General features: G+C 61.4%; 57 protein-coding genes, 1 other RNA gene and 2 pseudogenes (1 of these 60 cut by a window edge). 35 read left to right on the top strand and 25 right to left on the bottom strand.

The genetic code is table 11. The annotated features are described in order from the left end of the window. The 5 genes in view from CAK78_RS13920 to npr are tightly spaced (at most 42 nt apart) and all read left to right on the top strand, a layout consistent with a single transcriptional unit that may run on beyond the window. On the top strand, positions 1-633 hold the 3' end of the coding sequence (locus tag CAK78_RS13920; RefSeq protein WP_094697654.1) for an RNA polymerase factor sigma-54. The gene continues 807 nt to the left of window position 1, outside the view; 633 of the gene's 1440 nt are visible here — the last part of the coding sequence; its start codon lies beyond the left edge, outside the window; it ends in the stop codon at positions 631-633. 21 nt (positions 634-654) lie between these two features. Then, the gene (gene hpf / locus CAK78_RS13915) at positions 655-942 is read left to right on the top strand and encodes a ribosome hibernation promoting factor (protein WP_005305957.1); all 288 of its coding nucleotides are present in this window, start codon (positions 655-657) and stop codon (positions 940-942) included. Positions 943-944: 2 nt separating this feature from the next. Further along, entirely contained in the window at positions 945-1391 is a 447-nt protein-coding gene (ptsN, locus tag CAK78_RS13910; protein WP_005305951.1) for a PTS IIA-like nitrogen regulatory protein PtsN, read from the top strand. Positions 1392-1433: 42 nt separating this feature from the next. Further along, positions 1434-2300, top strand: a complete 867-nt coding sequence (gene rapZ / locus CAK78_RS13905; RefSeq protein WP_005305946.1) for an RNase adapter RapZ — start codon at positions 1434-1436, stop codon at positions 2298-2300. 20 nt (positions 2301-2320) lie between these two features. Beyond that, positions 2321-2593, top strand: coding sequence for a PTS phosphocarrier protein NPr (gene npr / locus CAK78_RS13900; RefSeq protein WP_005305943.1), 273 nt, complete (start codon positions 2321-2323; stop codon positions 2591-2593). A gap of 15 nt (positions 2594-2608) precedes the next feature. On the opposite strand, the pseudogene CAK78_RS13895 reads toward npr, so the two are convergent. The 12 genes and pseudogenes from CAK78_RS13895 to CAK78_RS13835 all read right to left on the bottom strand — a co-directional run bounded on the left by CAK78_RS13895 (position 2609) and on the right by CAK78_RS13835 (position 13476). After that, positions 2609-4513: pseudogene (locus CAK78_RS13895) on the bottom strand (BglG family transcription antiterminator). Between the two features lie 104 nt (positions 4514-4617). Next, a complete protein-coding gene (dagF, locus tag CAK78_RS13890) occupies positions 4618-5358 on the bottom strand; it encodes a 2-dehydro-3-deoxy-phosphogluconate aldolase (RefSeq protein ID WP_094697653.1) in 741 nt (246 codons plus the stop codon). After that, positions 5358-6473: a DgaE family pyridoxal phosphate-dependent ammonia lyase gene (locus tag CAK78_RS13885; RefSeq protein WP_094697652.1), complete on the bottom strand. Its 1116-nt coding sequence runs from the start codon at positions 6471-6473 to the stop codon at positions 5358-5360. The genes dagF and CAK78_RS13885 overlap by 1 nt, the downstream gene beginning before the upstream one ends. After that, positions 6457-7596 (bottom strand): annotated as a pseudogene (locus CAK78_RS13880) (amidohydrolase/deacetylase family metallohydrolase). Before CAK78_RS13880 ends, CAK78_RS13885 begins: the two are co-directional and overlap by 17 nt. Before the next feature lie 42 nt (positions 7597-7638). Next, positions 7639-8289, bottom strand: coding sequence for a DUF4310 family protein (locus tag CAK78_RS13875; RefSeq protein ID WP_017766404.1), 651 nt, complete (start codon positions 8287-8289; stop codon positions 7639-7641). A gap of 11 nt (positions 8290-8300) precedes the next feature. Continuing rightward, positions 8301-9077, bottom strand: coding sequence for a DUF4311 domain-containing protein (locus tag CAK78_RS13870; protein ID WP_017784945.1), 777 nt, complete (start codon positions 9075-9077; stop codon positions 8301-8303). A gap of 40 nt (positions 9078-9117) precedes the next feature. Beyond that, entirely contained in the window at positions 9118-9414 is a 297-nt protein-coding gene (locus CAK78_RS13865) for a DUF4312 family protein (protein ID WP_094697651.1), read from the bottom strand. Further along, positions 9414-9779: a glycine-rich SFCGS family protein gene (locus CAK78_RS13860; RefSeq protein WP_094697650.1), complete on the bottom strand. Its 366-nt coding sequence runs from the start codon at positions 9777-9779 to the stop codon at positions 9414-9416. Before CAK78_RS13860 ends, CAK78_RS13865 begins: the two co-directional genes overlap by 1 nt. Then, positions 9780-10142, bottom strand: a complete 363-nt coding sequence (locus CAK78_RS13855) for a PRD domain-containing protein (RefSeq protein ID WP_005305914.1) — start codon at positions 10140-10142, stop codon at positions 9780-9782. A 299-nt stretch (positions 10143-10441) separates the two neighbouring features. Next, complete coding sequence (gene degS / locus CAK78_RS13845; RefSeq protein WP_094697648.1) at positions 10442-11563, bottom strand: outer membrane-stress sensor serine endopeptidase DegS; 1122 nt, start codon at positions 11561-11563, stop codon at positions 10442-10444. An 89-nt stretch (positions 11564-11652) separates the two neighbouring features. Further along, complete coding sequence (locus CAK78_RS13840) at positions 11653-13014, bottom strand: Do family serine endopeptidase (RefSeq protein ID WP_042049868.1); 1362 nt, start codon at positions 13012-13014, stop codon at positions 11653-11655. An 81-nt stretch (positions 13015-13095) separates the two neighbouring features. After that, positions 13096-13476 (bottom strand): YhcB family protein, encoded by a 381-nt coding sequence (locus CAK78_RS13835; protein WP_005305902.1) that lies wholly within the window; start codon positions 13474-13476, stop codon positions 13096-13098. Between the two features lie 140 nt (positions 13477-13616). Between CAK78_RS13835 and zapE the strand changes: the two genes are divergently transcribed. The 8 genes from zapE to CAK78_RS13795 all read left to right on the top strand — a co-directional run bounded on the left by zapE (position 13617) and on the right by CAK78_RS13795 (position 19790). Beyond that, positions 13617-14711 (top strand): cell division protein ZapE, encoded by a 1095-nt coding sequence (zapE, locus tag CAK78_RS13830; protein ID WP_094697647.1) that lies wholly within the window; start codon positions 13617-13619, stop codon positions 14709-14711. 266 nt (positions 14712-14977) lie between these two features. Further along, positions 14978-15406 (top strand): 50S ribosomal protein L13, encoded by a 429-nt coding sequence (gene rplM, locus CAK78_RS13825; RefSeq protein WP_005305895.1) that lies wholly within the window; start codon positions 14978-14980, stop codon positions 15404-15406. A gap of 15 nt (positions 15407-15421) precedes the next feature. Continuing rightward, positions 15422-15814 (top strand): 30S ribosomal protein S9, encoded by a 393-nt coding sequence (rpsI, locus tag CAK78_RS13820; protein WP_005305893.1) that lies wholly within the window; start codon positions 15422-15424, stop codon positions 15812-15814. 295 nt (positions 15815-16109) lie between these two features. After that, positions 16110-16700: a ubiquinol-cytochrome c reductase iron-sulfur subunit gene (petA, locus tag CAK78_RS13815; RefSeq protein WP_005305890.1), complete on the top strand. Its 591-nt coding sequence runs from the start codon at positions 16110-16112 to the stop codon at positions 16698-16700. 2 nt (positions 16701-16702) lie between these two features. Next, the gene (locus CAK78_RS13810; protein ID WP_094697646.1) at positions 16703-17920 is read left to right on the top strand and encodes a cytochrome b; all 1218 of its coding nucleotides are present in this window, start codon (positions 16703-16705) and stop codon (positions 17918-17920) included. Continuing rightward, positions 17917-18651 carry a cytochrome c1 gene (locus tag CAK78_RS13805; RefSeq protein WP_094697645.1) on the top strand — a complete coding sequence of 245 codons (735 nt, stop codon included), beginning with the start codon at positions 17917-17919 and terminating at the stop codon, positions 18649-18651. Before CAK78_RS13810 ends, CAK78_RS13805 begins: the two co-directional genes overlap by 4 nt. A gap of 87 nt (positions 18652-18738) precedes the next feature. Further along, positions 18739-19368, top strand: a complete 630-nt coding sequence (gene sspA, locus CAK78_RS13800) for a stringent starvation protein SspA (RefSeq protein ID WP_010635939.1) — start codon at positions 18739-18741, stop codon at positions 19366-19368. Further along, a complete protein-coding gene (locus tag CAK78_RS13795; RefSeq protein ID WP_176452793.1) occupies positions 19365-19790 on the top strand; it encodes a ClpXP protease specificity-enhancing factor in 426 nt (141 codons plus the stop codon). The genes sspA and CAK78_RS13795 overlap by 4 nt, the downstream gene beginning before the upstream one ends. Before the next feature lie 45 nt (positions 19791-19835). Here CAK78_RS13795 and dolP read toward each other — a convergent pair whose 3' ends face one another. Genes dolP through CAK78_RS13775 form a run of 4 tightly spaced genes read right to left on the bottom strand, consistent with a single transcriptional unit; the run spans position 19836 to position 23239 of the window. Beyond that, positions 19836-20414, bottom strand: a complete 579-nt coding sequence (gene dolP / locus CAK78_RS13790) for a division/outer membrane stress-associated lipid-binding lipoprotein (protein ID WP_094697643.1) — start codon at positions 20412-20414, stop codon at positions 19836-19838. Positions 20415-20418: 4 nt separating this feature from the next. Beyond that, on the bottom strand, positions 20419-21009 hold the full coding sequence (locus CAK78_RS13785) for a D-sedoheptulose-7-phosphate isomerase (protein ID WP_005305871.1): 591 nt from the start codon (positions 21007-21009) through the stop codon (positions 20419-20421). 9 nt (positions 21010-21018) lie between these two features. Continuing rightward, positions 21019-21390 (bottom strand): YraN family protein, encoded by a 372-nt coding sequence (locus CAK78_RS13780; RefSeq protein WP_026140996.1) that lies wholly within the window; start codon positions 21388-21390, stop codon positions 21019-21021. Continuing rightward, a complete protein-coding gene (locus tag CAK78_RS13775) occupies positions 21332-23239 on the bottom strand; it encodes a penicillin-binding protein activator (protein ID WP_094697642.1) in 1908 nt (635 codons plus the stop codon). Before CAK78_RS13775 ends, CAK78_RS13780 begins: the two co-directional genes overlap by 59 nt. Positions 23240-23318: 79 nt before the next feature. Between CAK78_RS13775 and rsmI the strand changes: the two genes are divergently transcribed. The 21 genes from rsmI (at position 23319) to mutT (ending at position 47227) form a co-directional block, all read left to right on the top strand. Beyond that, entirely contained in the window at positions 23319-24152 is an 834-nt protein-coding gene (gene rsmI / locus CAK78_RS13770) for a 16S rRNA (cytidine(1402)-2'-O)-methyltransferase (protein ID WP_094697641.1), read from the top strand. A gap of 62 nt (positions 24153-24214) precedes the next feature. Continuing rightward, an RNA gene (gene rnpB / locus CAK78_RS13765) (RNase P RNA component class A) lies at positions 24215-24601 on the top strand. 448 nt (positions 24602-25049) lie between these two features. After that, a complete protein-coding gene (gene mraZ / locus CAK78_RS13760) occupies positions 25050-25508 on the top strand; it encodes a division/cell wall cluster transcriptional repressor MraZ (RefSeq protein ID WP_005305730.1) in 459 nt (152 codons plus the stop codon). Then, complete coding sequence (gene rsmH, locus CAK78_RS13755; RefSeq protein ID WP_094697640.1) at positions 25509-26447, top strand: 16S rRNA (cytosine(1402)-N(4))-methyltransferase RsmH; 939 nt, start codon at positions 25509-25511, stop codon at positions 26445-26447. 3 nt (positions 26448-26450) lie between these two features. After that, positions 26451-26765, top strand: a complete 315-nt coding sequence (gene ftsL / locus CAK78_RS13750; protein WP_005305726.1) for a cell division protein FtsL — start codon at positions 26451-26453, stop codon at positions 26763-26765. Beyond that, entirely contained in the window at positions 26762-28516 is a 1755-nt protein-coding gene (locus CAK78_RS13745; protein WP_005305719.1) for a peptidoglycan glycosyltransferase FtsI, read from the top strand. Before ftsL ends, CAK78_RS13745 begins: the two co-directional genes overlap by 4 nt. Then, complete coding sequence (gene murE / locus CAK78_RS13740) at positions 28497-29981, top strand: UDP-N-acetylmuramoyl-L-alanyl-D-glutamate--2,6-diaminopimelate ligase (RefSeq protein WP_019839160.1); 1485 nt, start codon at positions 28497-28499, stop codon at positions 29979-29981. The genes CAK78_RS13745 and murE overlap by 20 nt, the downstream gene beginning before the upstream one ends. Next, on the top strand, positions 29978-31333 hold the full coding sequence (locus CAK78_RS13735) for a UDP-N-acetylmuramoyl-tripeptide--D-alanyl-D-alanine ligase (protein WP_094697639.1): 1356 nt from the start codon (positions 29978-29980) through the stop codon (positions 31331-31333). The genes murE and CAK78_RS13735 overlap by 4 nt, the downstream gene beginning before the upstream one ends. Beyond that, positions 31327-32409, top strand: a complete 1083-nt coding sequence (mraY, locus tag CAK78_RS13730; RefSeq protein WP_005305710.1) for a phospho-N-acetylmuramoyl-pentapeptide-transferase — start codon at positions 31327-31329, stop codon at positions 32407-32409. The genes CAK78_RS13735 and mraY overlap by 7 nt, the downstream gene beginning before the upstream one ends. Positions 32410-32412: 3 nt before the next feature. Continuing rightward, complete coding sequence (murD, locus tag CAK78_RS13725) at positions 32413-33696, top strand: UDP-N-acetylmuramoyl-L-alanine--D-glutamate ligase (protein ID WP_094697638.1); 1284 nt, start codon at positions 32413-32415, stop codon at positions 33694-33696. Then, a complete protein-coding gene (gene ftsW / locus CAK78_RS13720) occupies positions 33693-34874 on the top strand; it encodes a cell division protein FtsW (RefSeq protein WP_005305703.1) in 1182 nt (393 codons plus the stop codon). Before murD ends, ftsW begins: the two co-directional genes overlap by 4 nt. Then, positions 34874-35953: an undecaprenyldiphospho-muramoylpentapeptide beta-N-acetylglucosaminyltransferase gene (gene murG / locus CAK78_RS13715; RefSeq protein ID WP_094697637.1), complete on the top strand. Its 1080-nt coding sequence runs from the start codon at positions 34874-34876 to the stop codon at positions 35951-35953. Before ftsW ends, murG begins: the two co-directional genes overlap by 1 nt. 2 nt (positions 35954-35955) lie before the next feature. Then, positions 35956-37410 (top strand): UDP-N-acetylmuramate--L-alanine ligase, encoded by a 1455-nt coding sequence (murC, locus tag CAK78_RS13710; RefSeq protein ID WP_094697636.1) that lies wholly within the window; start codon positions 35956-35958, stop codon positions 37408-37410. A 97-nt stretch (positions 37411-37507) separates the two neighbouring features. Next, on the top strand, positions 37508-38260 hold the full coding sequence (locus tag CAK78_RS13705; protein ID WP_005305694.1) for a cell division protein FtsQ/DivIB: 753 nt from the start codon (positions 37508-37510) through the stop codon (positions 38258-38260). Continuing rightward, positions 38241-39500 carry a cell division protein FtsA gene (ftsA, locus tag CAK78_RS13700; protein ID WP_005305690.1) on the top strand — a complete coding sequence of 420 codons (1260 nt, stop codon included), beginning with the start codon at positions 38241-38243 and terminating at the stop codon, positions 39498-39500. Before CAK78_RS13705 ends, ftsA begins: the two co-directional genes overlap by 20 nt. Positions 39501-39540: 40 nt before the next feature. Further along, complete coding sequence (gene ftsZ / locus CAK78_RS13695) at positions 39541-40692, top strand: cell division protein FtsZ (protein ID WP_005305686.1); 1152 nt, start codon at positions 39541-39543, stop codon at positions 40690-40692. Between the two features lie 101 nt (positions 40693-40793). Further along, positions 40794-41717: a UDP-3-O-acyl-N-acetylglucosamine deacetylase gene (gene lpxC, locus CAK78_RS13690; protein ID WP_011707578.1), complete on the top strand. Its 924-nt coding sequence runs from the start codon at positions 40794-40796 to the stop codon at positions 41715-41717. Between the two features lie 140 nt (positions 41718-41857). After that, positions 41858-42763, top strand: coding sequence for a M23 family metallopeptidase (locus tag CAK78_RS13685; RefSeq protein ID WP_094697635.1), 906 nt, complete (start codon positions 41858-41860; stop codon positions 42761-42763). 59 nt (positions 42764-42822) lie between these two features. Continuing rightward, positions 42823-45540: a preprotein translocase subunit SecA gene (secA, locus tag CAK78_RS13680; protein ID WP_010635954.1), complete on the top strand. Its 2718-nt coding sequence runs from the start codon at positions 42823-42825 to the stop codon at positions 45538-45540. A 68-nt stretch (positions 45541-45608) separates the two neighbouring features. Next, the gene (locus CAK78_RS13675) at positions 45609-46805 is read left to right on the top strand and encodes a tetratricopeptide repeat protein (protein ID WP_094697634.1); all 1197 of its coding nucleotides are present in this window, start codon (positions 45609-45611) and stop codon (positions 46803-46805) included. Positions 46806-46813: 8 nt separating this feature from the next. Continuing rightward, a complete protein-coding gene (mutT, locus tag CAK78_RS13670) occupies positions 46814-47227 on the top strand; it encodes an 8-oxo-dGTP diphosphatase MutT (protein ID WP_005305665.1) in 414 nt (137 codons plus the stop codon). 60 nt (positions 47228-47287) lie between these two features. On the opposite strand, the gene yacG is transcribed toward mutT, so the two are convergent. From yacG to CAK78_RS13620, 9 genes are all read right to left on the bottom strand, one after another. Further along, the gene (gene yacG / locus CAK78_RS13665) at positions 47288-47482 is read right to left on the bottom strand and encodes a DNA gyrase inhibitor YacG (protein ID WP_017782442.1); all 195 of its coding nucleotides are present in this window, start codon (positions 47480-47482) and stop codon (positions 47288-47290) included. A gap of 9 nt (positions 47483-47491) precedes the next feature. Then, positions 47492-48214, bottom strand: coding sequence for a cell division protein ZapD (zapD, locus tag CAK78_RS13660; protein WP_026141277.1), 723 nt, complete (start codon positions 48212-48214; stop codon positions 47492-47494). A 37-nt stretch (positions 48215-48251) separates the two neighbouring features. Beyond that, positions 48252-48866: a dephospho-CoA kinase gene (gene coaE, locus CAK78_RS13655; protein ID WP_094697633.1), complete on the bottom strand. Its 615-nt coding sequence runs from the start codon at positions 48864-48866 to the stop codon at positions 48252-48254. Positions 48867-48885: 19 nt separating this feature from the next. After that, entirely contained in the window at positions 48886-49758 is an 873-nt protein-coding gene (locus CAK78_RS13650; RefSeq protein WP_094697632.1) for a prepilin peptidase, read from the bottom strand. Between the two features lie 22 nt (positions 49759-49780). Then, complete coding sequence (locus tag CAK78_RS13645; protein ID WP_094697631.1) at positions 49781-51022, bottom strand: type II secretion system F family protein; 1242 nt, start codon at positions 51020-51022, stop codon at positions 49781-49783. A 115-nt stretch (positions 51023-51137) separates the two neighbouring features. Further along, complete coding sequence (gene tapB / locus CAK78_RS13640) at positions 51138-52844, bottom strand: PilB family type IVa pilus assembly ATPase TapB (RefSeq protein ID WP_094697630.1); 1707 nt, start codon at positions 52842-52844, stop codon at positions 51138-51140. A gap of 3 nt (positions 52845-52847) precedes the next feature. After that, positions 52848-53279 (bottom strand): type IVa pilus major pilin TapA, encoded by a 432-nt coding sequence (gene tapA / locus CAK78_RS13635; protein WP_094697629.1) that lies wholly within the window; start codon positions 53277-53279, stop codon positions 52848-52850. Between the two features lie 321 nt (positions 53280-53600). Beyond that, complete coding sequence (gene nadC, locus CAK78_RS13625; protein ID WP_094697628.1) at positions 53601-54458, bottom strand: carboxylating nicotinate-nucleotide diphosphorylase; 858 nt, start codon at positions 54456-54458, stop codon at positions 53601-53603. 4 nt (positions 54459-54462) lie between these two features. Further along, positions 54463-54933 (bottom strand): retropepsin-like aspartic protease family protein, encoded by a 471-nt coding sequence (locus CAK78_RS13620; protein ID WP_010635963.1) that lies wholly within the window; start codon positions 54931-54933, stop codon positions 54463-54465. A 123-nt stretch (positions 54934-55056) separates the two neighbouring features. On the opposite strand from CAK78_RS13620, the gene ampD reads away from it, so the two are divergent. Next, a partial coding sequence (ampD, locus tag CAK78_RS13615; protein WP_094697627.1) for a 1,6-anhydro-N-acetylmuramyl-L-alanine amidase AmpD occupies positions 55057-55597 on the top strand: 541 nt, incomplete at its 3' end.

The following is a 55597-nucleotide window of genomic DNA, read 5'->3' as shown; positions in this document are numbered from 1 at the left end:
GAATCCCAGTACGTGATCCCGGATGTTTCCGTGGTCAAGAAGGGCAACAAGTGGGTGGTCGAGCTCAACCCGGACTCGGCCCCGCGCATCCGGGTCAATGAGACCTATGCCGCCATGGCCAGACAGGCCCGCACCAGTCAGGATACCCAGTTCATCCGCTCCCACCTGCAGGAAGCCAAGTGGTTCATCAAGAGTCTGGAGAGTCGCAACGACACCCTGCTCAAGGTGGCCAGCTGCATCGTCGAGCAGCAGCAGGGCTTCTTCGAATACGGTGAAGAGGCCATGAAACCCATGGTGCTCAACGACATCGCCGAAGCGGTGGAGATGCACGAGTCGACCATCTCGCGGGTGACGACCCAGAAGTACATGCACACGCCGCGCGGCATCTTCGAACTGAAGTTTTTTTTCTCCAGCCATGTAAACACCGAGGGAGGAGGAGAGTGCTCATCGACCGCAATTCGCGCGCTCATCAAGAAGCTGGTCACGGCGGAGAATCCCGCCAAGCCGCTAAGTGATAGCAAGATCGCGGATTTGCTGGCCGAACAGGGTATTATGGTGGCGAGACGCACGATCGCAAAGTACCGTGAATCCTTGTTGATCCCGCCATCCAATCAGCGCAAACGCCTGGTTTAGGCAAAACAAAAGGAAGACGTTATGCAAATCAACCTGACCGGACACCATGTCGAGATCACCGAAGCTCTGCGTGATTATGTGAACAACAAATTTGCCAAACTCGAGCGTCACTTTGACCACATCAACAATGTTCATGTGGTGTTGAGCGTAGAAAAACTGAACCAGATCGCCGAAGCCAAGCTGCATGTCAGCGGGGGTGAGGTGTTCGCCAACTCGCAGCATGCCGACATGTATGCGGCGATTGATACCCTGCTGGACAAGCTGGATCGGCAGATCATCAAGCACAAAGATAAGTTAAACCAAAAATAACCATGCAACTTGAACACATACTGAGTCGGGACTGCACCAAAAGTGCGGTCCCTTGTACCAGCAAGAAACGCGCCCTGGAGATCATCAGCGAGTTAGCCGCTGAGCGCCTGGGGACCTCTCGTCAGGTGCTCTTCGAGTGCCTGCTGGCGCGAGAAAAGATGGGCAGTACCGGGATCGGTGCCGGTATCGCCATTCCCCATGGCCGGATCGGCGACGAGTTTCCGCCGACCGCGATCCTGATGACCTTCGCAGAGCCTATCCCCTTCGATTCCATCGACAATCAACCGGTTGACCTGCTGTTTGCCCTGCTGGTGCCGGAAAGCGAGTGCAAGCAGCACCTCAAGACCCTTTCCCTGATGGCATCCAAACTGGGCGACAAGGCGGTATGCCGCCAGTTGCGCCAGGCAACCAGCGATGAAGAACTCTATCAGATCATGACATCGGCCTGAGATGCAGGCCCTTGCAATGACGCCAAGCGGTGAGGGAACAAGATGCAATTAATAGTGGTGAGTGGGCGCTCCGGCTCGGGCAAGACAGTTGCCCTGCGTGTGCTGGAGGATCTCGGTTATTACTGCGTGGATAACCTGCCGGTCAACCTGCTGCCCCAGTTGATCGTGTCGGTCGAGAGCCAGTATGACAAGCTGGCGGTCAGCATCGACGTGCGCAACCTGCCGGCGAGTTCCGACAAGCTGGAAACCCTGCTGGCTCAGGTACGCAACGAGGGGCGTGTGGAGTTCACGAGCTTCTTCTTCGATGCTGAAAACTCCACCCTGCTCAAGCGCTACGGCGAGAGCCGCCGGCTGCACCCCCTGTCGCGCAACAAGCTGTCGCTCGACGAGGCGATCCGGGAAGAGACCCACCTGCTGGCGCCGCTCTCCTCGACAGCCGACCTGCGTATCGATACCACCAACCTCAGCATTCACGACCTGAGCGAGCTCATCAAGACCCGGGTGCTCGGCAAGAAGGAGAACGAGCTGGTGCTGGTGTTCGAGTCGTTCGGCTTCAAGTACGGTATCCCCAAGGATGCCGACTTCGTGTTCGACGCCCGCTTCCTGCCAAATCCGCACTGGATCCCTGAGCTCAAACCGTTCACCGGCAAGGATGAGCCGGTGGCCCGCTACCTTTCCAGCCAGCCCGACGTGATGCAGTTCATCCTGCAGATCGAGAACATGCTGGCGACCTGGTTGCCCCACCTGGAGCGCAACAATCGCAGCTATGTGACGGTCGGCATCGGTTGTACCGGTGGCCAGCACAGATCAGTGTTCATTGCCGAACAGTTGGCCGGCGCCTTTCGCCTGCTGGGCAAGAACGTCCAGATCCGCCACCGCACCCTCGACAAGAGTGCGCCGCAATTTTGATGGACCAATAGGAAGATCAGATGACCGTCTCAGCCTCGGTGGAAGTGAAAAACAAACTGGGCATGCATGCCAGACCGGCCATGATGCTGTTCGAGCTGGTGCAGGGGTTCGATGCCCACGTGTTGCTGCGCAACGAAGAGGGGGTCGAGGCCGATGCGGACAGCGTGATCGGCCTGCTGATGCTGGACTCCGCCCAGGGCAAGCAGGTGGAAGTTCAGGTGGAGGGGCCAGAGGAAGTGGAGGCCCTGGCCGCCGTGGTGGCGCTGTTCACCTCGGGTTTCAACGAGGAGTAGCGGGCCCCTTCGTGCTCAAGGCGCGCTGCGTGCCAGCGCCTTGAAGGCGGTAAAGTCCCGACAAGCCAGCAGACTCCTGCTGGCTTTTTCGTTCATCAAGGCCAGGAACAGGTCGTAGAGCCCCATCGCCTCTTCGTAGTCGGCCTTGGCGATGGCCAGTACGAAGACGAGGGTGGCGCTCTCGCCGTTGCCCCAGTCGATCCCCTGGGGGGCCAGCACGGTATAGACCAGGGTGCGGCGCGCCAGCAGACCGAGGGAGTGGGGTAGGGCGATACCGTCCCCCAGCAGGGTGGAGACGATCCGCTCCCGCTCCTGCAAGGATCCCCGAAAGCCGCTCTCCACCAGATCCTCCGCTTCCAGCTGGCTGCAGATGCGATCAAACAGCGCCCCCTGGCTGAGCGGTTCGCTGACCACCATGAAGTGGTCGGCATCGAAGTACTTGTCGAGCAGGTAGGGGCGGGTGCGATCGATCAGCACCAGCTTGCCGAGCTGCTCCAGCTGGTACTGGGTCGGGAAGGGGGCGACCTGCACCACGGGCACGTTCTTGTCGCTCACCTTGATGGTGGTGATGACGAAGTCCTGTTCGATCCGCGCCAGCCCTTCGTAATCCCGCACCGACTCCAGCGTGGTCAACTGCAGCTGGGGATACTCCCGCTTGATGCGGGCCTCCAGCACCCGAAAGGTGGCGTTGCCCGCATCGCACAGCAGCAGCGCCTGAGGGCGCCTTGTGTAGCCGATGTCGTAGTGGCGCTCCAGTCCGACCCCGATATGGATCACCAGATAGCCTATCTCGTGGTGGGTCAGCCGGTAAGGAGTCTGCTTGATCCACTCCGAGATGGCCGCCAGCGTGATGTCGTAGGCGAGGGGGTAATACTGCTTGATGTGGTCCGCCAGCGGATTGTGGCTGCCGATCTGGTATTTGACCCGCAGCAGCATGGCGCTGATATGGGTCTGCAGGTCGGCCCGCAGTTGCAGATCGCCGCGCAGGTCATAGGGATAGTGCTGGTGGATGTAGGCCAGCAGATGCTCCACCAGCTGTTCGCTCTCGGCCGCCATGGCCGGGCTGAGCTGGGGGGCATCGGCGGTGAGACGGGCCTGGATCTGGATGGCGAGGCAGGCTATCTCCTCTTCCCCCGGCGGGGTCAGGGTCGGCAGCTCGCCATAGATGTCGCGGGCGACGGCCAGCAGCGGCGCCGTGAGATCCTCGCCGGTGAATTGGCGCAGCTCGTGGCCCGCGGCCTGGCGCAGCAGGGCGACGGCGCAGTAGATGGCGAGCTGCTGCAGGCTCTCGTCGGCCAGGCGCAACTGGTGGCGGCCGAGTTGCTCGTGGATGTGATTGCCCACTACCTCCAGCGTCTTGCTGGGACAGAGGTTGGGCAGCAGGCTCTGCAGTGGGTTACTGTGCAGCAGTTCCTGATAGAGCAGCTGGGTGAGACAGGCGCGAATGGCCGTCTCCCCCCCCTAGATCCGCATCCCCTGCCTGGGCTTGCTGTCGATGGCGAGGTCGAAGTGGGCGAGCTGCTCCCGCACCTCCGCCATGTCCCCCTGCAGCGCCGCCCGGCTCAGATACCAGGTGTCCGCCAGCTCGTCGAGCTTGATGCCCTGCTCCGCCGTCAACAACAGGATCTGCAGGTGCAGCACCCGCTCGCGGCTGGTGCGAGGCAATCCGCTCTCCTGCTCCTGGGCCGCCAGCAGCGCCTCGAACAGCTCCTGATTGTAGATCTTGAGCTGATAGCCGCTGCCGCGCTGGTGGATCAGGTGGGCACCCCGGGTGGCGATGATCTCGTTGAGGGTCGCCACGTCGGTGCGTACTGTGCGGGTGGAGACATTGAGGCGGCGGGCCAGCTCCTCCTGCGGCAGCGGTTCGGCGTGGAGCAGGGTGAGCAGTTGCTGGAGTCTGGGGTGGGGCAGCTTGGTCATGAGGGGGGATCGGACTCCTGTCGCGGAATAGAAAATCGATGTTAACAAGCGAGTCAATGACAAGCCAGGCACCGGCCAGTGATCGGACCGGTGCCTGAGGGCGATCAAGCCATCAGCCGCTTCACCTTGGCCAGCAGGGTCCGCACGTCCTCGGGACGGGTCTGACCGCTCGCGCTGTCGATGATGGAGCTGTAGACGTGGGGGATCACCTTCTCAACCCCGGCATCCAGCGCAATTCGCACTATCTCCTCGAAGTTGTCGAGATCGATGCCGCCGGTGGGCTCCAGCCAGAAGCCGTGGCGAGCGCAGGCCTCGGCCACTGCCTGATACTCGGCGCGGCAGGCCAGCCCGCCCATGGGGAAGAACTTGACCGAGCTGCCGCCCATGTCCTTGAGCAGGGCGATGGCGGTGTCGATGGGGACGATGCCGTCGGGCTGCTGGCTGCTCAGGGGGCCGGTGGAGATCTTCACCATCCCCGGGGTGCCGGTGGGAGAGACAAGGCCATTGACGAGGGTGTCAGACTGGCCGAGCAGCGCCCGGCTGGCGCCGACCCCGGTGAACACCTGGTTGACGTGCTGGGGCTGCAGCTGGCGAGCCAGCTCGACCACCATGGCGGACTGGCGCGGATCGCCGGCCCCCAGCCCGATGGAGAGGGCATTGTCGATAAGCTTGGCGTAGGCCTGCATGTCAGCGACGGCGGAGGGCACATCCGGGTAGTTTTTGGAGAGCACACCGACCAGCACGTGGCCCTCGGCGGCCTCATAAATGTCGACGGCATTCTGTCGGGAGCCGGCCAGCACGTTGAGGCAGACCCGATCGCGGTAGTAATTGGGAGTCAAAGACATCAGTTGTTCTCCTGAACGAGGTGGGCAATAGCGGAGTGGATCTGGTCGAGCTGGGGCAGGGTGACGCTGCGCACGTCTATCTCGATGTGCCCCTCGTTGGCCTTGTAGCCGCGGCAGTAGATGGCAGGCGTGCCCTGCTGCAGACGGGCGACGACCTGCACTGTGGTCATGCCGATCTGCTGGTGGTCAAAGGCGATATCGGTGCGGGCGATGTCGCGCCCCGCGCTGTCCCACACCACCCGGGCCTCGACGCCGGGCAGCTGGTTGAGCCGCTCGATGAAGGGGGTCATCTTGGCGACCATGGCGGCGCCGCTCTCCTTCTCTTTGGCCAGATAGCGCTCGATGGCGTGGGTGAGGCCGAGGATCCCCTCTTTGCCCACCTTCATGGCACGGCCGATGCCGTTGGCCTGCTGTTTGACCCACTCCACGTACTGATGCTTGCCAAGTACCAGCCCGCTGGTGGGCCCCTCGATGGCCTTGGCGCCGCTGTAGATGACCAGATCCGCCCCTAGGTTGTAATAGAGACGCAGATCCTCCTCGGCCGCCGCATCGACGATGAGCGGGAGCCCGTGGGCCTTGGCCACCTCGGCTGCCTCGGCCACCGACAGAATGCTCTTCTGCACGCAGTGGTGGGACTTGATGTAGAGGATGGCGGCGGTATTGGCATTGATGGTGGCGGCTAGCTGGGCGGCAGAGCACTCGTTGGCGTAGCCGGCCTCCACCACCTTGCCGCCACCCAGGTTGACCATGGTGCCGACCGGGGCGCCGAAGTTGACGTTGTGCCCCTTGGGCAGCACGATTTCGCTCGGCACATTGTGGGCATGGGCGTGCAACTGCTCGAGGCGGTAGGGGTCGCCGCGCACGATCACTGCGGCCACCGACTGGGCGATGCCGGCGCTGGCGCAAGAGACTACCACCGCATCTTCCACATCCAGCAAGCCGGCCAGGTAGGCGCCGGTCTTGTTGACCAGATCCTTCACCTCGAAGTAGTGGCCGAGGCCGAAGTTGACCGCGTCGACCACCTCCTGCTCGGGGGTGGAGACGCCGAGAATGGTCATGCGCCCGGAGGCGTTGATCACCGGTTTGAGCTGATATTTCTCATACACAGAAGGCATGGTGTGATTTCCCATAGTGAGTCAGAACCAATTCACCACCGACCAGGGCGGCGAGCGGCAGCAACTGCCGATCGCCATTGCGGGCGCCGGCTTCGGTATCGGTAAAGAGGGTAGGGCCGCTCATCACCTCGAACAGGGTCAGATCGGCATCGGCGCCCACCTCGAGCCGCCCCTTGCCGGACAGGTGCAGGGCATCGGCGGCATGGTGGGTGACGCAGGCCAGCACCTGCTCCAGGGTCATGCCGATGGTGAGAAACTTCGACATCACGTGGGCCAGGCTGTAGACCGGCCCCTTGATGCGGTTCTTGCAGTAGATGTCGGAGCTGATGGTGCGGGGCAGGATCCCCTGGGCAATGGCCAGTTCCGCCACCTCGAAGCTGAAGCTGGCACCGCCGTGGCCGATGTCGAGCAAGAGGCCCCGCTGCATCGCCTCACGCACCGCCTGGCGCAGCTCACCGGCCGGGGTCAGGATGCGGTTGGGCTTGCCGTTGAAGCAGTGGGTCAGCAGATCGCCATCCCCCAGCAGGGCGACGATCTCGTCCAGATCCGGCGGCGTGTTGCCCACGTGTACCATCAGCGGCAGCTGGCCGTGGGCCTGTTGCAGTGCCTTGGCCATGCGCAGCGGCTGCAGGCCGTTCTCACCCACCACGCTGCCGCTCATCCGCGCCTTAATGCCGACGATGAAGCCGGGGTGGCGGGCAATGGCCGCCGAGGCGAGCTCCATGTCGAGGTCCCGGCTGTCGGCCAGCTCGTTCTGGCGCAGCAGGCCGATGCGGGAGATGTTGAGCAGGGCGCGCACCCGGGTCTTGCAGCCGGCGGCGAGACGCTGGAAGTCATCCACATCGTCGGCCCCGGTGCTGCCGGCGTCGATGACGGTGGTGACGCCGGACTCCACGCCCACCTTGTCCGGATCATCGTGATAGATGGGGGAAGCGGGGTAGCAGTGGGTGTGGCCGTCGATCCAGCCGGCGCTCACATGCACCCGGCCGCCGAGATCCAGGGTCTGCTGCGCCGCTGCCGTCTCCGGCAGGGAGCCGAGGGCGGCGATTTTGCCCTCCCTGATGGCGATATCGACGAGCCGGCCATCTCCCTAGCGCCCCGCTCTGATGATGATGTCGTACATGCTGATGGCCTCTAGCGTGCCGCCCCGCAGGGCGGCGGATGGTTATGCAAGCGCAACCGGGAAGAAGGTACCCAGCAGCATGGCCCCCAGGATGGCGCCACCGGTGATGGGCTTGCCCCATACGTAGAACAGCAGCGCACCCAGCAGGGAGCCGATGCCGATGGGGATGGAGGCACCCATGGCGGAGAGGATGATGAGGGGGCCGAGGAAGCGGCCCGAGCTGTTGCCAGCCCCCATCATGACGTCTGCCCCGTAGGTGGAGTTGCTCTGGTTGATGGTGAACTTGCGCGCCAGGATGATCACATAGCCGATGGCCAGACCAATCACCATGCCGGTCACCAGCGAGGCGGGGAAGTTCTCCACCGGATAGATGATGCCGGCCCCCAGCAGCAGGGCGGGCACGCCGAGGCCCACCCCGGTCTGGATGGCGCCGCCGATGTCCAGGATCCCCACCAGAGAGCCCTCGATGATGCGGGCAAACAGGAAGCTGGCGCCGAAGGCCGCCACCGCGCCGTAGGCGCCGGTGTCCATGCCGGCCTTGAGCATGGCGACGAAGGCCACCTCGTTGAAGGCGCCGACCCCGTACAGGTAGAACATGTGGGTACCGGCAAAGACCCCGGCCGAGAGCAGGCCGACAAAGATGGGGAAGGACCAGTCGGCATACCAGAAGTTGTTTTTCAGTTTCTCATCCATGGCGTGACCCCTTATTTGCCGCTCAGCAGGTTATGGACGTTTTCCAGCCACAGGGGAACACCCAGATGGAAGGACTCGATGAGTTTCATGTCGAAGCCGCGGAAGAAGCCGCTCAGCACGAACAGCAGGACGATGGCGGCCATCATCACCTTGGTGACGTGGTTCCAGCCGCTCTCTTCCACCCCCTTGCCGATCAGGATGCCGAGCACCAGACCCGGTACCGCGTTGCCCATGATGAGCTGGGCCAGACCGCCGAAGATGGTGGCCCAGAAGCCGGACTTTTTGCCCGCCTCGATGGCGGCCAGCCAGAAGATCACCGGCATGACGGTGTTGACCAGCAGGTTGGCAGCCGGCACGAGTACCTTGACCGCGGTGACCTGCAGAGCGGCCGGCACGGCGGCGGCGGTGCTGTTGAGGAAGGCGACCACGATGGCACCTATGATGCCGCAGGCGATGGCCATCTTTTTCGGGTCATGCAGGGTGGTGGCGAGATCCCGATTCTTGATCATCAGGGCTGCCGCGCCCCAGTTCGGCAGGATGCGGTGATCCACGTCCTGGGTGAAGGCGCCGGCTGCGACCGTGGAGGCCCAGGCGTTGAAGAAGAAGCCCAGACCAAACGAGAAGTGGGAGGCGGGGTCCCCTTCGCAGGAGTTGAGCTCGCCCAGGGTTCGGAAGGCGCCCATCCCCTGCACGGTCGGGGCATGGAACATCCGTGCCGCGCCGGCCCCCACCCCGACGCCAACCAGGCCGCCAATGATGAGTGACTTGATAAATATGATTAGAAACATCCCATGTATCCTTCTTGTGGCGGTGTTGCCGCGGGCGGCGTCACACCCGGGTGAACGTCACCTTGTCGGTATCCAGGCTGGTGACCCTGACCGTGATGGCGAGCCGAACCCGGTATTCGTGGCGTTGGCGCGGCAGGAAGAAGAACAGGAACTTCTCCACCCGGACCGACTCCTCGGCCTCGATCACCTCGACCTCGACCGGTTCGATGCGCAGCAGCACCCGCGGGTTGTCCTTGAGCAGCGTGGATTGCACCTGGCTGAGGGCGGCGGCGAACGCCTGCTGACTAGTCGCGCCCTTGCCGTTGACGGTGACCTGGGTGGTGAAGTCCTCTTTCATCATGCGCGTCCGTGTTTCTTGGCGAACGCCTCGACCAGCTTCTGGCCCAACTCTTCCTTGTCCATGAAGCCGAAGCCGAGCACTACGCACCCCTCGTTGATGGCGGTGACGCCCTCTTCGATGGAGCGCATACCGTAGCGGCACTTGTAGCCGTACTTGGTCTGGGCCGTGATGGCGCCGGCACCGCCGCTGCCGCAGAAGGAGATGCCGAGATCTGCCTGCTCCTTGTTCATCACGTCGCCGAGCTTCATGTCGGCGGCCATGCCGGGGATGACTGTTACGCTGGCACCGGCGGCTTCCGCGCCTACACCCACTTTCTGGCCCTTGCCGAGGCGATCACCGATCACGAGTTTGATGGCTGTCATTTAGCATTCTCCTTTGACTGAACTGAGTTCGTTTTCTTTGGCTACTTCAAAATGGACGGACAAGAGGTGTGCCTCTTCATAGGCGAGCCGTTCCAGCCAGCTGACGACCTGCTCGGCCAGACGCAGGGATAGGGGGGAGATCTCCTCGAACAGGCTGAGGTCGACTTCCGGCAGCGGCTCGCCACTGTGGGAGCGCCACACCATGGCTTTGACGTGAGAGGCCAGCATCTGCTGCTGTACCTCGTTGGGGCGAATGCCCTGTTCGGCCAGCAGGATATGGATGCGCGCCAGGATCTGGTCGGTTTGGCGCAACAGGGCCGGGCTGTCCGGGGTCAGGGGCTGGTCATGGGTCTCTGTGTGCAATGTCTGCTCTCCAAGGCTGGCAGAAGGGATAGCGTTACCCTAAGCCGGTCATGTCCGGGAGAGGAGGTACTGTTTTTCCTATTCGAAGTGGAAATTCGCGCGCCAGCTGGCCAATTGAAGCCGCTTTTGCGGCATCAAGCGGAAAAGAGTGCTCATTGGCGCTTGTTTTGTGTGATCAGGGGCGCACTTGGCGTTGGATGAGGGGCTGGTGGCTCTTGGCTGAAACTGTGAGTCGCCTCACGGCCGGGCGGGGGAAAGGGAGGAGAAGGGGCGATTCCTCGCCCCGTCGATGGGTGATGTCAGCTGGCGGTGGCCGCGCTGGCGCTGGCCCGGTTTTGGTAGCGCAGATCCTCTTCGATGATGACCTCTACCTCGAGCGGCTTGCCGTCGCGGATCACCGAGATGGTGAGTTTGGTGCCGGGCCGGCTCTCGACGATCTTGTCCATGGCGGTCCGCACGCCGCTGATGGCCTCGCCGTTGATCTTGAGCAGCACGTCGCCCCGCTTCAGCCCGCCCTTGGTGGCGGGCCCGTTGGGATCCAGGCTCTCCACCACCAGGCCGCGAAGGTCACCCAGGTTCATCATGCGGGCGACGATGGGGTTGATCTCGACGCTGGAGATACCGAGGTAGCCGCGGATCACCCGGCCGTTGGCGATCAGCTCATCCATGATGCGCTTGGCCAGCTTGTAGGGAATGGCGAAGCTGATGCCGTAGCTCTCCTGATTGCCATTGAGGTGGTAGGCGGCGGTGTTGATGCCCACCAGATCGCCGCGGGCATTGACCAGGGCGCCCCCCGAGTTGCCCTCATTGATGGCGGCGTCGGTCTGCAGCAGATCCTGCCGGCCGTTGCTGTCCGGCCCCATGCTGGAGAGGCCGATGCGGCCGGTGGCGCTGATGATACCCTGGGTGATGGTCTGGCCGACGTTGTAGGGGTTGCCGATGGCGAGCACCACGTCGCCCACGTCGGGCAGCCGCTCCGGATCCTGCGGGATCACCGGCAGGTTGTCCGATTCGATGTAGAGCACCGCTAGGTCGGTGAGCTGGTCGGTGCCGACCAGTTCGGCGCTGAACACCCGTCCGTCCTGCAGCGCGACTATGATCTGGTCCGCATCGGCGATGACGTGGTAGTTGGTCAGCACGTGGCCGCGCTGGTTCATGATGACGCCGGAGCCCAGTCCCTGCGGCCTGAGTTCGGTCTGGTTGCCCTGATTGCGGGCGAAGCTGCGGGTATAGATGTTGACGACGGCAGGGCCGGCGCGGTGCGCCGCGTAGGAGAAGCTCAGTTCACGGGCATTGGTGATGAGGCCGGGCAGTTGGGCCCCGCCTCGAAAATTGGGAAACAGCAGCAACAGTAGCGCCGCCACGGTGAGACCGAAGCCGACAGACTTGCCCAAGTAACTGACTATAGGGGGGATTTTCATGTCATTCTCATCCGTACATAGAGCGGGCAGAGAATAACACTATCGGTGGATAAAAATCACCCGCGGCAGGCGCCGCGGGTGAGAGGAGATTAACGAATTACCAGGTAGAGCGAAGAGTCGCCGCGCTGGATGTTGAGGGCCAGCACATCCGGCTTGTTCTTCAGTGCCTTGCTCAGCTCTTCCAGCGAGTTGATGCGCAGGCGGTTGACGCCGATGATGACGTCGCCTTTCTGCAGACCGGAGGCGGCGGCAGGGGAGCGCGGATCGATCTCGGAGACGGCCACGCCGGTGACCGGCTCGCTGGTGGTGCTCAGCTTGGCCCCTTCCAGTGCCGGGTGCAGCGCGCTGGCCAGGATTTCGCTGTCATCCGCCTTCTTCAAGGTGACCTTGACGGTCTGCTCCTTGCCATCGCGGATCAGGCCCAGCGCCACCTGCTTGTCGGCCCCCATGGTGGCAATCTTGGCCCGTAGCTCGCCGAAGGAGCGGATTGCCTTGCCGTCGATGCTGACGATGATGTCGCCCGGCTTGATGCCGGCCTTGGCGGCGGCAGAGTCAGGCATCACCTGGTTGACGAAGGCGCCGTCCTTCTTGTTATAGCCGAAGGTCTTGGCCACTTCGGAGGTGAGCTCGGTCCCTATGATGCCCAGCTGGCCACGGCGGACTTCACCGTATTTCACGATCTGTTCGGACAGGTCGCGCACCATGTTGGACGGAATGGCAAAGCCGATGCCGATGTTGCCGCCGTTGGGGCCCAGGATGGCGGTGTTGATGCCGATCAGCTCGCCACGCAGGTTGAGCAGGGCGCCACCCGAGTTACCCGAGTTGATGGCCGCATCGGTCTGGATGAAGTTTTCCAGGTTCTCGATGTTGAGGCCGCTGCGACCGAGCGCACTGACGATGCCGGAGGTGACGGTCTGGCCGAGGCCGAATGGGTTGCCGATGGCCAACGCATAGTCACCGACCCGCAGCTCGTCAGAGTCGGCGAATTTGATTTGCACCAAATCCTCGGCCTTGATTTGCAGCAGAGCGATGTCGGACTGCTTGTCTTCGCCGATCTTCTTGGCGGCGTATTCACGGCCATCCTTCAGGTTGACCTTGATCTCGTCCGCCTCGTGGACCACGTGGGCGTTGGTGATCACGTAACCCTTCTTGGCATCGATGATGACGCCGGAACCGAGCGCCTGGAAGGGCTGCTCGCTTACCTGTTCGTCAGGCATGTTGGGGCCGAAGAAGAAGCGGAACTGTTCCGGCAGACGCTGGCGGGTGATCTTCTTGCCGGAGACGGAAATGTTGACCACGGCAGGGGTGACTTGTTCGAGTACCGGCGCCAGGCTCGGCATCTCCTGATTGTTCGCCAAAAGGGAGGGCAGTGCAGCCTGCACGGGGGCCGCAGACATGGCGATACCGACACTGAGGGCTAACACACTGAGCACAGAAAGAGGTTTACGCATATGAAAAACAGCTCCCAGAAAAAGTTGCAATGCAATCGTGAAGGTCTGACCACGATACAGCGCAATTAGTTCCGCGGGGAACTAACTGGACTGCTTGAGCAGACCGGAGGCCCCTGCATAGTCACGGGGCGGCACACCCGGTTCTTCATTGGCCGGGACATCGCTGCTCTCGTCGAGCAGGGTTTCACGGAACAGCGGTTCCTGGGCCTTGGCCAGGAATTTGCTCTGCTCCGCCATATGGCGATAAAGGGTCTGGTACTGCTCGGCCAACTGCTCCATCAGGGCGGCACTGTCGGCGAAGTGGGTATTGATCTGACCCTGGTAGCTTTCCAGTTCCTTGTGAGCCTTCTTCAGTTCTTGTTCCAGACGGCCGGCATCCCGGCTGCGCACTGTGAAGCGACCGATGATGATACCGATAATCAAGGCGGCGACAGCCAGCAGGATCCCGTTTAACAGACTCATAGATGCTCCTTGTTACAGCTAAACCAATGTATGTTAATGCGGCCTGAACGGCCGCTACGCCTTGATGGCACTATACCGTGCACCCCGAGGGCGTGATACCATTTTGTCCTTCATTCAGGGACTTGAAGGCAATTGACAGGATGACCCCGCAGCAAAAATATCAGCAGGATTTGCAGCGCCCCGGCTTCGTGGCCGACCCCGCTCAGGCGATGGCCGTGGCCCGTCTGGAGCGACTCTATCAGGATTTGTGCCAAACCCCGACTCCGACCAGATCCCGCGGTCTGCTGGGCTGGCTGCAAAAGCCGAAGCCCCGTACGCCCATCCTGGGGCTATATATGTGGGGTGGCGTGGGCAGAGGCAAGACCTGGCTGATGGATACTTTTTTCGACAGCCTGCCCGGGGAGCGCAAACTGCGTATCCACTTCCACCGCTTCATGCACCGGGTGCACGATGAGCTCAAGGGACTGACCGGTCAGGCCGATCCGCTCAAGCTGATCGCCCGCAAGCTGGCCGACGAGACCGACGTCATCTGCTTCGACGAATTTTTCGTCTCCGACATTACAGATGCCATGCTGCTGGGGACCCTGTTCCAGGAGCTGTTCGGCCATGGGGTCGTGCTGGTGGCGACCTCGAACATACCGCCGCAGGATTTGTATCGAAACGGCTTGCAACGTGCCCGTTTTCTACCGGCCATTGCCCTCATAGAGCGTCATTGCGAGATACTTAACGTAGATGGCGGTATCGATTATCGCTTGCGCACGCTGGAGCAGGCGGAGATTTATCACTTCCCGCTGGATCGGCAGGCAAAATCCAATCTCGAGCTCTATTTTCAACAATTAACCGGGCTTCAGCAGGCCCTGCCGGGCCAGGTCGAGATCAACCACCGTCAGCTGGCGTCGCTGGGGATGGGGGAAGGTGTGCTCTATATGGAGTTCGAGCAACTTTGCTGCACACCCCGTTCCCAGAGCGACTATATCGAGCTGGCTCGGCTGTTTCACACCATCCTGCTGGCCAATGTGCAGCCCATGGGGGCAGGCACGGATGATGCGGCGCGCCGCTTCATCGCCATGGTGGACGAGTTCTATGAGCGGCACGTCAAGCTCATCATGTCGGCGGCGGTGCCCATGCAGGAACTCTACGGTCACGGGCTGCTGGATTTCGAATTCCAACGTTGTCTTTCACGACTTCAGGAAATGCAATCGCACGAATACCTTGCCAGAGTGCACCTTCCTTAGTCACAATACCGCGCCTGCCAGTCGGATGGGCATCTGCGGCAGGTAGGGCCGGGCGACATTTGCTAGCTTCATGGCAGTGAAATTAGCAGGTGATATTTAAGGCAACTTCACTTATAATCGCCCGGCCCACGTTACAGCTGTCGATAAGACAGCAACACTTTAAGCTTTACTTGTATTCGAAGGGGTACAGGTAGGCCATCGTTTGTTGTTTGTGGGAGAGCCCCCATAAGCAATTGGGTCTGTAACAGGTAATTGGGTTTAACTTAATGAAAACTTTCGTTGCCAAGCCAGAAACCGTAAAACGTGACTGGTACATTGTGGACGCAGAAGGTAAAACTCTGGGTCGTATCGCAACCGAGATCGCTGCTCGTCTGCGTGGTAAGCACAAAGCCGAGTACACTCCGCACGTTGACACCGGTGATTACATCATCGTTGTAAACGCCGAGAAGGTACACGTAACCGGTAAGAAATCTACCGACAAAATGTACCACGCTCACTCCGGTTTCCCGGGTGGTATCAAGTCCATCAGCTTCGACAAGCTGATTCAGCGTAAACCGGAAATGGTAATCGAAGCTGCCGTCAAAGGCATGCTGCCGAAGGGTCCGCTGGGCCGTGCCATGTTCCGTAAACTGAAAGTTTACGCAGGCGCCGAGCACGCTCATGCTGCTCAGCAACCTCAAGTACTGGATATCTAATCGGGAACTGGCAACATGGCAGAAAATCAATACTACGGTACTGGCCGTCGCAAAAGCTCCACTGCTCGCGTATTCATCAAAGCGGGTAGCGGTAAAATCGTAATCAACCAGCGCTCCCTGGAGCAGTACTTCGGCCGTCCGACCGCCCGCATGGTAGTTCGTCAGCCGCTGGAACTGGTTGAGATGACCGAGAAACTGGATCTGTTCATCACCGTTAACGGTGGCGGCATCTCCGGTCAAGCTGGTGCGATCCGTCACGGTATCACTCGTGCTCTGATGCAGTACGATGAAACCCTGCGTTCCGAACTGCGTAAAGCTGGCTTTGTTACTCGTGATGCCCGTAAGGTTGAGCGTAAGAAAGTCGGTCTGCACAAAGCTCGTAAGCGTCCGCAGTACTCCAAGCGTTAATTCGCTTTTTGTACGCACTCTCGCGAGTGTCAAAAAAGCCTGGCCATGTGCCAGGCTTTTTTTATTGGTAATATTACGAACGGTATTGCTAACACCACGTCACAAAAGACAAAAAATTGTGTATTTATTGTTTTTGACCTTCGCTTCTCTTTCTTGTCAAGTTGTTATCTTTTCTTTAAAATTCCCTCGGTTTTTCTGTGACAATTGTAACTCCGCTTCCGCCGCTGTTGTCACGGAAGAAAGGGGAACAGGGACACAATAAGAATGTGCGGAGTCCACATGGGAGAGTTTTTGGATGAGCAATGCGCCAGTTGATACCGGTCGCCGCAGATTTCTTACCTGGTCAACGGTCGCCGTTGGTGGGGTAGGAGCTGCTTTTACCGCAGTGCCGTTTATTAAGTCATGGAACCCGAGTGCCAAAGCCAAAGCTGCGGGTGCTCCGGTTGAAGTGGATATCAGTAAGTTGGAACCAGGCCAGCTCATCCGTGTTGAGTGGCGAGGCAAGCCGGTCTGGGTGGTGAAACGCACCAAACAGACACTGGATGCCCTGGCCGCGCATGACGACAAGCTGCGCGACCCGGCTTCTGACGAGCCCCAACAACCCGACTATGCCCACAATGGCTACAGATCCATCAAGCCGGAGATCTTCGTGGCTGTCGGTATCTGTACCCACCTGGGCTGCTCTCCCTCCTACCTGCCGGACAACTTCGGCGAACAGGTGCAGGGGGTGACTTCCGGTTTCTTCTGCCCATGCCATGGCTCCAAGTTCGACATGGCTGGTCGAGTGTTCCAGGGGGTGCCTGCGCCCTTGAACCTGGTCATTCCGCCGTACCAATATCTTAGCGACACCACCATCCTGGTCGGTGCCGATGGCAAGGAGGCCTGACCATGTTTGCCAAACTGATGGGCTGGATTGACTATCGTTTTCCGCTCACCGCCATGTACAACGACCACATGGCCAAGTATCCGGCGCCCAAGAACCTGAACTTCTGGTACTTCTTTGGCTCGCTCGCCATGCTGGTGCTGGTCAACCAGATCATCACGGGCATCTGGCTGACCATGAACTACAACCCCTCCGCCGAAGGTGCCTTCGCCTCCGTGGAGTACATCATGCGGGATGTGGATTACGGCTGGCTGCTGCGTTACATGCACTCCACCGGCGCGTCCGCCTTCTTCATCGTGGTCTACCTGCACATGTTCCGCGGCATGATCTACGGCTCCTACCAGAAGCCGCGCGAGCTGCTGTGGATCTTCGGCATGCTGATCTTCCTCTGCCTGATGGCGGAAGCCTTCATGGGCTACCTGCTGCCGTGGGGCCAGATGTCCTTCTGGGGCGCGCAGGTCATCATCTCGCTGTTCGGTGCCATTCCGGTCATCGGCGACGATCTGACCCTGTGGATCCGGGGTGACTACGTCATCTCTGGCGCTACCCTCAACCGCTTCTTCGCGCTGCACGTCATCGCTCTGCCGCTGGTGCTGGTGATGCTGGTTGCCATGCACATCCTGGCGCTGCACGAAGTGGGTTCGAACAACCCGGATGGCATCGACATCAAGAAGCACAAGGATGAGAACGGCTGGCCGCTGGATGCGGTGGCATTCCACCCCTACTTCACCGTCAAGGACATGATCGGCGTAGCCGGTTTCCTGTTCTTCTTCTGCGCCATCATCTTCTTCAAGCCGGACATGTGGGGTTACTTCCTCGAGAAGCCGAACTTTGAAGTGGCCAACGGCCTGAAGACCCCGGCTCACATCGCACCCGTCTGGTACTTCACCCCCTTCTACGCCATTCTGCGGGCGGTACCGGACAAGCTGCTGGGCGTCATCATGATGGGCCTCTCCATCGTGGTGCTGTTCCTGCTGCCCTGGCTGGATCGCTGCAAGGTGCGTTCGGTGCGTTATCGCAGCACCCTGCACAAGCTGAACATCGCCCAGTTCGTGATCTGCTTCATCATTCTCGGGGTGCTCGGCGTACTGCCATCGACTCCGACCCTGACGCTGATCGCCCAGATCTGTACCCTGGGTTATTTCGGGTTCTTCGTCCTGCTGTTCTTCTACAGCAAGAATGAAAGCACCAAGCCGCTGCCGGAAAGGGTGACATTCAAATGAAAAAAATAATATTTGCAGTGCTGACCCTGCTGCCGTCACTGGTGTTTGCCAACACCGGGGCCGTGCATCTGGACAAGGCTCACTATGATCTGAACGACAAGGCGTCCCTGCAGCGTGGTGCCGCCACCTTCATGAACTACTGCTTTGGCTGTCACAGCACCCAGTACCAGCGTTACAACCGGGTGGCGGCAGACATCGGCATCCCGGAAGACCTGATGGCGGCCAATCTGATCGTCAATGGCGCCAAGATCGGTGATCTGATGGAAAACTCGGTGCCGGACAAGGATGCGGCCAAGTGGTTCGGTGCGCCGCCCCCCGATCTGACGCTGGTCGCCCGGGTGCGTGGTGCGGACTGGATCTACACCTATCTGCGTTCCTTCTACGTGGACGAGACCCGTCCATTCGGGGTGAACAACGCCGTGTTCCCGTCCGTGGGCATGCCTCACGTGCTGGAGCCGCTGCAGGGGACGCCCCGCGCCGAGTTTGCGACCCACCAGGTCGATGGTGTCGACGTTCAGCAGGTTGTCAGCATCAAATCTGACGGCAACGGTGAAATGAATAACGAAGAGTATGATCAGACGGTGCTGGATCTGGTAAACTTCTTGGTCTACTCGGCTGAACCGGTACTACAGGAGCGCGAACGCATGGGCTTCTGGGTGCTTGGTTTCATCGTGATCTTCTTCATCTTCACTGTGCTGTTGAAGAAGGAATTCTGGCGCGACGTTCACTAAGCGACCAGATCCGGGTAATATAATGCACGGCAATGAAGTCCAAGATGCTTCATTGCCGTTTCTGCTTTTTAATGACGGGAGGGTTCAATGGCTGTAGCTGCCAATAAGCGTTCGGTAATGACGCTGTTTTCCGGTGCCAACGACATGTTCAGCCATCAGGTGCGCATTGTCCTGGCGGAGAAGGGTGTTAGCGTAGATATTTGCCAGGTAGACCCTGCCAACCTGCCGGATGAGCTGGCCGAGCTGAACCCGTACAACACTGTACCTACCCTGGTCGATCGGGAGCTGGCGCTCTACACCTCGCGCATCATCATGGAATATCTGGACGAGCGTTTCCCGCACCCGCCCCTGATGCCGGTATACCCGGTGGCGCGCGGCAACAGCCGTCTGATGATGCATCGCATCGAGCTGGACTGGTACTCCCTGGCCGACAAGATCATGGCGGGTACCGACGTGGATGCGGCGCGTGCCGAGCTGCGGGACAACCTGCTGGCCATCGCCCCCATCTTCGGTGAGATGCCCTATTTCATGAGCGAAGAGTTCGGTCTGGTCGACTGCTACATGGCCCCGCTGCTGTGGCGTCTGCCAAGCCTGGGTATCGACTTCACCGGTCGTGGTGCCAAAGAGCTGAAGGCCTACATGGTTCGTCTGTTCGAACGTGAATCCTTCCAGGCTTCCCTGACCGAAGCCGAGCGCGAGATCCGCGCCGGCGTATGAGCATGGAACCGACGATGACGCCCAGTCGCCCGTATCTGTTGCGGGCGTTCTTTGACTGGTTGCTGGACAATGACCTGACCCCTCACCTGGTGGTCAACGTCAACATCCCCCATGTGATGGTGCCGATGCAGTTCGTCCAGGATGGACAGATAGTGCTGAACATCGCACCTCGCGCGGTTGGGCAGTTCCACATGGACAATGATGCCATCAGCTTCAGCGCCCGTTTTGGTGGGGTTTCCCAGCAGGTCTACATCCCGATGGCGGCCGTGCTGGCCATTCATGCCCGGGAAAACGGCGTGGGCACCATGTTCCCGCCCGAGCCTGGCTATGATCTCTGGTTGGAGCAGGCCGAAACGCCGGTGGAGCCCGAGCCGGAACCGCCGCGCCCGAGCGGTCGTCCGACCCTGAAGGTCATCAAATAAAAAACGCAGCCAATTGGCTGCGTTTTTTTATGGCGATCAACAGGGTCAGTTCTGGGCAAACTCGAAGGCCTTGATCACGCGCTTCACACCGCTGACGTGGCGGGCGATCTCGACGGCCTGATCCCCCTCCTGGCGGGTCACCAGGCCAATCAGGAACACCTCGCCATTCTCGGTGACCACCTTGACCTTGGCGCTGTCGAAGTTCTTGGCGCCCAGCATGTCAGCCCGCACCTTGGAGGTGATCCAGGTGTCGTTGCTGCGTACCCCTATGCTGACCGGCTGGCCGAGGCGCAGCTCGTTGTAGACGTGGCGCACCCCCTCGATGCGGGCCACTATCTTGCCAGCCTCGAGCTTGTAAGCGTCAGAAGGTGTCTGACCGACCAGCAGTACCCGGCCGTTGTTGCTGTAGACACTGATCTTGCTGGCCGCGCTCAGCGGCTTGTTGTCGGCCAGCAGGTTGGCCGCCTTCAGTTCGATGGCCTGATCGTCCCATTGGGCGCCCAGGGTGCGGCGATCGCCGGAAGCCTTGGCGGTACCGGCGGCACCACCGACCACCACGGCCGCACAACCTTGCAGCAGCAGGGTGCCGGCCAGCAGGCCGAGCAGGATCGTTTGCTTCTTCATGGTTTCAATCTTCCTGTTGCGGGAAAAGAGTCTGGTCGATGAGATCACACAGGCAGTGCAGGGTCAACAGGTTCACTTCCAGAATGCGGGGGCGACGGGCAGATGGCACCCGGATTTCCACATCGTTGGGACCGAGCAGACCGGCGATCTCGCCGCCATCACCGCCACCCAGCACCACTATGGTCATGTCGCGGGAGAGGGCGGCCTCGGCGGCCTTGATCAGGCTGCGACTGTTACCCGTGGTGGTGATGACCACCAGGATGTCGCCGGGCTGACCGAGTGCACGGATCTGCTTGGCGTACACCTCTTCAAAGCCGTGGTCGGTGGCGATGGCACTGATGGTTGCCATGTCCGGGGTCAGCGCCATGCCGGGCAGGGAGGGGCGCTCGGTTTCGTAGCAGTTGACCAGTTCAGAGATGAACAGCTGGGCCAGTGCTGCGGAGGGACCATTGCCGCATGCCATCACCTTGTGGCCATTGAGCAGACAGATGGTCAGCATCTGGGCTGCAGTATGGATGGCATCCGGCAGCGCCTCGGCGGCGGCTATCTTGGTCTGGATGCTCTCGGTGTAGTTTTCTTTGATGCGGTCAGTCATGGGGTCCTCTTAAAATGCGTTCTGGATCCAGTCCGGCTGGTCGCCTTCGAACGCGATCACATCGAATCGGCAGGCCTGGTTGGCCTCGTTGATGGCATGTTGCTTGAAATAGTGGCGTGCCGCCAGCACGATCTTGTGCTGTTTGCGTCGGGTGACGGAGCTGGCGGCGCCGCCGTGGCTGGCCTGGGCGCGATAGCGAACCTCGACGAACACCAGGGTCTCCCCCTGGCGCATGACGAGATCGATCTCGCCGCCCCGGCAGCGATAGTTGCGGGTCACGGGTTGCAGGCCGCGGGCCTGCAACCAGCGCTCCGCTACCTGCTCAAAGTGCTGTCCCTTGCTCGTTGGTGACGGGAACAGGTTCTGTAACTGCCGGCGCATCCGTGCCAGAAGTACCTTCATGGGGGACTCCCTCGAGCTGGGGCATGGCACTGTCACTGACCAGCTTGCCATTCTGGTAGGTGGCCCAGTCCAGTACCCGCACTATGTTGCCGCCGGCATCCACGCTCAGTTGACCGCTCATGCCGGGCTGCTGCATGGCGTTGACCTTGCGCATCTGCTGCAGGTTCTCCGCCAGGCTGACGGCGTCATAGCCCAGCGCAAACAGACGCAGCAGGTCGCCCTGGGTCTGCGGCCAAAGCAGGGCGATCTGCTCGCGCTGCTTCTCGTAACCGCCAAGCAGCAGCGGCATGTCGGAGATGTGCATGCCGTTGAGCTCGGAGGCCACCTCGGTGGTGGCGCTGTCGTAGCTGCGCGAGCTGCTGTAGATCGGCAGGCTGCCCATCGGATTGACCGAGATGTCGACGTAGGGCTTGATCATCCGGGTCTCCAGGCTGTTGGCGACCACATAGACCACGTCGATGCTGCGCGGGGCGGCAGCGGAGAGCTGAACCACTTCGCCAGCCCGGGCGGTGGAGCGGCCGCTCAACGCATTCTTGACCATACCCTGAACTTCGTTGCGGGCACCGAAAGTGGCCACGACCGGTTTGTCCTGGCTTACGGTTGCCCAGGCCTGTTCAAACGCCTTGATGCTGCTGTAACCGATCCGCCCCTGTGCCGCGATGAGCAGGGGCTTACGATAACCCTGGCCATAGAGGTACTGGGCAGCCTGCGTTGCATCGGCGGCGGCAGAGAGGGAGAAGTAATAGGTGGTGTCGTTGACGATCGGTTTGTCCAGTTCGTTGAGCGCCAGTACCAGCACGGTCGGATTGGCCTTGAGCAGCTCTTCGACTCGGTCTTTGAGCAGCGGGCCGATGATCATGTTGGCCCCTTCCTGAATGGCCTGCTTGTAGAGATCCGCCGTCGACTTGGTCTGGGTATCGTAGAAGTTCAGGGTAAACTGGCTCTGATTTTCCTTGTAAGACATCAGCATGCCGTTGCGGATTGCCGCACCCTGCGGTTCTAGGTTGCCGGACAGCGGCAGGAAGACGGCGATCTGCTGCAGGGCATTGATGTTGCTGGTGGCCAGATCACCGAGTCCGGCCGGCATGTCTTTCTGGGCCGGGTGGTTCGGGAAGGCCTGTTTCCAGCCGGCCAGCTGGCGAGCCAGCTGATTGGGCTGGGCACCGAATTCATTCACCAGCGCTGCCAGCCGCAGCCAGCCGGTGGTGACATCGGGGGCCGGTGCCTCTTCCAGCGCCTGCAGGGTAGAAGGGGTCATGCTCTTGAGCAGGGACCAGATCTGCTGATGATTGGTGGCCAGCTCATTCTGGGCCAGGTAGGGTTCCAGCAGGATCAGCGACTTGGCGGCACCAAACTTGTTGTTGATGTCGAGCTGCAGCACCACGCGCTGGCGGTACCAGTCCTTCTGGGTATCAGCATCCAGCGCCACATCGGGCTTGCCTTCCAGCAGGATCAGCGCCTGATTGGCATTGCCCTGGGCGAGCAGCAGGTGAGCCTGCAGCAGTTGCAGCTGGGCCTTCTGCTCGGCGCTCTGGGCTTGCTTCTGCAATTGCTGGAACAGGGCCGCGGCCGGCTTGGCCTGACCGAGCGCCAGATAGCTGCGCGCCGCCATCACTTGCCAGGTGAAGGCTTCGGCCGGTTTGGCCGGGTCCACCTGGGCCAGATACCACTGGGCATTCTTGGTGAGATCCGAGAAGGCCGACGGCATGCCGGACTGGCCAGCGGGTTGATTGGGCTCCGACGCACAGGCGGCGAGCAGGACTGCCGCGAGTAGGATGCCGAAGAGTCGTGATACACTTAGCTGCTTTATAACCCGGTTCAAGTTCATTCCCCGACCAGTGTTGAAATTCTCCATAGTGTAAACGGGCCAATATGGCGACACAATTGTCGGGACACTCGGAGCTCCCATGAGTGACATCCCAACCCTGTATATAGTCCCCACTCCGATCGGCAATCTGGCCGACATCACCCAGCGAGCACTGGATGTGCTGCGCAGCGTCGATCTGGTGGCCGCCGAGGATACCCGTCATACCGGCATCCTGCTCAGCCACTACCAGATCTCGGTACCGACCTTTGCGCTGCATGATCACAACGAACAGCAGAAAGCCGACGTGCTGATCGGCCGTATCAAGGAGGGCAAGAGCGTGGCCCTGGTCTCCGACGCGGGCACGCCACTCATCAGCGACCCCGGTTATCACCTGGTCACCCGTTGTCGCGAAGCCGGGGTGAAAGTAGTGCCGCTGCCCGGCCCCTGCGCCGCCATCACGGCGCTCTCCGCCGCCGGGTTGCCTACCGACCGTTTCGCCTTCGAGGGTTTTCTGCCGGCGAAAGCCAAGGGGCGTGATGATCGTCTGCAGGCCGTGATTGAGGACACCCGCTCGCTGGTGTTCTACGAATCGCCGCGCCGGGTGCAGGAGACGGTGGAAGCGATCGCCCGCATTCTGGGTGAGCGCCAGGTGGTGGTGTGCCGCGAGCTGACCAAGACCTTCGAGTCGATCCACGGTCTGCCAGCCTCCGAGATGCTGACCTGGCTCGGCGAAGATGACAACCGCTGCCGCGGCGAGATCGTGCTGGTGGTGGCGGGGGCGAGCAAGGACGAAGAGTCCTTGCCCGCTGAGGCAATCCGCACCCTGGGGCTGCTGGTGGCCGAGCTGCCGCTGAAAAAAGCGGCGGCGCTGACCGCCGAGATCCACGGCGTGAAGAAGAATGCCCTCTACAAGTACGGTCTCGAGCACTATTAATTGCCGTAAACGGGAATTGCCGGTTTACCCCGCCGGCATCACGAGGCTATAATCCGCGCCTCGGAGTTGGCTGGGCAATCGCTGCTTCGTCGTTGTGTCCCTCGGGACAGACGGGCGGAGGGGAGGAAAGTCCGGGCTTCATAGGGCAGGGTGCCAGGTAACGCCTGGGGGGCGCGAGCCTACGACCAGTGCAACAGAGAGCAGACCGCCGATGGCCCGCAAGGGATCAGGTAAGGGTGAAAGGGTGCGGTAAGAGCGCACCGCGCGACTGGCAACAGTTCGTGGCACGGTAAACTCCACCCGAAGCAAGACCAAATAGGCCCCTATTGGCGCGGCCCGCGTTGGGGGCGGGTAGGTTGCTTGAGCCAGCGAGCGATTGCTGGCCTAGAGGAATGATTGCTACCCGGGGCAACCCGGTACAGAACCCGGCTTACAGGCCGACTCCGACCTCTTTCCTGAAGAGCCTTGCGATTTATCGCAAGGCTCTTTTTATTAACCGAAAAATACTGTCTCGGTTGACTCGGAATATTTACTATCGGGCTGGCCATGCTTAACAAATGTGTTTTATATCAATCTGTTATGTGGTTTTTGTCCATGATGTCAGTATTGTGATGGCGCTGGAGAAGCGTGACCTGCATGGCTGATGTTTATTCGCGCAACTCGTCAGTTTTTTAATTGCCGAAAATTAATCGAATTGCGGCTAACACAAATAACTTGTGGAAAATCAACTCATTTAATCCTCGCTGCGAAAATGCTGCGTCAATATGTTCCCCATGCCCGAGATCCTCGCTTGAAAAGCCCTCAGCACGTCCTTAAACTTCAAGGTGGGGAAAAGTGGATCAAAGTGGTTTTTACTGGGCGGTTTGCCCCCTTTAACTCATCTTCAGGGACTGCAATTTGTTGCGTGGTGCGCATGCCATCAGCCTGGACAGCAAGGGGCGATTGGCGATTCCGACCAAGTACCGTGATTGGCTGCGCGACGAGAGCGAGGGCCAGCTGGTCTGCACCATCGATATTGCCCACCCCTGTCTGCTGCTTTACCCCCTGAACGAATGGGAAGAGATCGAGCGCAAGCTCAAGACCCTCTCCAGCATGAATCCCCTGGAGCGCCGCCTGCAGCGGTTGTTGCTCGGGCATGCGACCGAATGCGAGCTGGACGGCAATGGCCGTCTGCTGCTCAGCCAGCCACTGCGCAGCCACGCGGGGCTGGACAAGAAAATCATGCTGGTGGGCCAGCTCAACAAATTTGAGCTGTGGGATGAAGCCCGCTGGCAACAACAGGTCAATGACGACATTCAGGGCCTGCCCGAGGATGACTGGGCAAGCTCGCCACGACTACAGGATTTTTCTTTATAAATGACCCAAGCCGCTGAACACATCACAGTGCTGCTGCACGAAGCCGTCGAAGGGCTGGCCATCAAGCCGGACGGCATCTACGTCGACGGTACGTTTGGCCGGGGCGGTCACTCGCGCCTTATCCTGCAGCAGCTGGGCCCCAATGGCCGCCTGATCGCCATTGATCGGGATCCTCAGGCCATCGCCGAAGCGGCCAAGATCCAGGATCCGCGTTTTGAGATCGTGCACGGCCCGTTTTCCGGCATCACCACCTACCTGAGTGAGCGCGGCCTGCTGGGCAAGGTCGATGGCTTCCTGCTGGATCTGGGGGTTTCTTCCCCCCAGCTGGACGATGCCGAGCGCGGTTTCAGCTTCATGAAGGACGGCCCGCTCGACATGCGGATGGATCCCACTTCCGGTCAGAGCGCCGCCGAATGGCTGGCCAGGGCTGACGTGGACGACATCGCCTGGGTACTGAAGACCTTTGGCGAGGAGCGCTTTGCCAAGAAGATTGCCCGCGCCATCGTGCATGACCGGGTCACCGAGCCCTATGTTCGCACCCGCCAGCTGGCGGAGATGATCGCCCGGGTCAATCCGAACAAGGAAAAGGGCAAGCACGCTGCCACCCGCAGCTTCCAGGCCATCCGCATCTACATCAACAGCGAACTGGACGAGATCGAGACCGCACTCAACGGGGCCCTGGAAGTGCTGGCCCCCCACGGCCGCCTCTCCGTCATCAGCTTCCACTCGCTGGAAGACCGGCTGGTGAAGCACTTCATCCGCAAGCACGAGAAAGGCCCGGAAGTGCCGCACGGCATTCCGCTGACCGAGGCCCAGCTGGCCGGCGGTCGCAAACTGAAATCGGTCGGCAAGGCGCTCAAGCCTTCCGAGCATGAAGTCAACGAAAACAGCCGGTCACGCAGCTCGGTGCTGCGGGTGGCCCAGCGGCTGGCGGAGTAAGCCATGAGCGAGGTGCGTGTTCATCTGGCCAGGGAGATCCTCGGCGATCTCTGGCGGCACAAGCTGCAGGTGGTGCTGGCCATCGCCGTGCTGATCACCGCCTTTGCCGTGATCCTGGTGACCAACATGACTCGCGGCCTCACCGCCAAGCAGAATGACCTGATGGCGGAGGAGGATCGGCTCAACATCGAGTGGCGCCACTTGCTGCTGGAGCAGGGCACGCTGGCAGAGCACTCCCGGGTCGCGAGTCTGGCCATGGACAAGTTGCAGATGGCTCGCCCGCTGGTGACCACCGAGAAGGTAATTACACAACCATGAAACGCAAGGCATCCGCCAAGGCCCAACCCAAGGTCAAAGCTCCGTCACTCTATCCGTGGCGCTTTCGCACGCTGGTGTTTTTCATCGGCATTGCGTTTGCCGGCTTGATCCTGCGGCTGGCCTGGATCCAGGTGATCGACCCGGACAGGCTGCGTCAGGAGGGGGACATGCGCTCGCTGCGCACCACCTCCACCCAGGCGGTGCGTGGCATGATCACCGATCGCAACGGCGAACAGCTGGCGGTGTCGGTACCGGTCGAAGCGGTGTGGGCCGATCCCAAGACGGTGCATGAATCCGGTGCCATCCACAACGAACGGGCCTGGATGGCGCTCTCCGCCGTGCTCAAGCTCGACATCAATACCCTCAAGCACCGCATATCCAACCCGAGCAAGCGCTTCGTCTACCTGCAGCGGCAGGTGACGCCGGCGGTGTCTGAGTACATCAAGGGGCTCAAGCTGGGCGGCATCTACCTACGTCCGGAGTCGCGCCGTTTCTATCCGACCGGCGAGATCAGCGCCCATCTGGTGGGGGTGACCAACATCGATGGGCATGGCATCGAGGGGATCGAGCGCAGCTATGACGAATGGCTGACCGCGACCCCGGGCGAGATGCGGGTGCGCAAGGACCGGCAGGGTCGGGTCATCGAGCGGCTCGGGCTGGTGAAAGAGGGCAAGAACGCCAACGATCTGCAGCTGAGCATCGATCAGCGGGTACAGGCGCTGGCCTACCGGGCACTCAAGCGGGCCACCGACGAGAACAAGGCGACCTCCGGCTCCATGGTGATGCTGGACGTGAAGACCGGCGAGGTGCTCGCCATGGTCAATACCCCCTCCTACAACCCCAACAACCGCGGTCAGTACCAGAGTTTCCGGGTGCGCAACCGGGTGGTGACCGACACCTATGAACCGGGCTCCACCGTCAAACCCCTGATCCTGCTGAGTGCCCTGCAGGCTGGCGTCACCAGCTGGAAGGACACCATCCAGGGTGGCCCCCTGTTCATCGGGGCCAAGCAGATCCGCGACGTGAGTATTCACAAAGCGACCAACCTGTACGACATCCTGCGCTACTCCTCCAACATCGGCATGTCGCGCATCGCACTGCGGATGCCGGCCCAGGAGATGATCAACACCCTCAGCATGGTGGGCTTCGGGATGGATACCGGCAGCGGCCTGATGGGCGAGAGCAGCGGCATGCTGCCCCAGCGCCGGCGCTGGTCCGATATCGAACGGGCCACTCTGTCGTTCGGCTATGGCCTGCGGGTGACCCCGCTGCAGCTGGCCTCCGCCTATGCCACCCTGGCCAACAAGGGCAAGCGGGTGCCCATCTCCATCGTCAAGGTGAGCGAGCCGCCCAAGGGTGAGCAAGTCATCGACCACAACAACGCCACCGCCATGCTGCAGGCGCTGGAGTATGTGGTCGACAATGCCATTCCGAAAGCCAAGATCCCGGGCTACCGGGTCGGCGGCAAGAGTGGTACCGCCAAGGTCGCCGTGGCCGGCGGCTACGGCAAGGATTACATGGCCTGGTTCGCCGGCTTCGCCCCGGCCAGCAACCCGCGCTTCGTTATGGTGGTGGTGATCAACGAGCCCAAGGGCGATGCCTACTACGGTGGCGCCGTGGCGACCCCGCCGTTTGCCGAAGCCATGGGCGGGGTGCTGCAACTCTTCAATATTCGTCCCGACGCGGTGCCGCCAGCGGTACCCACCAAACTTGCCCGTACGGAGGCTTCCAATGTTGTCCCGCGCACTTGATCAGCTGATGCGCCCTTTTGGCATTACTGCCCCGGCGCTCGCACTCACCGACATCCAGCTGGACAGTCGGCGCGTCGGGCCCGGTTGTCTCTTCGTGGCGATTCGCGGGCATCAGGTGGATGGCAGACGGTTTATCGAACAGGCGGTGGCTCAGGGAGCGACCGCCGTACTGTTTGAAGAGGACGGGGAATTCGTGGCCCCAACGCTGGCCGTGCCCTGCATCGGCGTGCCCAATCTGCCGGCCCGCCTCTCCGAGCTGGCCGGCTATTTCTACGACCAGCCGGCCAGCAAGCTGGCGCTGGTGGGCATCACAGGCACCAACGGCAAGAGCACCACGGCACTGCTGGTCGCCAACTGGCGCACCCTGCTGGGGGGCAAGGCCGGGGTGATGGGCACGATCGGCAACGGCCTGTTCGGCGATCTTATCGAAGCTGAGAACACCACCGGCAGCGCGCTGCAGGTGCAGGCCAATCTGGCCGCCCTGCAGGCGCAGGGGGCGGATCTGGTGGCGATGGAGGTTTCCAGCCACGGTCTGGTGCAGCATCGCGTGGCTGCCCTGCCGTTTGCCGCTGCCGTGTTCACCAACCTGAGCCGGGATCATCTGGACTATCACGGCACCATGGAGGCCTATGGCGCCGCCAAGGAAGAGCTGCTGAAACTGGTGGCCGAACCTTGCGCCGTGCTCAATGCCGATGACCGCCTGGGTCGCCAGTGGCTGGCCGCTTATCCGACCGCGGTGGCGTTCAGCGTGCACGGCCCGGTGGCCAATCACCCGGGGCGACAGCTGACGGCGCAAGACCCCCATTTCCACCAGCAAGGTTTTCGCACGCAGATTAACTCCAGTTGGGGGAATGGTGTATTATCCGCCCCCTTGCTCGGGCGCTTCAACGTCAGCAACGTGCTGGCCGCGATGGGCGCCATGCTGGTGCTCGGTTATGACTTCGACGAGTTGCTGGCCAGCGCACCACAACTGCAGCCGGTGACCGGTCGTATGGAGTGTTTCGGTGGCGGCAAGGCGCCGCTCGCCGTGGTCGATTATGCCCACACGCCGGATGCGCTGGAGAAGGCGCTGCAGGCCCTGCGGGTGCACTGTGAAGGACGGCTCTGGTGCCTGGTGGGATGTGGCGGCGATCGGGATCGCGGCAAGCGCCCCATGATGGCCGCCATGGCCGAGCTGCATGCGGATCGCGTGATCCTGACCGACGACAACCCCCGTACCGAGGAGCCGGCCCGGATCATGGCCGACATGGTGGCGGGTCTTCGCGATCCCGGCGCCGTGCAGATCGAGCACGACAGGGTCAAGGCGATCCAGCTGGCGCTGAGCCAGGCGAGCAAACAGGACATCATCCTGGTGGCAGGTAAAGGCCACGAGGATTATCAGATCATTGGAACCGACAAGCGGCACTACAGCGACCGGGAAACCGTCGCGGCCGCCTTGCACACATTATTGGAGTCATTCGCATGATGACCCTCAGGCTTGCCGAGCTGGCGCAGGTACTCGATGCCCGTCTGATTGGTGAAGACGAAGCGATCACGGCTGTCAGTACCGACACCCGTACCCTGGGCGCCGGCGCGCTGTTCGTGGCGCTGCGCGGCGAGCGTTTCGATGCCCACGATTTCTGCGACCAGGCTGTGGCCGCCGGTGCCTCCGCCCTGCTGGTGGAGCGTGAGCTGCCGCTGGCGATCCCCCAGCTGGTGGTGGCCGATACCCTCAAGGGGCTGGGTTGCCTCGGCCGGCTGGTGCGCGATCGCATCAACCCGAAAGTGCTGGCCATCACCGGCAGCTGCGGCAAGACCACGGTGAAGGAGATGGCGACTGCCATCCTGCGCGAGGAAGGGGAAGTGCTGGCCACCGCCGGCAACTTCAACAACGAGGTGGGGGTACCGCTGACCTTGCTGCGCCTCGAGCCGCAACACCAGTTCGCAGTGATGGAGCTGGGGGCCAACCACCCGGGCGAGATCGCCTGGACCACCTCACTGGCCAAGCCTGATGCCGCCATCATCAACAACGTGGCGGCGGCTCATCTCGAGGGTTTTGGTTCTCTTGAGGGGATCTTCCACGCCAAGAGCGAAATCTTCGAGGGGCTGTGCGAAGGTGGCACCGCCATCGTCAACGCCGACAACGAGTTCTGGCCCAAGTGGCAGGAGCGCGGCATTCACTGCGCCTTCTCCATCGACGATCAGCGTCAGCCGTATCATGCCCGTGACGTGGTACTCAACGCTCAGGGCTGTGCCGAGTTCGTCATGGTGACCCCGCAGGGCGAAGTGGCGCTGACCCTGGCCATTCCTGGTCGCCACAATGTGGCCAATGCGCTGGCCGCCACGGCCGGCTGTCTGGCCCTGGGGGCTTCGCTCGCCTCGGTCAAGGCCGGGATCGAGCAGATGGCGCCGGTCAAGGGGCGCTTCTGTGTCCAGCGTTGGGGTGGTCTCACCCTGGTGGACGACACCTACAACGCCAGCGTGGAATCCGTGCTGGCGGGCATCGATGCCCTGACCGCCATGAGCGGCTTCAAGGTGCTGGTGTTTGGTGACATGCGGGAACTGGGTGAGGAGTCTGCCGAGCAACATGCCCGGGTTGGCCATCATGCCCGCGAGCGCGGCCTGGATGCCGTGTTGACAGTGGGAGAAGACAGTCGCCATACCGCAGATGCCGCGGCTGGTCGACATTTCGATAACAAGGCGTCGTTGTTTGAAGTGCTTGCGCAAATGATAAAAACACATCAAGAAATTTCGATTCTGGTCAAGGGGGCCCGCGGCTCCCGCATGGAAGATATCGTCGAGATGGTCAAAGACCATCAGGAGTCGGCCACATGCTAGTCTGGCTGGCTGAACTGCTCACCCCGCACTTCACCTTCTTCAACGTCTTCTCCTACCTGACGTTTCGGGCCATCCTGTCGATCATCACCGGTCTGGTGGTGGCGCTCTGGATGGGACCGCGCCTCATCCGTCGCCTGCAGATCCTCAAATTCGGACAGGTGATCCGCAACGACGGCCCCGAGTCGCACCTGAGCAAGAAAGGCACCCCGACCATGGGCGGCCTGATGATCATCGCCGCCATCTTCATCTCGGTACTGCTCTGGTGCCGTCTCGACAACCCCTATGTCTGGCTGGTGCTGTTCGTGCTCGGTGCCTACGGCGCCATCGGCTTCGCTGATGACTACCTCAAGGTGGTGCGCAAGAACACCGACGGCCTGATCGCCCGCTGGAAGTACTTCTGGCAATCCGCTGTTGCGCTGGGAGTGGCGGTGTTCCTCTACGCCACGGCCACTCACGACGGTCAGACCCAGCTGGTGGTGCCCTTCCTCAAGGACGTGATGCCGCAGCTCGGCCTGATGTTCATCGTACTGACCTACTTCGTCATCGTCGGCACCTCCAACGCGGTCAACCTGACCGATGGCCTCGACGGTCTGGCCATCATGCCGACCGTCATGGTGGCAGGGGGCTTCGCCTTCATCGCCTGGGCCACCGGCAACGTCAATTTCGCCAGCTACCTGCACATTCCCTATGTGCCCTATACCTCCGAGCTGGTGATCGTCTGTACCGCCATCGTCGGGGCAGGTCTGGGGTTCCTCTGGTTCAACACCTATCCGGCCCAGGTGTTCATGGGGGACGTGGGTTCCCTGGCGCTGGGCGGCGCGCTCGGCACCATCGCCGTGCTGGTGCGTCAGGAGTTCCTGCTGGTGATCATGGGCGGGGTCTTCGTGATGGAGACCGTCTCCGTGATCCTGCAGGTAGGTTCCTACAAGCTGCGCGGCGTGCGCATCTTCCGTATGGCGCCGATCCATCACCACTATGAGAAGAAGGGCTGGCCTGAGCCGCGCGTCATCGTGCGCTTCTGGATCATCACCCTCATGCTGGTGCTGCTCGGCCTTGCCACCCTGAAGGTGAGGTAAGCCATGGTCATCATCATCGGACTCGGCAAAACCGGACTCTCCTGCGTCGACTACTTCCTCGGCCGTGGCGTCACGCCGCTGGTGATGGACACCCGCGCCAACCCGCCCGGCAAGGATCAGCTGCCACCTGAGGTGGAGCTCATTCACGGGCTGGACGGCGAGCGCCTCAAGCAGGCGCACATGATAGTGGCGAGTCCGGGCATCGCCTTGGCCACCCCCGAGCTGAAAGCCGCCGCCGAGTGCGGAGTGCAGATCATCGGTGACATCGAGCTGTTCGTGCGCGACACCGAAGTGCCGGTCATCGCCATCACCGGCTCCAACGGCAAGAGCACAGTGACTACCCTGGTGGGCGAGATGATCGCCGAGGCCGGCCTCAAGGTCGGGGTGGGGGGCAACATAGGCACGCCGGCGCTTGAGCTGCTCAAGCAGCCGATGGATCTCTGCGTGCTGGAGCTCTCCAGCTTCCAGCTGGAGACCACCCACAGCCTGCGCGCCGCCGCTTCCGTGGTATTGAACCTCAGTGAAGATCATATGGATCGCTATCAGGGCATGGCCGACTATCGCGCCGCCAAGATGGAGATCCATCAGCACTCCCAGCACATTCTGGTGAACCGTGACGATGCCCAGACCCTGCCCGACGTGGGCCAGGTGTGGCAGAGCTTCGGCCTTGACTGCAACGGTTACGGCCGCTGCGAGCTGGAGGGGTGTCAGTGGCTGACCCTGCACGGCGAGCCGCTGCTGGCGGTAGACGAGATGAAGATCGTCGGTGCCCACAACCAGGCCAACGCCCTGGCCGCCATGGCCCTGTGCGATGCTGTGGGCATTCCGCGCGAGCCCCAGCTCGCCGTGCTGCGCCGCTTCGAGGGGTTGCCCCACCGCGCCCGTTTCGTGCGCGAGGTGAACGGGGTGCGCTGGATCAACGACTCCAAGGCCACCAACGTGGGGGCGACCCTGGCCGCCGTGGCCGGGGTGCGTGAATCGGTGAAAGGCCGTCTGCTGCTGCTGGCCGGCGGCCAGGGCAAGGGCCAGGATTTCGGCCCGGTGCAGGCGCTGCTCGGCAGTCAGATCGATCACATGTACTGTTTCGGCCAGGATGCCGAGGTGCTGCTGGCACTGGGTGAGCAGACCGAGCGGGTTGCCGATCTCGACGCTGCGGTCGCCAAGGCGGCTGCCGATGCCAGGCCCGGCGACTGGGTGCTGCTGGCACCCGCCTGTGCCAGCCTGGACCAGTTCAAGTCCTTCGAAGCGCGCGGTGATCGTTTCACCGAGCTGGTGATGGCCTTATGAACGCCCTGCGCGCGGTAGCGGGCTTCCTGCAGCGCTGGCTGTTGCCGGCACGCCCTGCCGGTCTCTACGACCGACAGCTGGTGGTGCTGGCGCTGGCGCTGATGGCGGTGGGGCTGGTGATCGTGGCCTCCGCCTCCATCCCGGAGGGGATCGCCATCAACAACGATCCCTTCATGTTCGTGAAGCGCCACGGTCTGTTTCTACTGATGGCGCTCGGGGTCTCCTGGTTCGTGCTGCAGGTGCCCATGGCCCGCTGGCAACACTACAACGGCCCCATGCTGCTGCTGGCCATCGTCATGCTGGTGCTGGTGCTGCTGGTGGGGCGCAGCGTCAACGGCTCGGTGCGCTGGTTGCCGCTCGGCCCCTTCAACCTGCAGCCGGCCGAGTTTGGCAAGCTGGCATTGTTCGTCTATCTGGCCGGCTACCTGGTACGCCGCCAGAGCGAGGTGCGCGAGCGCTTCATCGGCTTCATGAAGCCGATGGCTGTGCTGTTCGTGGTGGCCATCCTGCTGCTGGCACAGCCCGATCTGGGTTCTGTGGTGGTGATGTTCGTGACGTCGCTGGGCATGCTGTTTCTGGCCGGCGCCCGCCTGGTACAGTTCATCGGCCTCATCCTGGTGGGGGTGAGCGCGGTAGTGACCCTGATCATCGCCGAGCCCTACCGGATGCGGCGGGTCACCTCCTTCCTCGACCCCTGGGCCGATCCATTTGGCAGCGGCTACCAGCTGACCCAGTCGCTGATGGCGTTTGGCCGTGGCAGCTGGTTTGGCGAGGGGCTCGGTAACTCCATCCAGAAGATGGAGTACCTGCCGGAAGCCCACACCGACTTCGTGTTTGCAATCCTGGGTGAAGAGCTGGGGTATGTGGGCGTGCTGGGCGCGCTCTTCCTCATCTTCGCGCTCTCGGTCAAGGCGCTCAAGCTGGGCCACCAGGCACTGGTGGCGGAGCGGCTGTATGAAGGCTATCTGGCCATCGGCATCGGCATCTGGTTCAGCTTCCAGACCTTCGTCAACGTCGGCGCCGCCAGTGGCATGATGCCGACCAAGGGTCTGACCCTGCCGCTGGTCAGTTATGGTGGTTCGAGCCTCATCATCATGATGGTGGCGGTGAGCATGTTGATTCGTATCGATTTCGAGTTGCGTCAGGCCAGTGCCCAGGCGCGCGTGCGGGAGGTTTAGTGAGCAAGACGCTGTTGGTGATGGCAGGTGGTACCGGGGGCCACGTGTTCCCCGGTCTGGCCGTGGCCGATCGCCTCAAGGCCCAGGGCTGGACCATTCACTGGCTCGGCACCGCCGACCGGATGGAGGCGGAGCTGGTGCCTGCCCATGGTTATCCCATCTCCTTCATCGATATCCAGGGGGTGCGTGGCAATGGCATCAAGCGGCTGCTGGCGGCCCCCTATCGCATCGTCAAATCCGTGCTGCAGGCGCGCCGGGTGCTCAAGACCATTCGCCCCGACGTGGTGCTCGGCATGGGCGGCTTTGCCTCCGGTCCGGGTGGCGTGGCCGCCTGGCTGTCCGGCATCCCGTTACTGCTGCACGAACAGAATGCTGCGGCCGGCATGACCAACAAGCTGCTGGCCCGTTTCGCCAAGCGGGTGCTGATGGCCTTCCCGGGCGCCTTTGCGCCGAGCCGTCGCACCGCCGTGGTGGGTAACCCGGTGCGTCCCGAGGTGGTTGCCCTGCCGGATCCGCAACTGCGCAGCAGTGCAGAGCCGCTGCGGCTGCTGATCGTCGGTGGCAGTCTGGGAGCACGGGTGCTCAACGAGCAGGTGCCGCCGGCAGTGGCGGCGGCCGGTGTGCCCATCGAGGTGCGTCACCAGTGCGGCAAGGGCAATCGCGATGCCGTGGCTGAGGCCTACGCCAAGCTGGGCGTTGCGGCCGAGGTGAGTGAATTTATCAAGGACATGGCCGGTGCCTATGCCTGGGCAGACCTGGTGGTGTGCCGGGCCGGGGCGCTGACAGTCTCCGAAGTCGCCGCCGCCGGGGTTGCCGCCATCTTTGTGCCGCTGCCCCACGCGGTGGATGATCACCAGACCCGCAACGCCCTGACCCTGGTCGACGGCGGTGCGGCTGAATTCCTGCCCCAATCCGAGCTGACCACGGCCTCGCTGGCTGCGCGTCTCTCCTGGCTTGCCGGGCGCAGGGAAACCCTATTGAACATGGCCCAGGCCGCCCGTCGCGTCGCCATCACCGATGCCGCCGAGCGGGTCGCCGATGAGTGCAAACGCCTGGCGACTGGGCAGAGCGAGAGATGATTATGACCAAGGTTGAACTGGCAAAACTGCGTACCGTTATCCCTGAAATGCGCCGGGTGCGTCGCATTCACTTCATCGGCATCGGTGGGGCCGGGATGGGCGGTATCGCTGAAGTCCTTGCCAACGAAGGCTATCAGGTGACCGGCTCGGATCTGGCCCGCAATGCGGTGACCGAACGGCTCGAGTCCCTCGGTGCCCACATCTTCGTAGGCCACAGTGCCGAGCACGTGAACGAGGCGAGCGTGGTGGTGGTCTCTACCGCCATCAAGCAGGACAACCCCGAGCTGCTGGCTGCCCGCGAGCTGCGGATCCCCGTGGTGCGCCGCGCCGAGATGCTGGCCGAGCTGATGCGTTTCCGTCACGGCATCGCCATCGCCGGCACCCACGGCAAGACCACCACCACCAGTCTGGTGGCGAGCATCTATGCCGAAGCGGACCGGGATCCGACCTTCGTCATCGGGGGGCTGCTCAATAGCGCCGGCACCAATGCCCGCCTGGGCAGCAGCCGCTATCTGATTGCCGAAGCGGACGAGAGCGACGCCTCCTTCCTGCATCTGCAGCCGATGGTTTCCATCGTGACCAACATCGAAGCGGATCACATGGACACCTATGGTGGCGACTTCTCCAAGCTGAAGGCCACCTTCATCGACTTCCTGCACAACCTGCCGTTCTACGGGCTGGCCGTGGTGTGTGTGGATGACCCTGTGATCCGCGGCATGCTGCCGGAGATCGCCCGTCCCACCATCACCTATGGCCTGTGTGACGATGCCGACGTGCAGGTGCTGGACTTCGTGCAGACCAGCAACCGCAGCCGTTTCCGGGTCCGTCGCAAGGATGCCGGCGAGCTGGAGGTAACCCTCAATCTGCCCGGCATCCACAACGCCCTCAATGCCGCCGCGGCGATTGCGGTCGCCACCGAGGACGGGATCGGCGATGATGCCATCATCCGGGCGCTGGCCAAGTTTGAAGGGGTGGGGCGCCGCTTCCAGCAATATGGCGAGTTCGAGACCGGCCGCGGCAAGGCCATGCTGGTGGATGACTACGGTCACCACCCGAGCGAGGTCAAGGTCACCATCAACGCCGCTCGCGCCGGTTGGCCCGAGAAGCGACTGGTGATGGTGTTCCAGCCGCACCGCTACACCCGTACCCGCGATCTCTATGAAGACTTCGCGGACGTGCTCTCCAAGGTGGACGTGCTGGTAATGCTGGAGGTCTATGCAGCCGGTGAAGAGCCTATTCCGGGCGCCGATGGTCGCGCCCTGTGCCGCTCCATCCGCTCCCGCGGCAGTCTGGAACCCATCTTTGTCGCGACGCCGGACGATGTGCCGGCGGTACTGGCCGGCCTGGTCGGCGAGGGCGATCTGGTGTTGACCCAGGGGGCAGGGAACGTCGGGGCGCTGGCACGGCGTCTCGGCGAGATGAAATTGAGCATCGAGAGCATGAAATCCGGCGCCTGAGGGCCCAATGAGTATTTTGACCGCCAAGCCGGGGCCTATATAATGGCGAACCGGCCTGCAAAGGGCCGGCATGGCGCGTTAAACGGGGATCGATCGGGTGGAGGCAAGGGCACAAGGGCGCACCAAGGGAGGCTTCATCGCCGGGGTGGGATTTTTCCTCCTGGTCATGTGGGGCCTCTACCAGACCGCGCTGGATGTTAAAGATTGGCTGACGGATGCCAATCGGTTGCCCATGAGCGAGCTGTTGCTGCAGGGGCAACACCAGTATTTGCAAACCGATGAACTGCGCAGCGCCGTGCTGGATGGCGCCGAACTGCGCAACTTCTTCGAGTTGGACGTGAACGAATTGCAGGCGCGGTTGAACGCCTTGCCTTGGGTGGCCCAGGTCTCGGTACGCAAGAAGTGGCCCAACAAGATCAAGGTCTACCTCACCGAACAGGCGGTAGCGGCACGCTGGAACGGCAACCGCTTCGTCAACACCAAGGGTGAGGTGTTCAGTGCGCCGGACAGGGTGAAGACCCCCCTGATGCAGCTGTCCGGGCCGGAAGATCAGGCCGTCAAGGTGCTGGAGGCCAGCCGTCAGTACGAGGCGCAGCTGGCGGCCAGAGGATACAAGCTGCTGGGGGTGAATCTGACCCCTCGCCATGCCTGGGAACTGACCCTGGATGGCAACATTCAGCTGTTTTTGGGGCGCTCGGATATCGCGCTTCGACTGCAGCGGTTTATCGATGCCTTTCCGGTCATCGAACCCCGTGAGCGGGTTGCTTACGTGGATCTTCGATACGACACCGGGATGGCAGTTGGCTGGAAGAAGAACGAAGAGAAAGTGAATGACCAAAACCGCAGATAGAAATCTGATTGTCGGACTGGATATCGGCACAACCAAGGTGGCGGTTCTGGTTGGCGAAGTGCTGCCAGACGGTGAGCTCAATGTCATCGGCATGGGCAGTCACGCCTCTCGTGGCATGGACAAGGGCGGGGTCAACGATCTCGATTCCGTGGTCAAGTCCCTGCGCCGTGCGGTGGAAGAGGCCGAGATGATGGCCGACTGCCAGATCAGCTCCGTCTATCTGGGGCTTTCCGGCAAGCACATCGACTGCCGCAACGAAACCGGCATGGTACCCATCTCCGATGAAGAGGTGACCCAGGAAGATGTGGACAACGTCATCCACACCGCCAAGTCGGTGCGGTTGTCCGATGAACTGCGGGTGCTGCACGTGCTGCCTCAGGAGTTCGCCATCGACTACCAGGAAGGGATCAAGAACCCGGTCGGTCTGTCCGGCGTGCGGATGGCCGCCAAGGTGCACCTGATCACCTGCCACAACGACATGGCTCGCAACATCGAGAAGTGCGTTGAGAAGGTGGGTCTGCGGGTGGATCAGCTGATCTTCTCCGCCTTGGCGTCCAGCTACGCCGTGCTGACCGAAGACGAGAAAGAGCTGGGTGTCTGCGTGGTGGACATCGGTGGTGGCACCATGGACATGTCGCTGTTTACCGGCGGCGCCCTGCGTCACACCAAGGTGATCCCGTACGCCGGCAGCACGGTGACCAGCGACATCGCCTACGCCTTCGGCACTCCGCCGCTGGATGCGGAGGCGATCAAGGTGCGCTACGGCTGCGCCCTGGGCCGGCTGGTCAGCAAGGAAGACAATATTGAAGTACCCAGTGTCGGCGGTCGTCCGGCGCGCAGCCTGCAACGGCAGACACTGGCCGAAGTGATCGAGCCCCGTTACACCGAGTTGCTCTCCATGGTGAATGATGAGCTGGTGCGGGTACAAAGCGAATTGAAAGCGCAGGGGGTCAAGCATCAGCTTGCAGCCGGTGTGGTCTTGACCGGCGGCGCTGCCCAGATCGAAGGCATTGTGGAGTGCGCAGAGCAGATCTTCCAGAGCCAGGTCCGGGTAGGGGAGCCCATGAATATCCGGGGATTGAGTGATTACGTGCAGGCGCCTGTGTACTCGACTGCGGTCGGGTTGCTGCAGTATGGCCGCACCCATCAATCCACCGGCAGTAGCAAGGAATATGCCGCCAAGGCAAGCGTAGGTGGGCTGGTCAAACGGGTCAGCAACTGGTTGCGTGGCGAGTTCTAAAAGATTTTGCTGAGTCAGGCAAATAAAGCGGAGAGACAACATGTTTGAATTTATGGATAGCCACACTGACGAAGCCGTCATCAAAGTGATTGGTGTGGGTGGCGGCGGCGGCAACGCGGTCGAACACATGGTTCGTCAAAACATCGAAGGTGTCGAGTTCATTACCGTCAACACCGACGCCCAGGCGCTGCGCAACTCCAGTGCCAACACAACTCTGCAGATCGGCGGTGGCATCACCAAGGGTCTGGGTGCCGGGGCCAACCCGGAAGTGGGTCGTGACGCGGCCATGGAAGATCGGGAAGCGCTGCGCGAGCTGCTGACCGGCTCCGACATGGTGTTCATCGCCGCCGGCATGGGCGGTGGTACCGGTACCGGTGCTGCCCCGATCGTGGCCGAAGTGGCCCGCGAGATGGGTATCCTGACAGTTGCTGTCGTAACCAAGCCGTTCTCCTTCGAAGGGAAAAAACGGATGGGCTTTGCCGCTCACGGTATCGAAGAGCTGTCCAAGAACGTCGACTCCCTGATCACCATCCCCAACGACAAGTTGCTGAAGGTGCTGGGTCGTGGCATCTCCCTGCTGGACGCCTTCAAGGCGGCCAACGATGTGCTGCTGGGTGCGGTACAGGGCATTGCCGAGCTGATCACCCGTCCGGGTCTGATCAACGTTGACTTCGCGGACGTGCGTACCGTGATGCGCGAGATGGGTACCGCCATGATGGGTACCGGTTCCGCCTCCGGTGATGACCGTGCCGAAGAAGCGGCCGAGAAGGCCATCTCCAGCCCGCTGCTGGAAGACGTGGATCTGGCCGGTGCCCGCGGCATCCTGGTCAACATCACTGCCGGCATGGACATGACCATCGAAGAGTTCGAAACCGTGGGTAACGCGGTCAAGGCCTTCGCCTCCGAGAACGCCACCGTGGTGGTGGGTACCGTAATCGACCCGGAAATGCACGATGAACTGCGCGTGACCGTGGTTGCCACCGGTATCGGTGCCGAGCGCAAGCCCGACATCACCCTGGTGAAGAACAACATGGTCCAGGAACGTCCGGCTCGTCAGCCCCTGATCAGCGAAGCGCTGCAGTCTCGCGTGATGGAAGAGGCGCCGGCCAAGGTGGTGAACGCCGAGCCGCAAGCTCGTCGCGAACCGGATTATCTCGATATTCCTGCGTTCCTGCGCAAGCAAGCAGACTAAGCCTCTAATGACGCTGGTTTGTTTGTTGCTTAAGGAATGTGCTAAGATGGCCTGCCCACGACCATCTGGTCAGGAATTTGAGCTGTTAAGCGGATACGCCCATGATTAGACAAAGAACCTTGAAAACGAGTGTCCAGGCCACTGGTGTCGGCCTGCATTCGGGCCGGAAAGTCACAATGACGTTCCGTCCGGCGCCTGTTAACACAGGGATCGTTTACTTGCGTACCGATCTGAATCCTGTGGTAGAGCTGCCAGCCAATGCCGATCAGGTGCGTGATACCGTGCTTTGTACCGCTCTGGTGAACGAAGCCGGTGTCCGTGTCTCTACCATTGAACATCTCTCTGCCGCACTGGCCGGGATGGGCATCGACAACCTCTATGTCGAGGTTGATGCGCCCGAGATCCCGGTGATGGACGGCAGTGCGCACCCCTTTATCTACCTGCTGCAAGAAGTCGGTATCCGTGAACAGAATGCCCCCAAGCAGTTTGTGCGGATCAAGCAGAGCATCCGGGTTGAAGACGGCGACAAGTGGGCGGAATTCCACCCCTATCGCAACGGCTTCAAGATGGATCTCGAGATCGACTTCCAGCATCCGGTATTTGAAGGACGCAATCAGCGTTGCGTGCTGGACTTCTCCGGTGCTTCTTTCGTGAAAGAGATCAGCCGTGCCCGTACCTTTGGCTTCATGCGTGACATCGAGTACCTGCGTTCCCAGAACCTGGCGCTGGGCGGCAGCCTGGAAAACGCCGTGGTGCTGGATGACTACCGGGTGTTGAACGAAGATGGCCTGCGCTACGAAGACGAATTCGTCAAACACAAGATGCTGGATGCGATTGGCGATCTGTACATGTGCAATCGCAGCATCATTGGCGAATTCCGTGCCTACAAGACCGGCCATGCCCTGAACAACAAACTGCTGCGTGCCTTGCTGGCCAAGCAGGAGGCCTGGGAACTGGTGACCTTCGAGGGTGAGGGCGACAAAGCGCCTATCGCTTACTACGATAACGGTCTGGTTCTGGCCTGATAGCCGTGCAACGGAACGTCGGTCCTCTCTCCGCACCGACGTTCCGTCATTTGTTTACTCCATTCTGTAATACCGATTATCTCCCGGTTTTATTTTCCGTTTCGGCCCATGGCCACACCTGACCGAGCAGACTGATTTCTATGAGCATTACCCTGATCCTCCACGGTAAGCAGCGACGCAGGTTGCACTTGCCCAAACAACGTCTGGCCTGGGTCGGCGGTATCCTCTTCACTGTATTGGCCCTGGGGGGCGGCTGGCTCTGGCAGAGCTGGCAGCAAAAGATGGACGCGCTGGAAATGGCGCTGGCCATGGCCGAACAGCAAAAATCCACGCAAGGGGCTGACGAAGCCCGCGAACAGCTTGCCATGCTGGCTGCCCAGGTGGGCACCATGCAGGGGCAGCTGGGTCGACTCAATGCACTCGGGGAGCGGCTGACCGAAAAAGCCGACCTCGACCCCGAGGAGTTCAATTTCAAGGAGCTGCCCCCCATGGGTGGCCCCTCCTATGATGCGGATCTGGAAGTCAGCCTCAACGAGCTGCAGGACTCCATGAAGCATCTCAGCCAACAGCTCAGCAGTCGTGAAGAGCAGCTGTCGGTACTTGAATCTTTCATCATGAATCACCATATAACCGATGCCGGTTTCATCTCCGGGACACCGGTCAAGCAGGAGCGAGTTTGGGTCTCCTCTGGCTTCGGTGGCCGGGTCGATCCGTTCAATGGTCGTGCCAAGATGCACAAAGGGGTGGATTTCCGTGGCAAGCCCGGCACCCCCATCCTGGCAACGGGCCCGGGCGTTGTAAGCTGGGCGGGCCGTCATCCGGAATTTGGCAACATGGTGGAGATCAACCACGGCAATGGTCTGGTGACCCGCTATGCCCACAACTCCAAGTTGCTGGTCGAAGTGGGCACCCTGGTCGATGAGGGCCAGAAAATTGCCTTGATGGGACGCACCGGTCGCGCGACCGGGGTCCATTTGCATTACGAAGTGTTGAAAGATGGTCGTCAGGTGGACCCCGCGCGTTTTCTCAATGCCAGACGGGGTTAGGTTTTTTTCTCCAGGTTCCAGTGACGGAACGCTTATATAACCAGAAATAGTTGGTACCCATGATTAGCACACTGCTTACCAAGATTATCGGCAGCCGGAACGACAGAACGCTCAAGGCTTTGCGTAAAATTGTAAAACAGATCAACGCGATGGAGCCGCAGTTCGAAGCTCTGTCCGATGCACAGCTGCAGGCCAAGACGGCCGAATATCGTCAGCGTCTGGAGCAGGGTGAGACGCTGGAGCAGCTGCTGCCGGAGGCCTTTGCCACCGTGCGTGAAGCCTCCCGTCGGGTGTTCGGCATGCGTCATTTCGACGTGCAGCTGATCGGCGGCATGGTGCTGAACTCCAACCGCATCGCCGAGATGAAGACGGGTGAAGGTAAGACCCTCACCGCCACCCTGCCGGCCTACCTGAATGCCCTGAGCGGTCGCGGCGTGCACGTGGTGACGGTGAACGACTATCTGGCCAAGCGTGACGCCGAGGCGAACCGCCCGCTGTTCGCCTTCCTCGGCATGACCGTCGACTGCAACGTGCCCGGCATGGATGCGTCCCAGAAGCGTGACGCCTACGCCGCCGACATCACCTACGGTACCAACAACGAATTCGGTTTCGACTACCTGCGCGACAACATGGCGTTCTCGCCCGAGCAGCGCGTGCAGCGTCCGCTCAACTACGCGCTGGTGGATGAGGTGGACTCGGTGCTCATCGATGAAGCCCGGACCCCGCTCATCATCTCAGGCCCGGCCGAAGACAGCTCCGAGCTCTACATCCGCGTCAACAAACTGATCCCGCTGCTGGTCAAGCAGGACAAGGAAGATTCCGAAGAGTACACCGGCGACGGCCACTACACGGTGGACGAGAAGAACCGCCAGGCGCTGCTGACCGAAAACGGCCAGATCTTCGTCGAAGAGCTGCTCAAGAAAGAGGGGCTGCTGGCCGAAGACGACTCCCTGTTCTCCGCCACCAACATCAGCCTGCTGCACCACGTCAACGCCGGCCTGCGTGCCCACACCCTGTTTGAGCGCAACGTGGACTACATAGTCCAGAAGGACGAGATCGTCATCGTCGACGAGCACACCGGCCGTACCATGCCGGGTCGTCGCTGGTCCGACGGTCTGCACCAGGCGGTCGAGGCGAAGGAAGGGGTCAAGATCCAGAACGAGAACCAGACACTGGCCTCCATCACCTTCCAGAACTACTTCCGTCTGTACGACAAGCTGGCGGGCATGACGGGTACTGCCGATACCGAAGCCTTTGAATTCCAGCAGATTTATGGCCTGGATACCGTGGTTATCCCGACCAACAAGCCGATGGTGCGCAAGGACATGGGCGATCTGGTCTACCTGACCGCCAATGAGAAGTATGCCGCCATCATCGAAGACATTCGCGGCTGCGTCGAACGTGGCCAGCCGGTGCTGGTCGGTACCGTCTCCATCGAGAACTCCGAGCTGCTCTCCGGCATCCTGACCAAGGAGAAGATCCCGCACAAGGTGCTGAACGCCAAGTTCCACGCCATGGAAGCGGAGATCGTCGCCCAGGCCGGCCAGACCGGTGCCGTCACCATCGCCACCAACATGGCCGGTCGTGGTACCGACATAGTGCTGGGTGGCAACTGGCAAGCGGAAATCGCCCAGCTGGAGAACCCGAGCGAAGAGCAGATTGCCGAGCTGAAGGCCGCCTGGCAGGTGCGTCACGATGCGGTGCTGGCCGCCGGTGGTCTGCACATTATCGGTACCGAGCGTCACGAGTCCCGTCGTATCGACAACCAGCTGCGCGGCCGTTCCGGTCGTCAGGGTGACCCGGGTTCCTCCCGCTTCTACCTCTCCATGGAAGATACCCTGATGCGTATCTTCGCCTCCGATCGCGTGACCGGCATGATGAAGAAGCTGGGCATGGAAGAGGGCGAAGCCATCGAGCACCCCTGGGTGACCAAGGCCATCGAGAACGCCCAGCGCAAGGTGGAAGGTCGCAACTTCGACATCCGCAAGAGCCTGCTGGAGTTTGACGACGTGGCCAACGACCAGCGCAAGGTGGTCTACGAGCAGCGCAACGAGCTGCTGGACACCAGCGACATCTCCGAGACCATCCACGTCATCCGTGACGACGTCTATGGCGCCATCATCGACGAGTACATCCCGCCCCAGTCTCTGGAAGAGATGTGGGACGTGCCGGGTCTGGAAGCCCGCCTGAAGTCCGACTTCGCGCTGGATCTGCCGCTGCAGCAGTGGCTGGCGGAAGATGACAAGCTGTATGAAGAGAAGCTGCGCGAGCGCATCCTGGATGAAGCCACCAAGCTCTATGCCCACAAGGAAGAGCTGGTTGGTAAAGAGGTGCTGCGCAACTTCGAGAAGGCTGTCATGTTGCAGACCCTGGACGGCCTGTGGAAAGAGCACCTGGCGGCCATGGATCACCTGCGTCAGGGTATCCATCTGCGCGGTTACGCCCAGAAGAACCCCAAGCAGGAGTACAAGCGCGAATCCTTCGATCTGTTCACCCAGATGTTGGAGACCCTCAAGCGCGACGTGGTCAGCATCCTGAGCCGGGTACAGGTGCAGGAGCGCGACGTGGAGGCAATGGAAGAGCAGCAGCGCCAGCAGGCCGAAGCCGCTCCCCGTACCTACACCCACGCGACGGCCGACAACCAGCTGGCCGATGAAGAGCAGGCAGAAGCGGGCCCGGTCACCTTCGTGCGGGACGAGCAGAAGGTGGGGCGCAACGATCCCTGCCCCTGCGGCTCCGGCAAGAAATACAAGCACTGCCACGGTCAGTTGACCTGATAGCGCCATGACCATGATGCACCGCCTCCGGGCGGTGCATTCATTTCTGGCAAACGAGGAGAAGCGCCATGAGCAAGATGCCGTCGGGCTGGGATGCCGCGGCCCACACCAGCTGGCTGGCCGGCCAGCGTCAGGTTGCCATCCAGCAACTGCTGGCGAGGCTCAATGCCAGCGCGGTCAAGCCGGTGGCTCTGCAGCTGCAGTTTGCCTATTACCTCTTTTTGTGCGGTGACCCGGCGTCGGCGGCCCAGGTACTGGAGATGGCTCACAAGGTCGAACCAGGCAACGACGAGGTGCTGCGCAACCTCTGCTCTTGTCTGTCACGGTCCGGTCAATACGAACAGGCGGTGGCGCGGCTGCAGACCCTGTTGCAGCGCCTCCCCGACGACTTCCATGCGCTGGATGCCCTCTGCGCCTCGCTGGCCAAGCTGGAGCGCCACGCCGAGGCTGCCGTAGCGGGAACCCGCTCGCTGGAGCTAAAGGCTCGGGTGAGCGACAAGGCGCCGTCAGACTGGACTTTGCCGGCAGTCGCAACGTCGGCCTGGCTGGCGGCAGACAAGCCGGATGTCATCGCCTTCTCATTGTGGGGCCGTGCCCCTCGCTACCTGCGGGGCGCCATCGACAATGTGCTGGCGGCCGCCTATCTCTATCCAGGCTGGCGGGTGCGTTTCTACGTGGATGAAAGCGTGCCTGCCGAGCTGCTCGCTGCGCTGCGCGAACTGGGGGCCGAGCTGTTGTTGCAACCCGCCGGTCAATCTTTGCGTCAGCGCCTCTGCTGGCGCTTCCAGGTGGCCAATGATCCACGGGTGGGACGTTTTCTGGTGCGGGATGTGGATTCGGTACCGGGTGTGCGCGAGCAGCTGGCGGTACAGGAGTGGCTTGCATCGACGCGCTGGTTTCATATCATGCGCGACTGGTGGAGTCATACCGATCTGGTGCTGGCGGGTATGTGGGGTGGGGTGGCCGGTGTGCTGCCGCCGGCCGGTGTGCTGCCGCCACTGGCGCCCCTGCTCGAAGCCTATCAGCCGGACGTCATGGAGACGCCGAATATCGACCAGTGGTTTTTGCGCGACCGGCTCTGGGGTTATCTCTCGTCGAGCTGTCTGGTGCATGACCGCTGCTTCACGCCGTCTGGCGCCACCCCCTGGCCGCAGCCCGCCCCGAACGGGAGCGAGCATGTGGGGCAGGATATCTTTACGGCACAAGGGGAAACACAGGCCCGCCGGCTGGCACCCTGGATTGCCCGTTTGCCATGTTTACGCTGAGGACAATGATGGAACAGAAGAAACGGATCTGGGTGGCGGTCGGCGTCATCGAGAACGAACGGGGCGACATCTTCATCGCCAGACGCTCCGCCGATCGTCATCAGGGGGATCGCTGGGAATTCCCCGGCGGCAAGGTGGAAGCCGGAGAGGATCTGCTCACCGCGCTGGACAGGGAGCTGTGGGAAGAGATCGGGATCCGGGTGCAGGATTGCGCTCCCTTCATGGAGCTGCATCACGACTACCCGGACAAGCAGGTACTGCTGGATATCTGGAAGGTGACCCGCTTCAGCGGCGAGCCGTTTGGCAAAGAGGGGCAGGAGTGTCGCTGGGTGCCGCTGGCCTCGCTGCACGAGTACCACTTCCCCGACGCCAATGGCCCGATCGTGACGCGCCTGCAGGCATCGCTGGCCGCACAGGGCTGATATGAGCCGCAGTGCATATCAAAATAAAAAGGGCCGTGTCGGCCCTTTTTGCTTGCTGGCTTACTGCCACTGCTCCCCCTCTTCGGGGTAGGGCAGCAGCTCGGGATCCACTTCGCCCGGGATGCACTTCTGCTCGTCGGCCCACTCGCCGAGATCGATCAGCTGGCAGCGCTTGCTGCAGAACGGGCGAAACGGGCTCTGCGGGCCCCACTCCAGCTCGGTCTGGCAGGTCGGACACTTTACCTTGGTCACCATGGATGCTCCTTAGCAGCAGGCCAGCTGGAAGGGCACGTCACCGATCTGCTGCTCTGCGGTCGGCAAAAAGCGCAGGGCAAACCGGTTCTTGTGGCCGCTCAGGGTCGGGTAGCACTGCTGGGTGCCGCTCAGGCGAATGCGGATCAGCTCGGCACTCTCGGCGGTATCCTGGAAGAAGCCGTTGACGGCCACCTGTTCGCTGAAGTTGCCGGATTCACGCCACAGGCGCAGCAGCAGGGAGATGGCGTTCATCAACAGGTTGATGTCGCTCAGCCACAGCTGCATCTGCTGATGGCGGGTGATGGCCGGGGTGGCGAGCCAGTGGTGCAGCTGCGGCACGTCGAAGGCACAGAGCCCGCCCGGGATGGAGAAGCGCTGGCGAATGGAGCCAAGCAGGCGATCTTCTTTCAGACGGGCACCGGGACGCGGTGCACTCAGCAAATTGCGGGAGAGCTGGGTGCTCTCCTGCTGCATCAGGTTGATCTGCTCCAGGTCGACGTCTGGCAGGCTGGCCCAGTGGCTCAGGCGCTGGCTGAGGCGCTCCAGGTCTTTAATCAGGTCAGCGCGCAGGTCACCGCGCTCCAGCAACTCCTGCAGGTCGAACAGGCCCTTGAAAAAGGCGATGTGTGCCCAGGGCTGGTCGCTCTCCAGATTGTCGCGGATCTGGGAAAACAGGGACTCCAGACGAAGATAGGTCCGGCTTTTTTCATTGAGGGGAAAATCGTAAATCATGCCTAATCCTGGCCAGCCATAAACCGGCCTAGTGTACTCACAGTTGGCGGGCTTGTTGAGAGGCAAATGCCAGATATGTCTCGTGCAGCGCGAAAATTCGGCTCTTTATTGCTTCGGGCGTGCCGTTCTGGTTGTCCAGCACATCGTCGGCTGCCGCCAGTCGCTCGGTCCGGCTCGCCTGGGCGGCCAGGATGGCTTCAGCCTGCTCCCGGCTCACGCCGTCCCGGCGACAGGTACGCTCAATCTGGGTCGCTTCGTCCACGTCGATCACCAGTACCCGGTTGGCCAGTGCGGTGAGCCGGTTTTCCACCAGCAGGGGCACCACCAGCAGGCAATAGGGGGAGCGCGCGGCCGCACACTGGCGCTGCATCTCGCTGCGAATGAGGGGATGGAGCAGGGCGTTGAGCCAGTCCTTGGCCTGCGGGTCAGTGAAGACCCGCTCACGCAGCTGGCGGCGATCGAGCCGGCCATCGGGGGCGATGACGTCTGCGCCAAAATGGGCGGCGATGGCGGCCAGGGCCGGGGTGCCGGGTTCCACAACCTCGCGGGCGATGATGTCCGCATCCACCACCTCGATGCCCAGCTTGGCAAACTGATTGGCAACCGTGGTCTTGCCGCTGCCAATCCCGCCGGTAATTGCGACTACATACATGGGTCAGTGCTGCCTTTGATCAGAGATACGTCGTGAGGTACCAGCGGGTGATGGTATCGCCCCACAGCAGCGCGATCCAGCCGGCGATGGCCAGGTAGGGCCCGAAGGGGATGGGTTTACCCTGATGATGGTTGCGCAGCAGGATGAGACTGATCCCTATGATGGCGCCGACCAGAGAGGAGAGCAGCAACACGATGGGGAGGGCCTGCCAGCCCAGCCAGGCCCCCAGGGCTGCCAGCAGCTTGAAGTCGCCGTAGCCCATCCCTTCCTTGCCGGTCAGCAGCTTGAAGGCCCAGTAGAGGCTCCAGAGCACCAGATAGCCGGCCATGGCACCGATCACCGCATCGGCCAACGGAACGAAACCCCCTGCCAGATTGAACAGCAGGCCACCCCACAGCAGTGGCAGGGTCAGCTGATCCGGCAGCAGCATCTTGTCCAGATCGATGAAAGTGAGCGCCACCAGCACCCAAGTGAGCAGCAGGGCGGCCAGCAAGCCCCAGCCCGGTGGAAATGTTGCGGCGACGACCAGCGAGAGCAGGGCGGTCAACAGCTCCACCAGCGGATAACGGGGCGAGATGGGGGCCTGGCATTCACGGCAACGTCCCTTGAGCCAGAGCCAGCTCAGCAGGGGGATATTCTCCATGGCCGTGATGGCGTGGCCGCAATGGGGGCAGGCAGAACGTGGCACCATCAGGTTGTAGCGTTCCTCCTGCTGCGGTTGTGTCTCTGGATTGAAATAGCTGAGGTATTCGGCCTGCCACTCCCGCTCCAGCATGATGGGCAGGCGATGGATCACCACGTTGAGAAAACTGCCGATCATCAGAGAGAAGAGGAAAACCAGCGAAAAATAGAGCCAGGGCAGGCTGTGAAAAACGTCAGTGACCAGCAACATCGGGTTCCGGATTGGTTGGGGGTCAGTGGATGACCGACCCCAGTTTGAAGATGGGCAGGTACATGGCGACCACCATGCCGCCGACCAGTACCCCCAGCACCACCATGATGAGAGGTTCCAGCAGGCTGGTGAGGCCGTCGACCAAATCGTCCACCTCCTGCTCGAAGATGGTGGCGACCTTGGAGAGCATATCATCGATGGCGCCTGACTCCTCGCCAATCATCACCATCTGGATCACCATGTCGGGGAAGAGATCCACGGTGCGCATGGCCACGTTGATCTGCATGCCGGCCACCACCTCGTTGCGAATGGCCATGACGGCGGTGCGATAGACATAGTTGCCGGAGGCGCCTGCGGCGGAGATCAGGGCATCCACCAGCGGGATACCGGCGGAAAAGGTGGTGGAGAGGGTGCGGGCGAAGCGGGCCATGGCGGCCTTGTGCAATATCATGCCGACCACCGGGATGGTGAGAATGAACTTGTCGGTGTTGTCTCTGACTTTCTGCGAGGCGCGCCAGGCTCGCACGTAGAGGAAGATGGCGAGTGCAACCCCGCCAAAGAGCATATACCACCAGTTCTGCATGAAGCGGGAGATGCCGATGACGAACTGGGTAAAGGCGGGCAACTCGGCGCCGAAACTCTTGAAGATGTCCTCAAACTGTGGAATGACGAACAGCAGCAGGATAGTGGTGACGACAATGGCCACCAGGATGACCATGGTGGGGTAGAACATGGCCTTCTTGATCTTGGATTTGAGCGCTTCGGACTTTTCGCGATAGGTGGCGATGCGGTCGTAGATGGTTTCCAGGGCGCCGGACTGCTCGCCTGCCTCGACCAGATCGCAATAGAGATCGTCGAAGTGACGGGGATGGCGGCGCAGCGCCTCGGACATGGGGGTACCGGTCTCCACATCGGCGGCTATCTGGCCCATCAGCTCGCGCATGGCCGCCTTCTCGTGGCTGCGGGCGATGATCTGCAGGCTCTGGACCAGAGGTACGCCGGCTGACAGCATGGTGGTGAGCTGGCGGGATATGACGGCAATGTCCATCGGCTTGATCTTGGCGCCGCCCTTGGAGAAGAGCCCCTGGCTCTTCTTGCTCACCTTGGTGACGTTGACGCCCTGCTTGCGCAGTTCGGCCTTGACCGTGTTGATGCTGTCGGCCTGTAACTCGCCGGAGACCTTCTGGCCCTTGCGGTTCACTCCGCTCCAGCGAAAGGCGAAGACTTTCTTGGGGGCATTCTGTTTCTGGGTTAGCGTTGCCATCACTGCGTCCTGCAATGGGGCCCGGCTTGCTCGTCACTAAGAGAAGCAGCCTCGGCCTGATGGAAATCGCCAGGGCCGGCGGCACCTGGATGAATCGGCTGAGCGATAGACTCTGTCAGTTGGTTGTTACCCGGTTGATCTCGGCCAGGCTGGTCACCCCCAGTCGGGCCTTCTCAAGACCGGAGGTCCGCAAGGTCCGCATGCCCTCCTTCTGGGCAATGGCCGCAATCTGCATGGAGTTGGCTCCCTGCATGATCAATTTTGCAATATTTTCTGACATCAACAGGATCTCGTAGATGCCGACCCGGCCCTTGTAGCCGCCCGAGCACTCCTTGCAACCGACCGGTTTGAACAGCCGCAAGCCTGCGGCCAGTTGTTGTTGGGTAAACCCCAATTCCAGCAGTTCAGCTTCCGGTACCACCTCGGGGGCCTTGCAGTGGTCACACAGCTTGCGGGCCAGCCGCTGAGCCATGATCAGGGTAACCGAGGAGGCGATGTTGAAGGCGGGCACCCCCATGTTCATCATCCGGGTCAGCGTCTCGGCCGCCGAGTTGGTGTGCAATGTGGAGAGCACCAGGTGGCCGGTTTGCGCCGCCTTGATGGCGATCTCGGCGGTTTCCAGATCCCGTATTTCACCGACCATCACCACGTCGGGATCCTGACGCAGGAAGGAGCGCAGGGCACTGGCGAAGGTGAGCCCGGCCTTGGGGTTGACCTGCACCTGGTTGACCCCCGGCAGGTTGATCTCCACCGGGTCTTCGGCGGTCGAAATATTCACCTCTGTGGTGTTGAGAATGTTCAGGCCGGTGTAGAGCGACACCGTCTTGCCCGAGCCGGTCGGACCGGTCACCAGGATCATGCCCTGAGGCTTCGAGAGCGCACGCAGATATTGCGCCTTCTGCCGATCGTCGAAGCCGAGCTGCTCGATATTGAGGCGCGCAGCGGAAGAGTCGAGCAGACGGATAACGATCTTCTCGCCCCACATGGTGGGCAGGGTGTTGACCCGCATGTCCATCGACTTGTTGCGCGACATTTTCAATTTGATGCGGCCATCCTGGGGCAGCCGCCGTTCTGCGATGTCCAGACGCGCCATCACCTTGAGGCGGGCCGAGAAGCGGTTGGCCAGATTGACCGGCGGCGTCGCTACCTCATGCAGGATCCCGTCTATCCGAAAGCGAATACGGTACTTGGTCTCATAGGGCTCGAAGTGGAGGTCGGATGCACCGCGCTTGATGGCATCCATCATGATCTTGTTGATGTATTTGACGATGGGGGCATCATCGTCCGCCGTGTTGACGCTCTCGTCGAGTCGTGACCCCTCGTCAGACACTTCCAACTCGGAAATCTCGGATTCGTCGATATCCTCCATGCCGAGGGCATCCTGATCGCTCTCCATCAGCTTGCCGATAGCTGCGGTCAGCTTGTTCTCCTCGACCAGTAATGCCTCGGTATGCAAGCCGAAGCTGAAGCCAAAATCCTCCAATGCAGAGACATTGGTCGGGTCTGACATGGCGATATAGAGGGTATGCCCCTGAGTGTAGATGGGCAGCATATGGTGCTTCTCAATCAGCTTCTGATTGAGGTATTTCTGCGGGATCTCGGCCAGGTCGAAGGCGGCAAGATCCAGCAGAGGTACCCCATACTCCAGCTCGCAGAAGTCCGCCAGCGCCTTGCTGTCGAGGATCTCGTTCTCGATCAGAAAGGTCACAAAGGGCTTGCGCTGTGCCTTGGCCTGGCTCAGATAACGCTGTGAGTCTGACTCACTGAGCAGGGAAGAGGCGGCCAGGCTTAACGCCAGGCCGCTATTAGGGCTAGAGGTCATCTATCAGCAGATACCTGCAGCAGCACAGGTTCCTGCTGCACCGGAGGCATTGGCAGTCCAGACGACATTACCTGTAGCGGTGTCGCCGGACAGGATATATGTGTAGTTTGTTGACAGGTTCTGAGATGTTGCTGTTATTTGGAACTCAGCTCCACCGGAGCCTGCAGCCAATACAACACTTGCCACATTACCAGCTGCACTGGGAGCAGATGGTATCCCATTACTTCCTTGTGCTTGGCACTTAGTAGCGTCAGCGGTGCTCTGGAAGCAAACCTCGACTGCAGTTTTTACCGGTCCTGTTGCCGCAATAACCTCAGAAAACTTCGCTTTTTGGGTATAGGTCTGATACGCCGGCAGCGCAATGGCGGCCAGGATGGCGACGATCGCGACCACGATCATCAATTCGATAAGGGTAAAGCCTGATTGTTTCTTCATTTCAAATATCCTTTTTGTCCTTGGTTCCTGGGAAGTGCCGGTGGAAAACTATCCACACGTCAGTATCTTATCCGAGCTGTCCGACTTGGCAACAGAGGTCGGGGTCTTTGTTAACAATCTTTCTGTCATTTGCGAAAAATTTGATATAAATCATGGATGAAGAGCCCCTATCGACTCTTTTTAGCTGGCGGGGATGGGTCCATCTCACACTCCTTTGCCGAGGGATCCTGCCTTAAAGAAAAGGCGCCCATGGCGCCTTTTGCAAGTCCTTCATCTTGTTATATGTCACCGGCCCGACGGGGCATGGTGAACGCCCTTCGGCTAGATAAAACGCATCGAGAGGTCCAGGGCCCGCACATGTTTGGTCAGGGCTCCGACCGAAATGAAGTCGACACCGGTAGCCGCATATTCGGCCAGGGTATCCAGCGTGACGTTGCCGGAGACCTCCAGCTTGGCCCGCCCCTGATTGAGTGCAACGGCCTCGCGCATCATGGGCACGTCGAAGTTGTCCAGCATTACTATGTCTGCCTGGGCTGCCAGTGCCTGTTCCAGTTCTACCAGCGATTCGACCTCGACTTCCACCGGTTTGCCCGGGTTGAGCCGGCGAGCCTCGGCAATGGCCTGCGCTATGCCACCACAGGCGAGAATATGGTTCTCCTTGATGAGATAGGCGTCATAGAGGCCGATGCGGTGGTTCTTGCCGCCGCCGCAGGTGACCGCGTACTTCTGGGCGCTGCGAAGGCCTGGCAGGGTCTTGCGGGTGTCAAGCAGACGGCAATCTGTGCCTGCCAGCTCGGCCACGTAGCGGGCGGTGAGGGTGGCGACGCCGGAGAGGGTTTGCACGAAGTTCAGCGCATTGCGCTCGCCGGTCAGCAGGGTGCGAGCCGGGCCGTGCAGACGAAACAGCTCCTGATTGGGGGTGAGCACTTCACCATCCTGCACCAGCCACTCTACCTGCACATCGCCACCAAGCTGGGTGAATACCTCGTCTACCCAGGGTTGGCCGCAGAAGACACCGGCTTCGCGGGTAATGACACGGGCCGTCGAGATGCGATCCGCCGGGATCAGCTGGGCCGTGATATCGGCGCTGGCATCCGGTTGGTCCAGCGCGGTGAGGGCGTCGCCCAAGTCTTCGAGTAGTGCGGCGCGCACGGCGCGACGGATGTCCTGTTGTAGCATGCCTTTATTCCTGCAAAGGTCTGAGCAGCAACTGCCGCTCCTTTTGAACCAGCTCCAGCCGGCCGAGGGCATTCATGCCTACCAGCACCTCGTCGCCAGCCGCCGCCGGGTTGATAAAGATGGCCAGATCGTACAAGGTCAATGGTCCCATCGCCAGCGTTTCGATGGTGCCGTTGCCGACCCGGATAAACCCGGCAGCCGTATTCACCTGGCTGCTGCCGTGAGCGGTCAGGCCGAGCCGCTCGGCGACCCGTTGTGGCACTGTGATGCGTGTTGCGCCGGTATCGAGCAGCAGTTGCACCGGCTGGCCGTTGATGGCACCCTCCAGTCGATAGTGGCCGCTCTGGTCGGCCCTCAGCAGGAGTTCGCCGCTGGCGGTGACGCTCGGTTGGGTGCGGGAGTGGAAGTAGAGGGTCAGCAGGCCCATCAAAGAGAGCCAGGCCAGTAGCCAGAACCAGCGCGCCGTTTGCTGCATACCTCATCCATATCGAGCCAAAGATGACCCAGCCTAACACACAATTTTTCACTGATTCAGCGGCTTGGTGACAAGATGCCGGCCCGGATCGCGCTTTTCCCCTCAACTCGTATCGAGTAGCCGATGACCCATCCTGACCCCATGTTTTCCATCGACGCCGCCGGCTGGTGCCGGGAGGCTCGCCGGGTGCCTTCTCCTCACCACAACGAGCGGGCCAGCCCGAACGACATCTCACTGCTGGTGGTGCATGGCATCAGCCTGCCGCCAGGCGAGTTTGGCGGCCCCTTCATCGACGATCTCTTTATGGGCAGGCTGGATCCCGCGGCGCACCCCTATTTTGCCGACATCCATCAGCTGCGAGTCTCGGCCCACTGTTTGATCCGGCGTGATGGTGAACTAGTGCAATATGTACCGTTTGGCGCCAGAGCCTGGCATGCCGGAGTGTCGAGCTGGCAGGGGCGGGAGGCGTGCAACGACTTCTCCATTGGCATCGAACTGGAAGGGACCGACGAACTGCCCTACACGGACGCACAGTATGAGGTATTGGTTGGGCTCAGCCGAACCTTGTCGAGTCATTATCCCGCCATCACGGCGGATCGCATCGTCGGCCATTGCGACATAGCGCCGGGGCGCAAGACGGATCCGGGTGAGAGTTTCGAATGGC

This window comes from Aeromonas sp. A35_P, from assembly GCF_002259925.1.
GTDB lineage: Bacteria > Pseudomonadota > Gammaproteobacteria > Enterobacterales > Aeromonadaceae > Aeromonas > Aeromonas dhakensis.
Note: the sequence above shows the minus strand (reverse complement) of the source record. Positions and strands in the feature narration are given on the sequence as shown.

What these genes read in the sequence shown, in the direction of transcription:
- hpf (WP_005305957.1), top strand. Translation starts at nt 655, where the DNA reads ATGCAAATCAACCTGACCGGACACCATGTCGAGATCACCGAAGCTCTG.
- ptsN (WP_005305951.1), top strand. Translation starts at nt 945, where the DNA reads ATGCAACTTGAACACATACTGAGTCGGGACTGCACCAAAAGTGCGGTC.
- rapZ (WP_005305946.1), top strand. Translation starts at nt 1,434, where the DNA reads ATGCAATTAATAGTGGTGAGTGGGCGCTCCGGCTCGGGCAAGACAGTT.
- npr (WP_005305943.1), top strand. Translation starts at nt 2,321, where the DNA reads ATGACCGTCTCAGCCTCGGTGGAAGTGAAAAACAAACTGGGCATGCAT.
- dagF (WP_094697653.1), bottom strand. Translation starts at nt 5,358, where the DNA reads ATGTCTTTGACTCCCAATTACTACCGCGATCGGGTCTGCCTCAACGTG.
- CAK78_RS13885 (WP_094697652.1), bottom strand. Translation starts at nt 6,473, where the DNA reads ATGCCTTCTGTGTATGAGAAATATCAGCTCAAACCGGTGATCAACGCC.
- CAK78_RS13875 (WP_017766404.1), bottom strand. Translation starts at nt 8,289, where the DNA reads ATGGATGAGAAACTGAAAAACAACTTCTGGTATGCCGACTGGTCCTTC.
- CAK78_RS13870 (WP_017784945.1), bottom strand. Translation starts at nt 9,077, where the DNA reads ATGTTTCTAATCATATTTATCAAGTCACTCATCATTGGCGGCCTGGTT.
- CAK78_RS13865 (WP_094697651.1), bottom strand. Translation starts at nt 9,414, where the DNA reads ATGAAAGAGGACTTCACCACCCAGGTCACCGTCAACGGCAAGGGCGCG.
- CAK78_RS13860 (WP_094697650.1), bottom strand. Translation starts at nt 9,779, where the DNA reads ATGACAGCCATCAAACTCGTGATCGGTGATCGCCTCGGCAAGGGCCAG.
- degS (WP_094697648.1), bottom strand. Translation starts at nt 11,563, where the DNA reads ATGAAAATCCCCCCTATAGTCAGTTACTTGGGCAAGTCTGTCGGCTTC.
- CAK78_RS13840 (WP_042049868.1), bottom strand. Translation starts at nt 13,014, where the DNA reads ATGCGTAAACCTCTTTCTGTGCTCAGTGTGTTAGCCCTCAGTGTCGGT.
- CAK78_RS13835 (WP_005305902.1), bottom strand. Translation starts at nt 13,476, where the DNA reads ATGAGTCTGTTAAACGGGATCCTGCTGGCTGTCGCCGCCTTGATTATC.
- zapE (WP_094697647.1), top strand. Translation starts at nt 13,617, where the DNA reads ATGACCCCGCAGCAAAAATATCAGCAGGATTTGCAGCGCCCCGGCTTC.
- rplM (WP_005305895.1), top strand. Translation starts at nt 14,978, where the DNA reads ATGAAAACTTTCGTTGCCAAGCCAGAAACCGTAAAACGTGACTGGTAC.
- rpsI (WP_005305893.1), top strand. Translation starts at nt 15,422, where the DNA reads ATGGCAGAAAATCAATACTACGGTACTGGCCGTCGCAAAAGCTCCACT.
- petA (WP_005305890.1), top strand. Translation starts at nt 16,110, where the DNA reads ATGAGCAATGCGCCAGTTGATACCGGTCGCCGCAGATTTCTTACCTGG.
- CAK78_RS13810 (WP_094697646.1), top strand. Translation starts at nt 16,703, where the DNA reads ATGTTTGCCAAACTGATGGGCTGGATTGACTATCGTTTTCCGCTCACC.
- CAK78_RS13805 (WP_094697645.1), top strand. Translation starts at nt 17,917, where the DNA reads ATGAAAAAAATAATATTTGCAGTGCTGACCCTGCTGCCGTCACTGGTG.
- sspA (WP_010635939.1), top strand. Translation starts at nt 18,739, where the DNA reads ATGGCTGTAGCTGCCAATAAGCGTTCGGTAATGACGCTGTTTTCCGGT.
- CAK78_RS13795 (WP_176452793.1), top strand. Translation starts at nt 19,365, where the DNA reads ATGAGCATGGAACCGACGATGACGCCCAGTCGCCCGTATCTGTTGCGG.
- dolP (WP_094697643.1), bottom strand. Translation starts at nt 20,414, where the DNA reads ATGAAGAAGCAAACGATCCTGCTCGGCCTGCTGGCCGGCACCCTGCTG.
- CAK78_RS13785 (WP_005305871.1), bottom strand. Translation starts at nt 21,009, where the DNA reads ATGACTGACCGCATCAAAGAAAACTACACCGAGAGCATCCAGACCAAG.
- CAK78_RS13780 (WP_026140996.1), bottom strand. Translation starts at nt 21,390, where the DNA reads ATGCGCCGGCAGTTACAGAACCTGTTCCCGTCACCAACGAGCAAGGGA.
- CAK78_RS13775 (WP_094697642.1), bottom strand. Translation starts at nt 23,239, where the DNA reads ATGAACTTGAACCGGGTTATAAAGCAGCTAAGTGTATCACGACTCTTC.
- rsmI (WP_094697641.1), top strand. Translation starts at nt 23,319, where the DNA reads ATGAGTGACATCCCAACCCTGTATATAGTCCCCACTCCGATCGGCAAT.
- rsmH (WP_094697640.1), top strand. Translation starts at nt 25,509, where the DNA reads ATGACCCAAGCCGCTGAACACATCACAGTGCTGCTGCACGAAGCCGTC.
- ftsL (WP_005305726.1), top strand. Translation starts at nt 26,451, where the DNA reads ATGAGCGAGGTGCGTGTTCATCTGGCCAGGGAGATCCTCGGCGATCTC.
- CAK78_RS13745 (WP_005305719.1), top strand. Translation starts at nt 26,762, where the DNA reads ATGAAACGCAAGGCATCCGCCAAGGCCCAACCCAAGGTCAAAGCTCCG.
- murE (WP_019839160.1), top strand. Translation starts at nt 28,497, where the DNA reads ATGTTGTCCCGCGCACTTGATCAGCTGATGCGCCCTTTTGGCATTACT.
- CAK78_RS13735 (WP_094697639.1), top strand. Translation starts at nt 29,978, where the DNA reads ATGATGACCCTCAGGCTTGCCGAGCTGGCGCAGGTACTCGATGCCCGT.
- mraY (WP_005305710.1), top strand. Translation starts at nt 31,327, where the DNA reads ATGCTAGTCTGGCTGGCTGAACTGCTCACCCCGCACTTCACCTTCTTC.
- murD (WP_094697638.1), top strand. Translation starts at nt 32,413, where the DNA reads ATGGTCATCATCATCGGACTCGGCAAAACCGGACTCTCCTGCGTCGAC.
- ftsW (WP_005305703.1), top strand. Translation starts at nt 33,693, where the DNA reads ATGAACGCCCTGCGCGCGGTAGCGGGCTTCCTGCAGCGCTGGCTGTTG.
- murC (WP_094697636.1), top strand. Translation starts at nt 35,956, where the DNA reads ATGACCAAGGTTGAACTGGCAAAACTGCGTACCGTTATCCCTGAAATG.
- ftsA (WP_005305690.1), top strand. Translation starts at nt 38,241, where the DNA reads ATGACCAAAACCGCAGATAGAAATCTGATTGTCGGACTGGATATCGGC.
- ftsZ (WP_005305686.1), top strand. Translation starts at nt 39,541, where the DNA reads ATGTTTGAATTTATGGATAGCCACACTGACGAAGCCGTCATCAAAGTG.
- lpxC (WP_011707578.1), top strand. Translation starts at nt 40,794, where the DNA reads ATGATTAGACAAAGAACCTTGAAAACGAGTGTCCAGGCCACTGGTGTC.
- CAK78_RS13685 (WP_094697635.1), top strand. Translation starts at nt 41,858, where the DNA reads ATGAGCATTACCCTGATCCTCCACGGTAAGCAGCGACGCAGGTTGCAC.
- secA (WP_010635954.1), top strand. Translation starts at nt 42,823, where the DNA reads ATGATTAGCACACTGCTTACCAAGATTATCGGCAGCCGGAACGACAGA.
- CAK78_RS13675 (WP_094697634.1), top strand. Translation starts at nt 45,609, where the DNA reads ATGAGCAAGATGCCGTCGGGCTGGGATGCCGCGGCCCACACCAGCTGG.
- mutT (WP_005305665.1), top strand. Translation starts at nt 46,814, where the DNA reads ATGGAACAGAAGAAACGGATCTGGGTGGCGGTCGGCGTCATCGAGAAC.
- yacG (WP_017782442.1), bottom strand. Translation starts at nt 47,482, where the DNA reads ATGGTGACCAAGGTAAAGTGTCCGACCTGCCAGACCGAGCTGGAGTGG.
- zapD (WP_026141277.1), bottom strand. Translation starts at nt 48,214, where the DNA reads ATGATTTACGATTTTCCCCTCAATGAAAAAAGCCGGACCTATCTTCGT.
- coaE (WP_094697633.1), bottom strand. Translation starts at nt 48,866, where the DNA reads ATGTATGTAGTCGCAATTACCGGCGGGATTGGCAGCGGCAAGACCACG.
- CAK78_RS13650 (WP_094697632.1), bottom strand. Translation starts at nt 49,758, where the DNA reads ATGTTGCTGGTCACTGACGTTTTTCACAGCCTGCCCTGGCTCTATTTT.
- CAK78_RS13645 (WP_094697631.1), bottom strand. Translation starts at nt 51,022, where the DNA reads ATGGCAACGCTAACCCAGAAACAGAATGCCCCCAAGAAAGTCTTCGCC.
- tapB (WP_094697630.1), bottom strand. Translation starts at nt 52,844, where the DNA reads ATGACCTCTAGCCCTAATAGCGGCCTGGCGTTAAGCCTGGCCGCCTCT.
- tapA (WP_094697629.1), bottom strand. Translation starts at nt 53,279, where the DNA reads ATGAAGAAACAATCAGGCTTTACCCTTATCGAATTGATGATCGTGGTC.
- nadC (WP_094697628.1), bottom strand. Translation starts at nt 54,458, where the DNA reads ATGCTACAACAGGACATCCGTCGCGCCGTGCGCGCCGCACTACTCGAA.
- CAK78_RS13620 (WP_010635963.1), bottom strand. Translation starts at nt 54,933, where the DNA reads ATGCAGCAAACGGCGCGCTGGTTCTGGCTACTGGCCTGGCTCTCTTTG.